Raw genomic sequence first — 57,671 nt, 5'->3', positions numbered from 1 at the left:
TCAACAAGGAAAACGCCACAAAGAATAGGGATAAGTAACTCTTTGTGTATGATAATGGCAAACACCGCTATAATTCCTCCTATGGTTAAGCTACCGGTATCTCCCATGAAGACTTGTGCAGGATAAGCATTGTACCAAAGAAAACCGATGAGAGCCCCTATGAAAGCACATATATAAATAACGAGTTCTTCACTTCCAGGAATATACATTATATTTAGATAACCCGCATACTCTATATGACTTGACACATAGGCCAATATACCTAGTGTAAGCCCTATGATGGCAGAGTTTCCGGCCGCCATGCCGTCCATTCCATCATTGAGATTAGCGCCATTGGATACGGCTGTTACTACAAAGATAGTAACAATTACGAAAAGAATCCACCCTGCAGCTTGTGCATATTCGCCCATAAATGATACTAGATCTGCATAGTCTAAATTATTGCTTTTAAAGAAAGGTATAGTGGTTTGCGTTGACTTTATAATTTTAGTTGCATGTACTACTTCTATGGCATTCCCGGGCTTTTGAACTTCAAAATTTTCTCGAATAACAACGTTAGGACTAAAATAAAGAGTGAGTCCGACTATGAGCCCCAAACCTACTTGTCCAATAATCTTGAATTTACCATGAAGTCCTTCTTTGTCTTTTTTAAATATTTTAATATAGTCGTCTGCAAATCCCAATGAACCTAACCATAATGTAGTGATTAGCATCAGAATCATGTAAATGTTGTGTAGCTTGCCTAATAGCAGACATGGAATTAGAATCGCAACAATAATGATTACCCCACCCATACTAGGAACGCCAACTTTATTCACTCCAAACGGATCTATGTTGGCATCACGTTGAGTTTCAGTAATTTGTTTTCTCTTTAATAGGTTAATGAACCTGTTCCCAAATATGCTTGATATTAGTAGGGCCAAAATAATAGCGATTAATGCGCGGAATGAAATGTAACTAAACATTCCTGCTCCCGGTAGGTTATATTTCTGAAGCCACTGAAATAAATAGTATAACATACGTTATCTTGTTATTGGTTGGTTGTTAATTGATAATCAAAAAGGTTTATTATGGCTCTAGTCATTATCAAAGATCTCTTTTAGAACTTCTTTGTCATCAAAGTGGTGTTTAACTCCCTTTATATCTTGATAGTTTTCGTGTCCTTTACCTGCTACCAAAATAACATCTCCCTTTTGAGCTAGCATACAGGCAGTGCGAATCGCTTCCTTTCTGTCTGCTATTGTGAGCGTTTTCTTACTATCGCTGGCATCTAATCCGGCGGTCATATCGTTGATGATATCTTGTGGTTCTTCAAACCGCGGATTATCAGATGTTATGATAACCCGATCACTACTGCGCGCAGCTTCTTTGGCCATAATGGGGCGTTTACCTTTGTCGCGGTTGCCTCCTGCGCCTACTACAGTGATCACTTTTCCTTTTCCTTCAAGTACCCCATGTATAGCGTTCAGTACATTAATTAGTGCGTCCGGAGTATGGGCATAATCAACAATGGCTGTGTATCCTTTTGGAGAGCGCATCGAATCAAATCTTCCGGCTACAGGATGTAAGGTACTAATTGCAACCAATACGTCTTCTTCTTTTTTACCTAATAATACAGCTGCGCCGAAAACAGCCAGCAGATTTGAGGCGTTAAACTTGCCAATGAATTGCACAGCCAACTCTTTGTTGTTGAAATCAAGTAACATGCCTTCGAAATGTGACTCTAAAACTCGTCCCTTAAAATCGCTCAAACTCCGTAGCGAATAAGTATAAACTTTGGAACGGGTATTTTGTGTCATCACTAATCCGTTCTTGTCATCTAGGTTAGTGATGCTAAAAGCATTTTTCGGCATATCGTCGAAAAACTTCTTTTTTGCTTTTAAATAGTTTTCTACAGTTTTATGATAATCTAAATGATCGCGAGTCAGATTCGTGAAAATTCCTCCGGCAAAGATAAGCCCACTGATACGTTTTTGATCGATTGAATGAGAACTAACCTCCATGAATGCATATTTGCAACCTTCGTCGGCCATGCGTCCTAACAATTTATTAAGTGTGATAGGGTCGGGGGTTGTGTGCTCAGTTGGAACTGCTTCATCATCCACATAATTGCATACGGTTGATATTAATCCGGTTTTATATCCAAAATAGCGGAATGTATCATATAATAAGGTGGCAATGGTTGTTTTTCCATTGGTACCTGTCACTCCTACCAGTTTTAATTTAGAGGTTGGATTGCCATAGAATGTAGTTGCTATTTTCCCTACAGCGTCCTCGCTATCTGCTACTTTAATATAAGTAATTCCTTCTGTTAATTGCTCTGGAAGATTTTCACAAAGCACTGCAATAGCGCCTTTGCTTATAGCTGTAGAGATATATACATGACCATCGGTCTGCGTCCCTTTCATTGCCATAAACAAATGGCCCGTTTCCACGAGTCTGGAATCTAGATTAATTCCTTTTATCTCTAAATCTGTTGTCCCGGTATTCTGTATGACCCGAACTGCTTTTAGTAACTCTTCCAGTTTCATATCTATCTGCTTAATTATATGATCATTTTAAGATGATTGCTATTGCTTGACCTTTGTGGATCTGTGTGCCTTGGGGAACTGATTGGCTGCGTACTTTACCCATGCCAGTTAGGTGAACTTTCAATCCTTTGCTCTCCAATAGATAGACAGCGTCTTTTGCACCCATACCTATTACGCTTGGCACGAAATTACGCATGACGTTGCTTTTTTGCAATACCACTGCTTTTGCACCAGCGTAGGTGTTTCCCCATATCTCTTTCCCTATGCTTGGTGAGTATTGCACTTGTGCCTGAATTTTGAGTTCATCTAGTACCCGCTTTGTTTCATTCATCTCACCAGCTTTCACATCAGGTACTACCACCGCGTTGCTATCGATTGCATTTTTGATATCGAGTACCAAATTTTTAGCGTATACTCTTTCGGCTATTTTTCCAAACACGCTTCCGGCCATTAGGCCACCTGATGCCGGTAGTCCTGATTTTTGTATGGAGACGATACAACTATATTTAGGTTCCTCCGAAGGAAAATATCCACAGAAGCTCACTAAGTAGTTTACCGTCCCGGTTTTATATCCGCCTGTTCCTTGTGATATTTGAGCTGTTCCAGTCTTTCCTGACACATGAAATTGTGGTGAACCGGCAGCCTTACCCAATCCTTCTCCAACGACCAGTCTAAGTATGTCTCTTATCTGCTTCAGTGTACGTGGTGAGCAAATGGATGGATTGATAACCTCTGTTGGAAATTCTTGTATCGTTTCGCCCTTTTTTATTATTGCTTTCACAAATTTAGGGCGTATCATTATTCCATTATTAGCTATTGCATTATAGAAGTTTAGAATATTTATGGGTGGAACTTGTGTCTCGTATCCGATGCTCATCCATGGGAGAGTTGTTTTCGAAAAATAACGCTCTTTGGGTCCCCTTATATTGGGTTTGCCCTCTCCTGAAATTTGCAGGTGCAGTGGTTTGTTTATACCTATTCGCTTTAATCCGTCCACAAATTGTTTTGGGTTGTGCCCGTAGTGTGAGTCGATGATAGAGGAAACACCAATGTTGGAAGAAAACATCAAAATTTGAGGTACGGTCAAATATTGATAGCCACCTCTTCTCCAGTTGTGGTCTTTCATGTCTCGCCCATACATGTTTTTTATACCATTTCCTGTATCTACTCCATCTTCCGGAGTGATCTTTCCATCTTCCAATGCTACCATAATTGAGGCCGTTTTGAAAGTAGAACCAGGTTCTAGCATATCGCTGATTGCATTATTCCTGACTTCCCTATACTCTCCGTCTGCACACTTGGTCATGTTTACAATCGCTTTTACTTCGCCTGTTGCCACCTCCATAAGTACAGCAACTCCTACGTTGGCATTAATCTCTTTCAATTTATCAATCAAAGCTTTCTCACAAATATCTTGCATACCCACATCTATAGTGGTTATGATATCCGCGCCATCTATAGGAGGTATATCTACGATGTTGAGATATTTGTTCATCACTTTTTGGCGATGTGTAACGCCTTCCTTTCCCTTTAATACCGAATCAAAAGCCAATTCTAGGCCACTTTTGGCTCCCTTTGTTATGTCCGGATATAAATCACCCAAGGTTCGTCTAGCCAATGAACCGAAAGGTTTTTTTCTTCGGTTGTATGCTTGTTCGGTAAATCCTCCTTTGTATTTGTTTAAGCGAAATACAGGGAGTTGTTTTGCTTCTTTATATTGGATATAGGATATTCTATTTGGATAAATCAGATAATTTCGGCTTCCTCTTTTTCTTCCTTTTTTCAAATGTGTTTTGAATTCTTCAGAACTTTTGTCAGGGAATATTTTGTGAAGTCCTTCGCAAATCTCGTTCATGTGATTAATCAGCATAGTGTCTTTAGTCTCTCCACCGGCCTTGAAATCCATATAAATTTTATATTCAGGTAGAGAACTGGCCATTAATCGTCCATCGGATGAAATAATATTTCCCCTGTTTGGTTGCACCGCAACATTTTCTTTCACGAATCGGTCCGCTACATCTTGCCAATACTGCCTTTCAGCAAACATGGTTATGCCGGCTTTGATAAGAATTGCTACTCCGACCAGCCCCATGAGGAGGATGACGAAGAAGTACCGGTTCATTATGTTTTTTTTGTTTACGGGCATTTTTAGTCTTTCTTTATTAGATATGGCGGATTTGTCGACGTTTGCAAATTACTCTCTTTCTCCGAAATATACTCTTCTATTCGAGATTGGCGACTACGTTCCATTAGCTCTGAACTGCGAGTCAGAGCATCATATTTGATGTCGGTTAGCTCTTTCTTTAGTTTGTCTATCTCTATCTGTTGCTGTTGACTGGCATATCGGTTGTGTATATAGAAAATCAAAAAGACCATGACTAAAATGATCAGTTTTGTTTGGCGGCGGAAAAAGTCCGTAGCTAATATATCACCTCCCAAAATACTTTTTAAGGAAGTGCCTTTTTTCTTTCTGTCTTTTATTGCTTCTTTCTTCTCTTCCATCGTTTGCTGAAACGTTATTTCTTTTCTGCTATTCTCAGTTTTCCACTGCGTGAACGTGGATTGCGTTCTATTTCTTCTTCATCAGGTACAATGACCTTGTTGTTCACTAGTTTGAAAGGCGTTTGAAGATTGCCGAAGAAATCTTGCTCCGCTTTTCCCTCTATATTGCCCGTCTTCATTATGTTTTTTACCATACGATCTTCGAGCGAATGATAGGTGATGACTACGAGTCTTCCACCTGGCTTTAAGGCTTCAGTTGCAGCAGTGAGCATCTCTTTTAGTGCTTCCATCTCTTGATTTACTTCAATGCGCAATGCTTGAAACACTTTTGCCAATTCTTTTTTCTCTCTCTCTCGACCGAAGAGTGGTTTTATTATTTCCAAAAAGTCTTCGATGGTTTCTATTTTCTTTGTTACGCGAGACTTGACGATAACAGATGCCAGTTTACGGCTATTCTTGAGTTCGCCGTATAAATATAAGATGTTGGCCAGTTTCTCTTCTTCGTATGTGTTGACAATGTCGGCAGCTGTAATGCCTGAACGCTTATTCATTCTCATATCCAGTGAACCGTTAAAGCGAAAAGAAAATCCGCGTTCGCTGTCATCAAAATGATGCGATGATACACCGAGATCGGCTAGTATGGAATCAACTTCTTCTACCTGATGGTAGTGTAAAAAGTTTCGTAGGTAACGAAAATTACTACGCACAAAAATAAAGCGACCATCATTAACGATGTTTCGTTCAGCATCTTCATCTTGGTCAAATCCAAGCAGTTTTCCTTTTTCGCCCAAACGAGAAAGTATCTCCCGTGAGTGTCCACCACCGCCAAAGGTTACGTCTACATAGGTGCCTTCGGGATGTATATTCATTCCGTCTACACTTTCCTTTAACAATACTGGCGTGTGATATATTATCTCTTCATTTCCCATGTTGCATTATGACTCCTTATCATTGTTCATTATTTCCTCCAGAGCCATACCAAAATCTTCAGATGACATAAAGGGCTGCTCTGTTTTTTCTTTTGCCCAGATCTCTATTTTGTTGTCGATGCCAATAAAACGCACGTCGGCTTGAATACCTGCCATCTGGAGGTATCTTTTAGGCAGTAATATGCGTCCGTTACCGTCGGGGGTGATAATCTCAACGTCACTTACGAATTGTCGAAAGACATTTTGATGATTAGGATTCCATTTGTTTAGCTTCAGGCGAAGTTCATTTAATTCTTCGTTCCATACGCTCTCGGGATAAAGCACCAAACAGTTTTGAAATACATCTTTGCGCATAATAAGCCTTTCTTCGGAAGTTAATTGTAGTTGTCTTCTGAATTGAACCGGAATGAAAAGTCTGCCTTTAGCATCCGCTTTTGCTTCAATATTGCCTAAAAAACGTATCATGCACCTTAATTATATAAGAGACGGTAAAAATATACATTTCCCCACAATTCCCCACTACTTTCCACTAAAATCTTTTTATAACTTTTCAACAGTTTGTTAAATCCTTCATTTTATTCATGATCGGTAGTTTATATGAGCATTTCCAGAACGCTTTGATTGTTGATTTATTTCTACTCACTTTCTGGAGCGTCCGATTCATTATTGTTCTTCTTCTTCTTTTTATTGGGTTGAGCAGACCATCCATATCCTAGTTGCATACTGACAAAGTGAGTTGCTTTCACTTTTTTCAAGAAGCTAGGAGACGATTTGAAACAAATGCGTGATATCCATACTTTATTGGCTGTACAGTCTTCGGGCTTTTCTACTCCTTGGCTACTGACAGTAGGGTAGAAGTTGCCTAAACCCTTGATACTTACCGTACGCCCTTCACGTAAGTGAGATGCAATGATGTCTGATAACTGTGTAAGAGCTGACAATGCATCTCCATTCTGCAAGGAGCTTCTTTCTGCGAGTTCATCTGCTATTTGCACACTATCTACAGGTCGCTTTTGCAATGCTTTTGTAGTGGCATAATATAGCTCTTTTGTTTGGTTACTGCTTTTATCTACTTTTTTTCTTACTACGTAATTAATTGGCATGATAGTTTAAGTATTTGATTGTTAGTTTTCTATGTTTTTAAAATCGCTTTTCATCTGTTTTTTAATCCTATTGTAGGTGTTAGAACATCCCCATGTTATATATTAAAACATCCGGGTGTTCTTACGAAAAACATCCCGATGTTATGACTAAAAACATCCGGATGTTCTTGTCTTTTAATTCGTAACAAAGGTAAGGCAAAAATATGATATCAACAAAAAGTACATGTGTCGCTTACCTGTTCCGCATTTGTCTTTTAAAAGAAACTGAAATTTATTCTTGTTGTTACATCTTGGTCCTATTATTCCCGTTGGATATTCTTTTTAGTTGTTTTGGAGACTTTGTCCCTGCTTTTTTTACTAATTTATTGCGATTAATTAAAAAGATGCGTTAATTTTGCGCAATCGTTTTTAATTAGAAAGAATGACTGACGACTCTTTATTCTTAATTGATATTGAAAAAATACTTCGTAAAAAGGCTGCGGGGTATTACAAATACATTCCTGCCTTCTTAATAACCTATCTGAAGAAGATTATTCATCAGGAAGAACTTAATGTCTTTTTGTATGAGTCGCGAGATAAGCTGGGTGTAGATTTTCTGGAAGCATGCGTGGCTTTTTTGGATATGAAGATAGAACTGAAAGGTGAGAAGAATTTACCTAAAGATGGATTATATACTTTTGTCTCAAATCATCCGCTTGGTGGACAAGATGGTGTTGCCTTAGGATACATTTTGGGGCGGCATTATGATGGTAAAGTAAAGTATCTTGTGAATGATTTGCTGATGAACTTACGCGGTTTGGCTCCTCTTTGCATTCCAATAAATAAGACAGGTAAACAGGCTAAAGACTTTCCTTTAATGGTGGAAGCCGGTTTTCGTTCGGAAAATCAATTGATTATGTTTCCAGCCGGTATATGCTCAAGAAGGCAAAAAGGAATTATAAAAGATTTGGAATGGAAGAAGGCTTTTGTGGTTAAAAGCGTACAAGCACGTCGGGATGTTATACCTATTCATTTCAGTGGGCATAATTCAGCTTTCTTTTATAATCTGGCTAATATTTGTCAGATATTAGGTGTCAAGTTTAATATTGCTATGTTGTATCTGGTGGATGAGATGTTTAAAAATCGTCATAAAACATTCACTGTGACCATAGGAAAGCCGATACCTTGGCAGACTTTTGATAAATCGAGAACTCCAGCCCAATGGGCAGAGTATGTGAAAGATATTGTTTATGAATCTAAGTAAATAAAGACACTACTAACGAAGGATATGGAAGAAATTATTGCACCGGTAAGCAAAGAACTACTTAAAGCTGAATTGACGGAAGACAAACGGCTACGCTTGACTAATAAGAGTAATAATCAAATTTATATTATTACTCATCAAGATTCACCGGATACGATGAAAGAGATTGGACGTCTGCGTGAGATTGCTTTTCGAGCAGCTGGTGGAGGGTGTGGTCTTTCAGTGGATATTGATGAGTATGACACCATGGAGAATGCTTACAAGCAATTGATTGTATGGAATCCTGAAGCAGAAGAAATTCTAGGTGGTTATCGCTATATTCGTGGTACTGACGTATGCCTAGACGAAAAAGGGCACCCCATTTTGGCTACCTCTCACATGTTCAATTTTTCTGAGAAGTTCTTGAAAGAATATTTGCCTACTACTATTGAATTGGGACGCTCATTTGTTACGCTCGAATACCAGTCTACCCGCTCAGGCAGCAAAGGATTGTATGCTTTAGATAATTTATGGGATGGCTTGGGAGCTCTTACCGTGGTGATGCCTGAAGTGAAGTATTTTTTTGGTAAAGTAACGATGTATCCGAGTTTTCATCGTCAAGGGCGTGATATGATTCTTTACTTTTTGAAAAAGCATTTTGCAGATAAAGAAGGTCTTATCACTCCGATGAAACCGCTTGAAATTGAGGCTAATGAGCAAGAATTAGCTAATTTGTTCTGCAAAAATGCCTTTAAGGACGATTATAAAATATTGAATACGGAGGTTCGGAAATTAGGTTATAATATACCTCCTTTGGTTAATGCTTATATGGGACTTAGTCCTACCATGAAAATGTTTGGTACGGCAATAAACTACGGTTTTGGAGATGTGGAAGAAACTGGAATATTAATTGCAGTTGATGAGATTTTGGAAGATAAGCGGATGCGCCATATCCAATCATTCATTGAGGATAACCCTCAGGGTTGCGAATTGACTTCCGGAGCAAATCAGGTGTTTTACACTCCTCATTAATCTATTATACTGCAGGAAGGCTGTTTCCGTTTATTTTCCGATATAGATCGAGAGCAAAGACATCCGTCATGCCCGAAACAAAATCCAATACCGCCTGTACTCTTTCGAAGAGTGCGGGCGCTTTTATATTATATTGGTCCGATACGCGATTGATAAGAAGCTTTGAGTAAGCTTTCTCTGGTGATATAACAGCATCAATCATTAATTCGAGCAGGGTGTTGATTACCTTAAAACCAGCAAGCTCAATGTCTAATACATCACGTGAACGATATATCTTATCGACGGAAACGGCTGTGCACTTTCTGTAGGCTAGAGCAGGTATTTCCGAGATATTCTTGATTAGTGGGCCTTCGAATGTTCCGTTAAGGATCTCTTCTTCGTTTTCTACAAATATTCTGGTACATTCTTTAATAAGTAAGCCGATCACAGATGAGCGTAAATAAGCAATTTGCTCGTTTTTATCGCTAACTATCGCAAAGGTCTTACTGATATGTGCTTGCTTGTCTTTATTAAAATAGCCCATGAGTAAGTCTATCGTTTCGTTAGTGGTGAGTATTTTTAGTTTATGTGCATCTTCAATGTCCATCATTTGATAACAGATGTCATCCGCCGCTTCTACGAGGTAGACAAGCGGATAGCGGACATATTTAAGTGGCTGCTCCTTTAGCCGAATAATTCCCAGTTCAGAGGCAATGCGTTGAAAAGCTTCTTCTTCAGAGACAAAGAAGCCAAATTTAGATTTATCTCCTGCTAAGCTCGATGAATAGGGATATTTCACTATAGAAGCTAGCGTTGAATAGGTCATTGCAAATCCCCCTTTGCGCCTTCCTTCAAATTGATGGGTTAGTAGGCGGAAAGCATTTGCATTACCTTCAAAATGGATCAAGTCTTCCCATTCAGCGGTGGAAAATTTATCTCTTAATGCTACCCCTTTACCTTCGGAAAAATAAGTTGAAATAGCTTTTTCACCTGAGTGACCAAAGGGAGGATTCCCTAAATCATGCGCCAAGCAAGCAGCGGAAACAATCGATCCAATTTCTGGAAGAAATGAGTCTTCTAATTCAGGTTTTTTTCGGAGAATTGCTTTGGCGCTATCATTTCCGAGCGAGCGTCCAACGCATGACACTTCGAGACTGTGAGTCAATCGGTTGTGCACAAATATACTTCCCGGCAATGGGAAAACTTGTGTTTTGTTTTGTAAGCGACGAAAAGGAGCAGAGAATACTAGTCGGTCATAGTCTCGCTGAAATTCAGAGCGATTTTCTTGTCTGGCTTCGTGAAATTCTTCCATGCCAAAGCGTTTTGCTGAAATCAATTGTCTCCAATCCATATTGTCGTTATAAATTAATCATTAACCGTTATTAACTGCAAATGTATGAAAAATAGGTCCAAAATGCCTATTTTCGCAAATTAAAAAGTAAACAAGGTTGAGTTATGAATATACAAGTCATTAATAAATCAAAGCATCCTCTCCCCGCATATGCTACTGAGCTGTCAGCCGGAATGGATATACGCGCGAATATATCCGAATCTATTATGTTGGCCCCTTTGCAAAGATGCTTGGTTCCTACCGGTTTGTATATTGCCCTTCCACAGGGTTACGAAGCACAAGTGCGACCTCGCAGCGGTTTGGCCATTAAGAAAGGCGTTACTGTCCTTAATTCGCCCGGAACAATTGACGCTGATTATCGTGGTGAAATTTGTATCATCCTCGTCAATCTGTCGGCCGAACCATTTGTTGTTGAAGATGGCGAACGTATTGCTCAGATGGTAATAGCCCGACATGAGCAGGCAGAATGGCAAGAGGTAAACATCTTAAGTGAAACTGTACGTGGTGTCGGAGGCTTTGGTCATACAGGCAAAGACTGACCCATTGTTGTGCATTGAGGTTACTTAATTATTATATTGTAAAAGAATGATTAATAATAAATTTAGGATAAGAAATCTGCATTGTGATCAAAAGATACTACGATTTTGCAAAGCATTATTGGTTAGTTTGTTTGTATCAGTAGTTCTGTTTAGTTCTTGTTCTTCTTCAAGTAAGATACAGAAGCGTGGTGAATTGATGAGTGCAGTTTCTGATACACTGGCGTTTGATCAACAACGAAAGTACGATTATTTCTTTCTGGAGGCAACCCGTTTCAAATCAAAAGGAGAATATGATTCAGCATTCGATTTATTTAGGCATTGCCTCGACCTGAACCCCAATGCATCTTCAGCACTTTATGAGATATCTCAATTTTATCTGTTCCTTAAGCAAGTAACGCAAGGACAAGATGCTCTTGAAAAAGCTGTGGCGAATGAGCCGGATAACTATTGGTATAGTCAGGCACTGGTCAGCTTGTATCAGCAACAAGAACAAAAAGAAAAAGCTATCTCGTTTCTCGAATCAATGGTCTCTCGTTTTCCTACTCGTAGAGAATCCCTGTTTAGCTTGGTCGATCTCTATAATCAGCAGAAAGACTATGGCAAAGTGATTTTTACACTGGATCGCCTAGAGGATATTCTGGGGAAAAATGAACAGCTTAGTATGGAGAAGTTCCGCATTTACCTCCAGACGGAAGATGATAAGAAAGCCTTTCAGGAGATAGAAAGCTTGGCAAAGGAATATCCGATGGATATGCGATATCTTACTTTATTAGGTGATGTTTATTTGCAGAATGGTAAGAAAAAAGAAGCTTACGACACATATCAAAAAGTATTGGCTGTGGAACCCGACAATGCTATGGCACTTTTCTCATTGGCTTCCTATTATGAGCAAACCGGACAAAAGATGCTATATGAACAACAGCTTGACACGTTATTAATGAATCGCAAAGTTCCGGCTGAAACAAAAGTGAACGTTATGCGAGAATTCATTGTGCAATCTGAGCAAGATGGAAAAGATAGCACGGAAGTAATGGCAATCTTTGAGCGCATGATGCTGCAAGATACTGAAGATTCTCAGATACCGATGCTTTATTCGCAATACCTATTATCAAAAGGGATGGAAAAGAAGTCTATTCCGGTACTTTGGCAAGTGATTCAGATAGATCCTACAAATACGGCCGCTCGAATGATGCTTCTAGGGTCGGCTGTTCGTGCCAACGATTATGAACAAGTTATTAAGCTCTGTGAACCGGGTATTGAAGCTACTCCCGAGTCATTGGAACTTTATTTCTATCTCGGCATAGCTTATTATCAGGCTGACCGATGGGATGATGCTCTGAATGTTTATAAAAAAGCATTGACGCATGTTACGGCTGATAGCAAGAAGGAAGTGGTTTCTGACTTTTATAGCATGATGGGAGACATTTACCATACTAAAAAACAGATCACCGAAGCTTATGCGGCTTATGACTCTGCATTGGTTTATAATCCATCAAATATAGGTGCACTCAATAATTATGCCTATTATCTGTCAGTAGAACACCGTGATTTGGATAAAGCTGAAGAAATGAGTTATAAAACCGTGAAAGCAGAACCCAATAATGCAACCTATTTAGATACGTATGCTTGGATACTTTTCGAGAAAGGTAATTATGCGGAGGCTCGTATTTATATGGATGATGCTATGAAAAATGGCGGGGATAAGAGTGATGTAGTGGTAGAGCATTGTGGTGACATCTATTTTATGACGGGAGATGTGAAAGGAGCCATGGAATATTGGCATAAGGCCCTTGATATGGGGAACAAATCGGAGACATTAAAACAAAAAATAGAAAAGAAAAAATACATAGCTGAATGAAAAGAATAACAAAAGTATTGCCTTTTCTGTTTCTTTGTATGGCATTATTGACGGGTTGTAAAAGTACTCGCACAATTGTTGCACCTGCAGAACCAGATATGCCTCGTTACTTATCTTCAAAAATTCAGCTTACCGTTCCTTACAAAGGAGATAAGGTGACGATGGGCGGGTATATGAAAATGAAGAGTGATGAGCGAATTCAATTATCGGTGCAGTTGCCTATTATAAGGACGGAAGTAGCTAGAATTGAAATCACGCCTGATGAAGTTTTGCTTCTTGATCGCATGAATAAGCGCTTTGTTCGTGCAGAAAAGAGTGAATTGACTCCTTTGCTTCCTAAGGGGAGTAGCTTTGCCAAGCTAGAGAAATTATTATTTGACGCTGCTCTACCTGCAGGTAAATCAACCTTCACCGGTAAAGAGTTAGGGATTTCTTCTTTGAATGAGGCTCGTTTGCAGTTGTATGATTTTTCTGCTTCTGAGATAGAACTTGCGCCTACCGAAGTATCGGCTAAATACACCCAAGTAGAATTAAATGATCTGATAAAACTGTTACTAACTTTATGAAACGTTTCTTTGTTCTGCTAATATTGTTTTTTTGCTCGGTAACTATCTTGTTTGCGCAGTCTAATAAGCTGATAAAAGAATTGGAGAGTAAGCGGGGTAGTTTGCAAAAACAAATTGCAGATACAGAATCATTGCTTAAAAATACGAAGAAGGATGTGGGTAGCCAACTGAATGGTTTGGCTGCGCTTAGTGGACAAATAGATGAACGGAAACGCTATATCTCTTCTATTAATAAAGATGTAGAGGCTATTGGAGAGGAATTATCTTCTTTGGGACGTCAGCTTCGCGGTTTGCAAAAGGATTTAACAGATAAAAAGAAAAAATACGAATCATCCGTTCAATACCTTTATAAAAATAAGTCGATAGAAGAGAAGTTAATGTTTATCTTTTCCGCTGATGATTTAAGCAAAATGTATCGTCGCTTGAGGTACGTTAACGAATATGCTACTTATCAAAGGCTGCAAGGGGAGGAGATTCTTAGAAAGCAGCAGCAAGTCAGTCGTAAAAAGACAGAACTGAGCCAAGTGAAGAGGGCTAAAGAAAATTTGCTGAAAGAGCGTGAGCAAGAAAGAGCGAAATTAGAGTCGCAGGAGAAGCAAAAACGTACGATTGTAGCCAATTTGCAGAAGAAACAAAAAGGATTGCAGAGTGAGATTCAACGTAAACGTCGTGAAGCTAATAATTTAAATGCTCGTATTGATCGATTGATTGCGGAAGAGATAGAGAAGGCTCGCAAGCGTGCTGAAGAGGAAGCGAGACGTGAGGAAGAAGCCCGTCGTAAGGAGGAGGCTCGTCGAAAATCTGAATCCAAATCTGACAGTAAATCCGAAAAAAAGCCTACTTCGACAATAGCTCGTACGAGGAAAAAGGCTAAACCGCTGGAAAGCTATTCTATGAGCAAAGCCGACCGTGAGCTCTCCGGTAATTTCGCAAATAATAGAGGTCGATTGCCAGTCCCTATTTCGGGTTCGTATATTATAGTTAGTCATTATGGCGAGTACGCTGTAGAGGGATTGCGAAATGTGAAGTTAGACAATAAAGGTATTGATATACAAGGGCGTCCCGGTGCTCAGGCACGAGCTATCTTTGAAGGCAAAGTGGCGGCTGTATTTCAACTGAATGGCTTATTTAATATTTTGATTCGCCATGGTGACTATATTTCTGTGTATTGCAACCTCTCTTCTGCCTCTGTAAAACAAGGTGAAACGGTGAGCACAAAACAGAGTATTGGACAGGTCTTCTCAGATTTAAGTGACAATGGTCGTACAGTACTTCATTTTCAGCTACGGCGCGAGAAAGAGAAACTGAATCCTGAACCTTGGATTAATCGCTAGTGGAATCATAAAGCTAGAAACGAAAAGCCTCTCTGTAAATTTTTACAGAGAGGCTTTTTGCATACTAACAAATGTTCTCCCATGCAGGCATTACTATAATATAGTAAGCTTATGAATAAATTCAAGGTGAAAAATCACTTCTAGGCAGAATAGATTTGTGCCATTATAGTATGAAACCATCAAGTAAAGCGGTATAAAGTTCTATTGCCTCTTCCAGTTCCTTTATCATGATATATTCATCTGCAGTGTGAGAACGTGACGAACGTCCGGGGCCCATTTTTACAGATGGGAAAGACATTAACGACTGATCGGAAAGAGTTGGGGAGCCATAGGGTACCTTGCCTAGTTTAACGGCTTTCTTCACGAAAGAGTGATCTATTGCGATGCTCGATGAGTTGAGGCGGAAAGAGCGGGCTTTAGCTTCGCTCAATATATGTCGCTGAATTTCATTAAAAAGCTCTTCGTTGGAATAGAGTTCGTTGCTGCGAACATCTACAACGAAGGTGCATCGGTCGGGTACGACATTGTGTTGAGTCCCTGCATTGATTTGAGTTACACTCATCTTTACTGGACCGAGTAATGGAGATTCTTTCTCAAATCGGTAGTCACGGAACCACTCAATGTCTTTCAGAACTTTGTAAATAGCATTGTCTCCTTCATCGCGGGCGGCGTGCCCAGCCCGGCCGACGGCAACAACATCTAATACCATTAAGCCTTTCTCAGCTATGGCCGGATGCATTTCTGTTGGCTCACCCACTATGGCAAAAGCAATAGGAGGTAATCCTGACAATACACTTTCTATACCGCTCTTCCCTGAGATTTCTTCTTCGCAGGAAGCCAGATAAACCAGATTATAATTTTGCTCTTTGCGACATAAAACCAAGAATATCTGTAGCAATGTGACCAAACTGGCACCCGCGTCATTGCTTCCTAATCCGTATAGCTTACCGTTTTCTTCACGAGGAGTGAAGGGATCTTTACGCCAACCATTAACAGGCTTCACCGTATCGATGTGTGAGTTAAGTAGTATCGTCGGTTTCCCAATGCTAAACATCGGGCTCAGGCACCATACATTATTTCCTTTGCGACCGGTTTCCATGCCTACGGCTTCGATATAATTCTGTAAAAAGTCCGCTGCAACTGCTTCTTCACGACTTATTGAAGGAATACTTATCAAGGATTTTAATAGTCCGATGGCTTCTGCCAATATTTCTGAGTTGTTATTTATCATATTATGAAATATATTAGTTTTGCAAATATAAGCAAAATGTTATGTTGCTTGTGTGTATTGAAATCTAATATTAGGTAATTAATTAAGTTGCTATGGCAACTATTCTCTGTTCTATAAATGGCTAATAGCTTGATTCTCCATCTTTAAATAAATCTCTTGAGGCTACTGATAATTTCAAATTAAACGGTACCTTTGCAGGCAAATACTAACAATAAAAGATATGACTTATCATCATTTATCTGTCTTAGTTCATCGCCAGGCCGAAAAATATGGCGAAAAAGTAGCCTTAAAATATCGTGACTACGAAAAGGCTCAATGGATTCCGGTTACATGGATTCAGTTTTCTGACACAGTAACGAAAGGAGCTGATGCGTTGGCTGCTCTTGGTGTAGAGGAGGAGGAGAATATCGGTATTTTCTCTCAAAACAAACCAGAATGTCTTTATGTAGACTTTTCTGCATTTGCTAATAGAGCCGTAACTGTTCCACTTTATGCAACAAGTTCTCCTGCTCAAGCTCAATACATCATTGATGATGCTCAAATCCGCTTCCTTTTTGTGGGCGAACAGTTGCAATATGATGCGGCGTTTAGCATTTTCGGATTTTGTCCTTCTCTTCAGAAAATCATCATTTTCGATCGTTCTGTGATAAAGGATGCTCGTGATACTACTTCTCTTTATTTTGATGATTTTATTAAATTGGGCATTACCCTGACAAATCCCGACATTGTGATAGAACGTACTTCGCGTGCTAGTGAAAATGATTTGGCTAATATTCTTTATACATCAGGTACAACAGGTGAACCTAAGGGAGTGATGTTACATCATTCTTGCTATTTGGAAATCTTTCACACGCATGATGTTCGGCTGAAGACAATGACCGATGAGGATGTCTCAATGAATTTTCTTCCACTTACTCACGTCTTTGAAAAAGCATGGAGCTACCTTTGTGTTAGCAAAGGCGTTCAGATCTGTATCAATCTTCGTCCGGCTGATATTCAGACGACGATTAAAGAAATTCGCCCTACACTCATGTGTAGTGTTCCTCGTTTTTGGGAGAAGGTATATGCAGGCGTTCAAGAGAAGATTGCAGAAACAACCGGGCTGAAAAAATCATTAATGCTTGATGCCATAAAGGTGGGTAAAATACACAATGTTGACTATCTGCGTAAAGGAAAAACGCCTCCTTTGATGATTCAGTTGAAGTATAAATTTTATGAGAAGACAATCTATTCGTTGCTTAAGAAAACTATTGGGATAGAGAATGGGAACTTCTTTCCAACAGCCGGTGCTGCTATCTCTGATGAAATCTGTGAATTTGTGCATTCAGTGGGCATTGACATGCTAACTGGCTATGGTCTTACGGAATCAACAGCTACTGTATCGTGTACTTGGAAGACTGGCTATGAAATTGGTTCGGTAGGAGAAGTAATGCCTGGATTAGAGGTGAAGATAGGTGAGAATAATGAAATTCTGCTTCGTGGTAAAACGATTACCAAAGGATATTATAAAAAAAGTGAGGCTACAGCGGCAGCTATTGATAAAGAAGGTTGGTTTCATACGGGAGATGCCGGATATTTTAAAGATGGACAACTTTATCTGACCGAAAGGATAAAAGACTTGTTTAAAACGTCAAATGGGAAATACATTGCTCCACAAGCGCTGGAAACAAAACTTGTTGTAGATCGTTTCATTGATCAAATAGCAGTTGTTGCCGATCAACGTAAGTTTGTATCTGCCCTTATCGTTCCGGTTTACAGCTTTGTAGAAGAGTATGCCAAAGAGAAAGGACTTGAATATAAGACTATGGATGAGTTGTTGCAACACCCTAAAATACAGGGGCTGTTTAAAGCACGCATCGATACATTGCAACAACAATTCGCTCATTACGAACAAATTAAGCGTTTTACCTTGTTGCCCGAAGCTTTCAGCATGGAGCGTGGTGAGCTTACCAATACGCTTAAACTGAAACGAGCGATGGTTGCTCAGAACTACAAAGAACTGATTGATAAAATGTACGAATAATAGAGGAAGGCTGTCTTAATGCAAAGGCAGCCTTTTCTTTCATATCAGAAAATTTACCTATCTTTGCGTACAAATTAAAATCAAACTATTTATATGATTACTATTGAACAACTTAAAGACGTGAAAGAGCGCACTGATGCGTTGAGGAGGTACCTTTGACGTCGACGGAAAGAAAATTCAGGTTGAAGAAGAGCAATTAAGAACTCAGGCACCCGGTTTCTGGGATGATCAGAAAAAGGCTGAGGCGCAAATGAAACTAGTAAAAGGATTGCAGAAGTGGATTGACGGATACAATGAAGTCAAAACAATGAGCGATGAACTTGAACTGGCTTTCGACTTTTACAAAGAGGAACTTGTCACTGAAGAAGAAGTGGATGAAGGCTACGCTAAATCTATGGCTGCTTTGGAGAACTTGGAGTTAAAGAATATGCTTCGTGAAGAAGGCGACCAGATGGGCTGCGTGCTTAAGATCAATTCGGGAGCCGGTGGAACAGAAAGCCAAGATTGGTCGTCTATGTTGATGCGTATGTATCTTCGTTGGGCAGAAGAAAATTCTTATAAAATAACGATCTCTAATATTCAAGATGGGGATGAAGCTGGTATTAAAACATGCACCATCCAGATAGAAGGTGATTATGCTTATGGTTATCTTAAAGGAGAGAATGGTGTGCATCGTTTGGTGCGTGTTTCTCCTTTCAATGCACAAGGCAAACGAATGACTTCTTTTGCATCTGTGTTTGTTTCTCCATTGGCTGATGATACCATCGAGGTGCAAATTAATCCTGCAGATATTTCTTGGGATCTATTTCGTTCAGGTGGTGCAGGTGGACAGAATGTTAATAAGGTAGAGACGGGTGTCCGCATACGTTATAAGTACAAAGATCCTGATACCGGTGAGGAAGAAGAAATCCTCATTGAAAATACAGAGACTCGTTCACAGTTGGATAACCGTGAGAATGCGATGCGTTTGCTTCGTTCTCAACTCTATGATAGAGAACTGCAAAAGCGGCTGGCTGCTCAGCGTAAAATAGAGGCTGGTAAGAAAAAAATAGAATGGGGATCGCAAATACGAAGTTATGTTTTTGATGATCGTCGCGTAAAAGACCATCGTACTAACTTCCAGACTTCAGACGTGAATGGAGTAATGGACGGAAAGATAGATGGTTTCATTAAAGCATATCTTATGGAGTTTTCCTCTGAAGAAGAAAACTAATGTAATAAAGTTCCCGACAATCGCTAAGATATGTCGGGAACTTTATTTTCTTGTTATATTGTTTGTATGCTATTATTTTATTTGTACTTTTGATTTCACCTAATAGAAAACAGGTGAAATCTTTGTATCGTTAAACATAATACTTATATTACTATGAACAAGAATCGTAAAGTAACACACACTAAGAAAGAGGAGCAACAAGCTAATCGTGTGCTAAAGATTATATCTGTGGTACTTGTGGCTTTGGCTTTAGCCATGCTAATTGGCTTCTCTCTTCTTGATTAATTTTTGTTGATGGGTTTTATGTTGATAAGGTTTATCTTGTAGAGTAATCTTATGGACCTTGTCAACATATAAATCTTTTGTATTTAAATAAATGAAGAAACAATTATTCGCTTTTTCTGCACTTTGCTTTTTAGCTTCGCATACTGCTGTGTATGCTATTGACCCACAGTCTTCTGTTTCCAATTCTAATGCTAAAAAACTTATTATTAGCTCTGTAGATGATAAATTTAAACTGTCTTTTAATGGGCGAATTCAAGCCGATGGGGCAATGTTCTTTGGGGAAGATTATCAGCCGTTGGGCAATGGAGTAGGCTTTCGCCGAGTTCGTCTTGGAGCTACGGCAGTGTTTGGTGATAATCTATCGGGAATGATGGAATTAGACTTTACTGATGGAGGCTTTTCGATAAAAGATTGTTTTATAAAGTATGATTTGACTAAAGAATTAAGCTTTAAAGGAGGAAATGTAAAAGAGGCATTCTCTATGGATGCTTTAACCTCTTCCGGAGATTTCTTGTTTATGGAAGAAGCGAATGTAACTTCGACTTTTGCACCCGAATATCATATTGGGCTACAAGCTAGTTGGCAGAAAAACCATTTCCTGGGAAGTGCCGGTGTGCATTTTAAAAAGATTAATGGCACAAAAGAGAAAGACTATTCAGATGCTAACAATAAAGCCGGGCAAGACGAAGGTATCTCTTACACAGGGCGTGCTGTGTGGATGCCTCTATCGGGCTCTAAAGATGGAGGATTCCATTTAGGAGCAGCAGCTTCTTATCGGACTCCCAAAACGACAGTTGGGGCTTTGATGCCTAACACTGTAAGGTATAATACGACTTCTCTATCTTATATTAATAAGATTAAGTTTCTGGACACAGCCCCAATCACTAAGGTTAACCACGATTTATTGCTTGGGACGGAGCTTGCCGCGTTTTATAGAGGCTTCCGTATGCAAGGAGAATATATTTTGAACAAAACCTATCGTAATGAGGGGTTGGCTACTGAGAGTTTTAATGGCTTTTATGTTCAGGCTGCATACCTTTTGTTTGGTGGGCACCAAAAATACAATGCATCGCGTGGAGCCTTCGTTCAACCTTCCGCAGGTCAGAACTGGGGAGATATGGAATTAGCTGCTCGTTTTGACCGGATTGACTTAAATGGTACGGATGTAAAGGGAGGAGCAGCGAATGGTTGGACATTTGGATTGAACTATTACGCAACACACCATTTTAAAATTCAATTGAACTATTCTTATGTAGATCATGATAAATATGCGAACGCCTTTGGATCTGCAGCTGTGGGATATAAAGAAAATGGCGAAATAGCATATATCGGTAGTGAAGTGGATGAGACCCAAGGTAAAGGTGGCAATGCGTATGGCATTCTTGGTGTTAGGTTGCAGCTAAGCTTTTAAATTAGTGATAGGGTAGAAGGCAACGCGCTTTTTTATTAGAAGGATATGGCACAAGAAATAGAACGTAAGTTTCTCGTTATTGGTGAGTTCAAATCTCTGGCATTTGATCAAAGCCGCATTATTCAAGGGTATATAAGTAGTACCCGTGGGCGTACTGTTCGAGTGCGTATTCGTGATGATAAAGGATATCTTACTATTAAAGGAACGTCCAATGCTTCTGGCACAAGCCGTTATGAATGGGAGAAAGAAATTCCGATTGTCGAAGCCAAGGAATTGATGAAGCTTTGTGAACCGGGTACCATTGACAAGACGAGATACTTGATTGAATACGTTGGACATGTGTTTGAAGTAGACGAATTTTATGGAGAGAATGAAGGACTTGTCGTGGCAGAGGTTGAACTTACTACCGAAGATGAAGCGTTTGAGAAACCAACTTTCATTGGTCGGGAAGTTACTGGTGACGTTCGCTACTATAATTCTCAACTAATGAAAAACCCTTATACATCCTGGTAACTGCGTTGACTGGGTAGCCTTTGGCAAACATTATACAACGAACAAATGTTATCTTCTATATAAGAACAATAATTCAATATGGAGAATATCTATAATTACCTTCCCAAAGAATTGGTCACCTTCATATTGGTAACTTTGTTTTCTTTGTTGATTGGCCTTTCTCAAAGAAAGATCAGCCTGAAGAGGGAAGGAGAAACTACACTGTTCGGTACTGATCGAACATTTACTTTCATTGGTATATTGGGCTATCTACTTTATATTCTTGATCCTTTGGAGATGCGTCTCTTTATGGGAGGCGGTTTGGTATTGGGTGGACTACTAGGGCTCAACTACTATGTGAAGCAGTCTCAGTTTCATGTCTTTGGAGTCACGACTATCATTATTGCACTTATTACTTATTGCATTGCACCGATTGTAGCTACCCAACCTTCTTGGTTTTATGTTATGGTAGTGGTAACGGTACTACTCCTCACCGAATTGAAACATACCTTTACCGAAATCGCTCAGCGGATGCAGAGTGATGAAATGATCACGTTAGCTAAGTTCCTTGCCATCAGTGGCATTATCCTTCCTATGCTTCCAAATGAGAATATTATTCCGGGTGTGAGTCTCACTCCTTATTCTATCTGGTTGGCTACAGTTGTTGTTTCAGGTATTTCTTATTTATCTTATCTGCTGAAGCAATATGTTTTCCGTCAGTCTGGAGTTCTGGTTTCAGGGATTATTGGGGGACTTTATAGTAGTACCGCTACTATCTCTGTGTTGGCGCGTAAGAGTAAACATGCTCCTGTTCATGAGATGGCCGAATATGCTTCTGCTATGCTTCTTGCTGTAAGTATGATGTTCCTGCGTTTCTTGATCCTTATTTTTATTTTTAGCCAAGATATTTTTTCGCTCGTGTATCCTTATTTGCTTGTGATGTCATTTACTGCTGCAATCGTTGCTTGGTTTATATATTCGAGAGAGAAACGCTCCGAAAAGGCGGGGGTGATGGATGAGGAAGAAGAGAGTAGCAATCCATTGGAGTTTAAGGTTGCTCTTATCTTTGCCATATTATTTGTCGTCTTCACGCTCTTAACCCATTATACGTTGATCTATGCAGGAACGGGCGGCTTGAATTTGCTTTCATTTGTATCAGGTCTTAGTGACATTACTCCTTTTATCTTAAATTTGTTTCAAGGCACGGGTGGGGTGGCTGTGCTGGTAATAGCTGCCTGTAGCATGCAAGCGATTATTAGTAATATTGTTGTGAACATGTGTTATGCTATTTTCTTTTCCGGGCGAAGAAAAGAGTTACTCTCATTCATTCTTGGCGGATTTGGTGCTGTGATTGCAATGAATGTTGTTCTGCTTTTGTTCTTCTATTTCATTTAGTTCCCGCTTTAATCTTCTACTAGCTGGGTTCTTACTAGTAAATAATATTAATTAGCATATATTTCATCTTTCTTAACTACGATTACATCGTAGATATAGGTAATCATTTTACTTTTGTTGTTGATTTGCAATGGATAAGGTTTTCTGTTGCTTAAGAATAGACAAACTAATGCTAAGATAAAATGAAAAACAAAAACCGACTACTACTGTTGATGCTTATTGTATCTTCTATTGCTTATTCACAAACACCTGCTCCATTGTCTTATACGATAAAAGGAGTGCTCATTGATTCACTTACTCAAGAAGCGGAACCCTATGCTACTATCAAGATAGTGAAAAAGGAGGCACCTGACAAGGCTGTAAAAATGGCGATAACAGACATAAACGGAAAATTTAAAGAGAAACTAGCAGATGTTGGTATTTACCAGATTACAATTACGTCTACAGGCAAGAAAGCTATTATTAAAGAATTCACATTAAAAGCCGATGAGAAGATTTTTGATTTCGGAACACTATATACTTCCGAAGTAACGAATGAGCTGAAGGGCATAGAAGTGATTGCGCAAAAACCACTTGTGAAAGTTGACATTGATAAGATAGAATATAATATTCAGGATGATCCTGATTCGAAGACCAACTCGGTGTTAGAAATGCTACGGAAAGTACCTCTGGTGACGGTGGATGGCGAGGATAATATAAAGGTAAACGGGAGTAGCAGTTTTAAGGTGCATGTGAACGGGAAGCCTAACAATATGATGAGTAACAACCCGAAAGAGGTGCTAAAGAGTATGCCGGCAAATTCAATTAAATATATCGAAGTAATAACCAATCCCGGAGCAAAGTATGATGCCGAAGGAGTCGGTGGGATTTTGAATATTGTTACCGTAGGTACTGGCTTTGAAGGTTATACGGTCACAATGAGTGGAAATGTGTCTAATACAGGTGCGGGTGGAAGTGTTTATGGTACAGTGAAGAAGAACAAACTCACAGTGACAGGTAATTATAGCTATAGTATGAATGATTATCCCGCAAGCTATTCGAATACGCAGCGTGATAATTATTCAGCAGAAACTAAGCTCAACTCAAGTAGTAAGAATTCAAATGACGGCTCTTTCCAAAATGGAAATCTTGAAGCTAGTTATGAGATAGATACGCTCCGGCTGATTACTCTTTCATTTGGAATGTATGGTGGTGGGAATGATGGAACAGGTGGCGGACTGACCGAATTAACGGGTGCTACAAACAATGCAATTTATGATTATACCATGAATAGCAAGTATGATAATTCGTGGTATTCTATTCGTGGCAACATCGATTATCAGCGTTTGTTTAAGGTAAAAGATCGCATGCTTACGTTCTCTTATAAGATCAACACGCAACCCCAAACGTCTGATTCCCGTTCTCGCTATACCAAAGATAATATTCCTGATGAATACTTGCAACTATTAAATCTACACGATCAACGTATGGATGGTAAGACGAATACTACGGAACATACTTTTCAAATAGATTATACCACACCTGTGGGCAAGTTACACACCATTGAATCCGGAGCGAAATACATTATTCGTAATAACACGAGTGACAATAAGTTCTATTTGGCCGATAGCGGTAGTGATGAATATTCTTATAACGAAAGCAGAAGTAGTAACTATGAACATCTCAATAATATTCTTGCAGCTTATGCAGGATATGCCCTCAAATACAAAAACTTTTCGGCAAAAGCGGGAGTGAGATATGAACACACGCTACAAGATGTGAATTATTTGCTGGGTACCGGAGAAGACTTTAAGGTGAACTTTGATGATGTAGTACCGTCGGCTAGTGTAGGGTTGAAGATCGGTCAGACGCAGAATATTCGTGCCGGATATAATATGCGTATATGGAGGCCCAGTATCTATTTTCTGAACCCTTATGTAGACAAAAGTAATCCTACAAGTATTAGTTATGGTAATTCGGAACTGGAGAGCGAGAAGAGTCATGCGCTCAATCTGAGTTATAGTAGCTTCACTGCCAAATTTAATTTGAATGTGACGCTGAGGCACTCCTTTACTAATAATAGCATTGAAAGTTATAGTTTCTTAGATAATAATGGCATTCTGAACACTACGTATAAAAACATTGGGAAAAGCAAGAGTTCAGGAATAAGCTTATACGCTAACTGGAATGCTTCTTCTATGACCCGGATTTATATGAATGCCAGCGGAGGATATAGTGACTACCGCAGTCCGGCTCAGGGATTAAAGAATTATGGTTGGGACGGCTATGCTTATGGTGGTGTTCAGCAGACCTTTCCTCTAGACATACGTGTCAGTCTCAATTTGATGGGTGCAACTCCTTATACGACGTTGCAAGGGAGCGGTAGCGGCTTTTATGATTATGGACTGAGCGTCAATAAGTCTTTTCTTGATAAACGGCTTACTGTAAGCGCTTTTGCTAATAATTTCTTGAAGAAATACGTCTCCAACACTTCTCGTATAGAGAGTGAATCATTTCTGCAGAAGAGTGAATCCAGATATTCACGGCAGCGTCTTGGAGTCAGTGTGAGCTATCGCATTGGTGAGTTGAAGGCAAGCGTGAAGAAGGCGGCTCGAAGCATCAATAACGATGATGTGAAAGGTGGAGAAGGCGGCGGAGAAGGAGGCACTACAAAATAAGTTAAAAGGCTTTTTCTTTTTTGCCTGAAAGCTTGACTTTCGTTGTTGAAAGTTGTATTTTTGTAAGTGTAATCATAAAGTATATTCAATTTATAGTGCATAAAAAGAGGGAAGTTATTGCTTCCCTCTTTTTATGTATGTACTGGGCTATTTTAGTCAACTGAACGTCACTTTTGCCCCAACTGAACCGTTCACTTTGCTCAAAAGACGGTTGCACTTTGCCCGAAAGACGGTTGCACTTGACTAAGATGCCTATATGTTATCGAAATATCTCCTTATGAAAAAAAGTTTTCTCTTAATGTTATCCTGAAAACTTCTTTTCCCTTCTCAACTATACCTTCTACCGTTAATAATTTGTAAACTTGCTCTTGACAAGAATGAGCTCATTTCACTCATTTTTACTAAAATGCTTAGTACGCCTTGCCGCTTTTTGCAAAGGCTATAAGGCTGATTCCTGGATGCTTTTGATAAGCCTCGGCTTTAAAATAGCCGTCCATAAGTCATATCCCTTTTGATTCATGTGAAGACTATCTTCTTTGAAGATGTTCTTACGTAGAACTCCCTTTTCATCATACATACATGAGGAAACATCTATATAGTTCACTCCTGAAGTTTGTGACGCATATTCTTGGAGCAATAGATTAATGACTTTTTGTTTAGCTAACATCTGTATCCTTGCATAGGAGGGCTTGAATGAAAGCATGTAAATGGGAACTGATGGATAATCTCTTTGCAAGCGAGCTATAAATACGCGAATAAAATCGTATGTATCTCCTATACTAAGGTCTTCTAATGAGCCATTCAAATCATTTTCCACATAGAGAACAATGACGCGAGGATGGAATCCACGAGCAATAATGTCATAATAGTAAAGCATGTCGCGAATTGCTGCACCTCCATACGAACGGCGGATGATCTTAAGCGGAGCCATGTCATTATAAATGTTATCCCACCTATTAATCGAAGAACTTCCTAGAAAGAGGACATCGCATGATGTGTCTTGTAGCTTCTTATTGGCTTCTTGATGTTCATCAAGCTCTTTCTGATAACGAGTGATCCACCTTAATGCATCAACATGTGTCAGGGGAAGATATTCTTTTAAGAAAACTGAATCTTGTGCGTGTTGAGCAAATGTTTGTTGTGTAAAGTAAGGGGTGCAGAATAATAATAGTAGTATGATCGTTTTTCTTTTCATTTTTAATATTGAGTAATATTTAGTGTGTTCGTTTTTACTCATTGAAGCCTAGTTTCTTGAGTCCTTGTTGTACGTCTGGATGGCTCATAAAGAGCTTCCACAGCAGGCCTGAACGATAATTTTCGATCATTACGGCTATCGGTCCCTGATCTATGGCCAGATAACGTTTTGGGTACCAATTAGCTGTTTCGCTGAAAGCATCATAGAAGCCATACTTTCCATAAACCTTATCGCCCATACCATAAAGATGACGCATAACCTTTAATGAGTACTCCGGTGTATAAACGATAGAGGAAAGAGCAGCAGTAGGAGAGATCACTCCTAGGTCACTTGTCTCATTCGGTGCATGTGCGGCATATCCATCTACCGAATAGCTTGCTGTTAATCCCCAGCAATCATCACCATATCCTTTGTAATCTTTGGGATTACGGATACAATAGGCTCGGTTTACGAGCGTAAGATTCTTCATCTCATCAAAATAGGAAGCATATTTATCTTTCAGATTAGTCGGATTTAATCCTAAGAAAGAATAATGTGCCCAAAATAACGGGCTTGTGCCAGTACCTTGATAGTGCAATTGTAGCGGGATACCTTCTACCTCATGCGGTGATACAATGGCTCCACTTTCAGCCCAACCTTCATGGTAGACTTCGGCCGGTACTCCGTGTGTGGGCGATGAAGCGGCAAGCACATACATGATAAGACATTCATTGTATCCTCGTACGGGGAAATTCATCTCCCATGCATAATCGGGGCTCCAGTGCCAGTAGAGGACATTCTTTCCATTGCGATACCAATCCCATTCCACTGCCTGCCAAATGTTGTCTATTCGTGCCGCTAGGGCTTTCTCTTCTTCGCTTCCGTTGAGATAATATTGGCGTACAGCCAATAAGCCTTGTATTAAAAAGGCTGTTTCAACTAAGTCACCACCATCATCTTTTTGTCCGAAAGGTTTCACCTTCCCCGTTTCTCCATTCCACCAATGCGGAAAAGCTCCATGAAAACGGTCGGCTTTCTCTAAAAAGCCGACTATTTTATTCATCCTTTCCAATCCTTCTTGGCGAGTTACATATCCACGGTCAATACCAGCCAATATGGCCATGACGCCAAAACCGCTTCCACCTGTGGTTACGATGTTCTTGTCATTTTCCGGATACACTCCGTCTACATGATAGCGTTCACGAGCCATCCCACTGGTGGGCTCGGCTCCATCCCAGAAATAATTGAATGTACTACGTTGCACACTGTCCATCAATGCCTCGTCAGATAGTTCGGCCTTAGTATTGTCGTCGGCTTTACTTCCTCCTTTGCAAGCTGTTGCAGCAAATACGATAAACAGAAGTATGAATTGTTTGAATAGGTTCATGTCTTTATCTTGTTTATGGGTTAAGAGTAAAATGTGCTGTTTCCACATCACGACTATTGCCTCCAATCATCACATCAAAATCTCCCGGCTCACACACAAACTGCAAGTCTTCATTGTAGAACTTAAGTAGCTCGGGTGTAATTTTGAAGGAAACCTCTTTTGACTCTCCTGCTTTCAGAGTTATTTTATTGAATCCTTTAAGTTCTTTTACCGGGCGAGTGATGCTACCTACCAAGTCGCGTAGATAAAGTTGCACAACTTCGCTGCCTTCTCTGTTACCTGTGTTGGTTACGGTTACACTGGCCGTTAATTCTCCATTGCTATTCATTGTAGCCGAACTCAGTGAAACATTACTGTATTTGAAAGTGGTGTAGCTTAGTCCGTAACCGAAAGGATAAAGCGGATCGTTGCTTACATCCAGATAATTGCTACGGAATTTCTCGAACCAGTGACCTTCACTTAGTGGACGGCCAGTATTCTTATGACTGTAATACAAAGGAAGCTGACCTACATTTTGAGGGAAAGTCATTGTTAGCTTTCCGCTAGGGTTTGCATCACCAAACAGAACATCACTGATAGCATAAGCAGCTTCGCTACCTCCGAACCATACGTTGAGTATAGCCGGAACATGTTCATTTTCCCATGTTAACACCACTGGCCGGCCCGTAAAGAGTACTAATACCACAGGTTTACCTGTTTTTAATAATTCCTTCAATAATGTGCGTTGAACGTCGGGCATATCGAGATTGCTTCGGCTGCTACTTTCGCCGCTCATCTCTGATGATTCGCCTAAAGCTGCAATGATAACATCCGCGTTAGCCGATACTTTGAGAGCCTCATCCAGTAACTCTTTGCTTGTGCGGTTGTCTCTGTTCAGACTGCGCCCGAAGGTTGTTGCACGCTCCTCGTACGCAGCATCCTCCATCAGGTTACTTCCTTTTGCATACACCACGTTTGCTTTTTTGCCTAGTACCTCTTGCAGGCCCTCAACCAATGAAGCCGATTTATCCAGTCTGGCTGCCACACTCCAAGTACCTGGCATATTTGAGCGAGTATTCGCTAAAGGTCCTACAACCGCAATCGTTCCCTGCTTGCGAAGAGGTAACGTATTTTTTTCGTTCTTGAGCAGAACAAAACTTTCGGCGGCTATTTTTCGAGCAATAGCGCGGTGCTCAGGAGTATAAATCTCTTTTGCTGGTCGCTTCACATCGCAATACTTATATGGATCATCAAATAGTCCGAGTTTGTACTTGGCCTCTAAGATACGGCGGCAAGCAGTGTTGACTGTTTCCTCGGAAACCTTACCTTCCTGAATCGATTTCTTTATTGTACCAATGAAGCCATCACTGACCATATCCATGTCCGTACCCGCATTGAGTGCCCTTGCAGAAACGGTTTGTAAATCACCAATGCCGTGGTTAACCATTTCAGAGATTCCTGTAAAGTCACTTACTACAAAACCATTGAAACCCCATTGATTGCGAAGCAGCTCCGTAAGTAACCACTTATTGGCTGTTGCCGGAACTCCATTTATTTCGTTAAAAGAGACCATTACACTTCCTGCACCAGCTTCAATGGCCGCTTTGTAAGGAAGTAAATATTCATTGTACATACGGTTTCGACTCATATCCACCGTATTATAATCACGTCCCGCTTCGGCTGCTCCGTAAAGAGCAAAGTGCTTTACGCAAGCCATGATTTCATTCTTGTTTGCCATGCTGTTTCCCTGATATCCTTTTACCATGGCTTTGGCTATCTCGCCACCTAGGAATGGATCTTCCCCACTACCTTCAGAAGCACGTCCCCAGCGGGCATCTCTGCTTATGTCCACCATTGGACTGAATGTCCAACTAATGCCATCGGCGCTTGCCTCGGTCGCTGCAATGCGAGCCGATTGCTGAATGGCTGCCATGTTCCATGTGCAAGCTAGACCTAATGGAATAGGGAATACTGTTTCATAACCATGAACAACGTCCATGCCGAAGAGCAACGGAATACCAAGTCGGCTTTCTTTAACAGCTAATTTTTGTACATCTTTAATCTTTTCTACCCCTTTGAGATTGAATAATCCCCCTACCTGTCCTGTACGAATCTTTTGTGCAACATCACTACTCTTAGCCTGCCCTGTGGTAATTTCACCACTTACCGGAAGATTGAGCTGTCCAATCTTCTCTTCCAACGTCATCTTTTTCATCAGATTGTCGATGAAGCGGTTCATGTCTTGTGGTGCTTTTTGAGCTTGTAGTGTCATCGTAGCAATTACCATCAAAAAAACGAAAACTATACTTCTATTTGAAAACTTTTTCATAACGGGTTCTTTAATTATGATTTATCTTATCTGCTCGCCTATACTAATCTTTTTGGAAGATCATTCACATAGATAAATAAATATCGGAGATGAAGACAATTGTTAGAGGGACGCAGGATCATGCCAAGAGCCCCTCTAACGATGTTAGTTAGTTAGCATATTCAGGATTTTGAACTAATACTCCTTTAGATTTATCAACCTCTGTTTGAGGGAGAGGTAAGTATTTGTTCTTGTCCTGATAATTTGTTTTACCGGCGGCGTGAAGCACGTCGGCTGCAATGCCCCAACGTACCAAATCATAGAAGCGGTCAGGCTCCAGTCCTAATTCTACACGACGCTCGTGGCGAATAGCATTACGGAGCTCATTCTGATCTGTAGTGGTTACTTTGGGTAAGATATCGGCATTCCCACTCCGAGCACGGAATCGGACCATCTCTAAGTCAATCAATGCTTCGGAAGGACGTCCTAGTTCATTGGATGCTTCTGCTGCCATGAGTACAACATCAGCATATCGGATTAGGCGAATATTTACCCAATAACCAGCGTTGCTGAATGTAGCACGTTGGGCCGGATCAGTATATGCTTTTTTGTTGAAATAAGCACCGTCTGCAGATGATACCGGTGACTCTCCGTAAGGTTTGTTGGTATTCGCTTCGGTAATAGGATCGGCCTCCGATTTTCTGAAATATAGAAGAGTGGCATCCTTTCTGGGATCGCCTGCCTCAAAGGCCTTGCCCATTTCTGTAGTAGCCATGTGCCAGCCCCATCCAAGATTCCATCGACCCGATCCACGAACACCTTGTACTTCACTGAACTGACTACCGATACTTGAGCTGTTTGGGAGAGATGCTGTAGCGAGGCATTGAAGTTCAAATACTGATTCGCTGCTATTTTCTCCTTCGTCGGTGAAGATTTTGTCGTATGGAGTATTCAAATCATACAATCCTGAGTTCATCACATCTGTAGCTGCTGCGTGCATGTTTGTCCAATCACTACGCATCATGTAGGCCCGGGCATGAAGTGCACGTGCTGCTCCCCATGTCAATCGTCCTTTGTATTCAGCTGGCCATTCTCTTGGCAGTCGTCTTTCCGCTTCTGCAAGATCAGCGTCAATCTGTTTATAGATTTCAGAAATGCTTGTCTTTGGGATATTAGCTTGTGAAGTCTCTGTGATGTTGAAGGTGATTAAAGGAACTTCACCGAAAGCCCTTACCAAATTGAAGTAAGCATAAGCACGGAAGAATGAGACTTCTCCTTTGTTGATATTTGTATTTAGTGTGTCGGATAATTCAACGGTTTCAATTGTATGTAGTACCGAATTACATTGGTGGATAATGGTATAATTTTGGTTCCAATAAGCACCTAACACTCCATTGCTGGCTGTATAGGCAAAATCGTCAAACATTGCCGCTTGGTCAGCCCCATCAGAGGCACTACTTCCTTTCTCAGAGTCTTCTGAGCGAAAGTTGTGAATGGCAAAAGCAGGAATGCCTGCAGTAATATTATAACTACGCATCATGCTATAAACGCTGAATACTCGTCCCTGTAAACTACCGCCGGGAGCATCGTCTGCTGTGGTCTGCCCTAGCGGACTACGATCTAGAAAATCGCTGCATCCTGTAAAGGTAAGTACTAAAGAGGTTGCTATTATTGATAGAATATATTTACTTCGTTTCATGGTTCTATTTATTTAGAAAGTTAGATTTACGCCAAATGTGTAAACTGCAGGCATTGGATAACTACCGCCATCTACGCCAAATGCTGTAGCAGAACCTCCCAATTCAGGAGTGTATCCGGTATTGTTTTTCCAAGTCTTTAAATTTTGTGCATTCACATAAAGTTTTAGTGCTTGTAAGTGAATCTTTTGGAGTAACTCTTTGTCAAAGCTATAGGCTAACTGTATGTTTCTGATTCTGAAGAAACTGCCGTCTTCAACATAATAATCAGAATTCAGATTATTGATCGTGTGCTTTGTATTAAGAAGGGGCTCGCTGTTTGAGGTCCCTTCTCCGTGCCAACGATTTGTGCGAGCAGACATATAATTGAATTGAGACCAATTGTAATTATCCCATGTGCGGTAAATTTCATTTCCGTATTGCCCCATCATGTCCATACTTAAATCGAAGTTTTTGTATGATACTCCCAGCGAAAGGCCATAAGTAAAGTCTGGAGTAGGATTACCAATCATGGTACGGTCTGCTGTTGTTATCTGTTTATCACCATCGACATCTACAAACTTTAAATCTCCCGGTGTAACAGTTGCTAATGTGTTTTTTGGTGAATTTGCTATATCACTAGCCGATTGATAAACGCCATCAACTTTATAACCGTAAAAGTATCCAATAGGGTACCCACCCATTGTATAACTTTGGCTTTTATCTCCATCGATAATAGAGGCACCCTCTTGGTAAAGACTAACCACTTTGTTTTTTATCGTAGCTAGGTTCCCACTGATGTTGTATCCCCAATCCCCAATTTGATCTCTCCAGCTAATAGCCATCTCCACACCTTTATTCTCAATCTCTCCTAGGTTGCGAATACCTGGTATCGTTCCTGAAATGCCTGGCACTTTGGCTAACAAATCCTTGGTATTTTTCTTGTAATATACACCTTCGAAATGCAGACGATTATGAAGCATATTGGCTTCAAACCCAGCTTCCCATGCTTCTACTTTTTCCCATCTCAGTTTTGCGTCAGGTGTGTATTCTGGACTATAACCGGGGTAAGTGATTGGAGTAACTCCGAATGAGGCAGAGGAGGTATTTAGGTATAAGGGTTCTGCCGGATACGCTTTATCCATACTTTGATTACCTAGTGTTCCCCATGAACCTTTTATTTTTAGCATGTCGAAGAAGTGTTGCTCTTTCATGAAGTTCTCTTCAGACATGAGCCAACCGCCTCCTACAGAGTAGAAATTTTGCCATTGTTGTCCTGTATATGAGAATGCGGAAGAACCATCGCGACGAAACGAACCGTTGAAAAGGTATTTCCCTTTATAATTGTAGATTACACGTGCTAGTGCCGACATGGTAGAACGTTCCCATTGGTTGCTCCCGTTTGTTGCTGTTCCGGCATCTCCAATGCTTAAGTACCATTTGTCTGGATTGTTGGCTATTGTAAGAGTTCCCTCTTTGCGTGAACCTTCTATTTTGCCTAATTCATTATAATAAGTGGTAAATCCTGCCATGGCAGTTAAATTATGTTCGCCGAAACTATTAGCATAAGTTAGCAAATAATCACTTTGTACCTTTACTTCATTTTGCTTGAATTGGCTAACTTCCGTTTTTTTACTTCCTAGGGTTTCGATTTTACCTGCAACACTTGCATCGTATACTCGCAAAAGTGGGATATAGGTACGGCTGCTGTTAGAAGCATAATCGACAGAATACATCGTTTTGAAGGTAAAATGTTTCAAGAAGTTTAATTCAGCGTAAATATTACCTGCACCACGATAGTTCTCAGCTCGGGTGGTATTGGCTTTTAAGTTGACATCGACCATTGGGTTATCAATCTGTCCCTTTTGAAAATCAGGAAGTGAGGCGTACAGTTGATATTCGTCGTTGAAAACCGGAGCTACGGGAGTAGAACGTATAGCATTAATCACATTTTTGGCATCGGTAGGTAAGATCCGTGCTCCATTAAATTGGAACCCGACTTTCAGATACTCTTTTACTTTATAATCATTGCTTACATTGATGGTGAGCTTACTGAACTTCTCGTGTAGTATGTTTCCTTGTTCAGTGGTGTAACCTACACCCATGTAGAAACTATGTTTGTTCGAAGCACCGGTAATGCTAATGTTATTGTTTGTCATAAACCCCGTTTGGAAGATTTCATCTTGCCAATTGGTATCAGCATTCCAATTACTGAAATCGAACAAAGGATTACCCTGATTGCCTAGCTGCTCGTTATATAATTCTTTAAACTCAGCGGCATTTGCCATATCTATTTTATCCACAACCTTCTTCCATCCGAAAGAACTGTTGATGTTAACCAATGTCTGTCCGTCCTTGGCTCTTTTAGTAGTTACAATGATTACACCATTGGCTCCTCGTACACCGAAAATAGCTAATGAAGAAGGGTCTTTCAATATTTCCATAGATTCAATGTCCGATGGATTGAGAAAGTTGATATTATCATTGAACAATCCATCAACAATGTAGAGTGGTGTATAACCATTCATCGAGTTTGTTCCGCGGATACGTATCTCAGGGTCAGCTCCTGCACGACCTGAGTTTACGACCTGTACACCGGCAATCTTTCCTTGCAAAGAAGATAGTGGATTAGTGCTCGGTTTATTGGCTATTTCTTCTCCTTTGATATTGGTAATGGATCCCGTAAGGTCTCTTTTTCTTGCACTACCGTAACCAATTACGACTGTTTCAGTTAAAACAGTAACATCATCTTTCAGTGTTACGTTGATGGTAGTTTGTGTCCCAACTTGGATCACTTGTTTGGCCATTCCTACATACGAGAACTCAATTGTTGCATTAGGCGATACCGAGAGAGAGTATTGACCGTCTAAGTCAGTTATTACTCCGTTCGAAGTACCTTTTACAAGTACAGAAACACCAATGAGAGGTTCGTTATGTTGATCGACCACTTTACCTTTTACGGTTCTGTTCTGAGCGAGTATTGGCATGGATGTCAATAGCATACAAATCAGGAAAGTCAGACTTCTTAGCCAAGATAAGGCATTCTTCTTTTGAAGATGTTTAAGAGGGTTGTTCTTCATTACATTTAAGTTTTAACGTTTTTCTTTTGTTCTTCGGCTTCTCTTTAAAGTTTTCTCTCAGTAAATATGCTATTTTAAACACGGGCCCTTGTGTTAATGTGCATACTAACTAAAAAAATCTTTCACATAGAAAGCTTAATTGAACATTGGCAAATGTATATCAGAGAAACAAAGAAGTAGTAACAATGACATTCACCACGAATACACAACCTCTCTATTTAACATTTAATCGAATACACTTTTCCCTCTCAAAATAGTGTATTTATCTGTGTATCAATGAAGTAAGATTGTATTATTCTATTTCTAGAAAGTATTCATTCAGGTTTTGGGTAGGGTTTAGATTGAGCTTTTTTCGAAGGCGATATCGATTATTCTCTATTGCTCGTACGGACAAGTTCATTAGAGAAGCAATATCCTTGGTCTCCAAATTTAATTTTAGACAGGCACAGAGTCGGAGATCGTTGTTTGTCAACTCAGGATGCATCGATTTCAAATGTTTAAAGAATCCGTTGTGCTTCTGTTCGAATTTGATAAGGAACATCTTCCAATCCTCTTCTGTATCCATATTACTCAATAAGGAGTTCATCTTTTGATAAAGTGGCACGAGTGATTTATGTATATTCTTTCCACAATAATCATCTACCAGATCTTTCAGCTTCAAAATTAATTCATTCTTCTGAATAATGAAGGAGGTTTGGGTAAATAACTCGGCATTCTTCTCGTCTATTTCGTTAAGAAGTTTTTCGTTCATTATTCTTAAGTGACTGGCTTCTCGGGCTCTAATTTTTTGCAAATGGATGTTGCGGTATCTCCGTAAAATAAGGGCCCATGTGAGATATAATATTGAAACAATGATAGCAATATAAAGCAAATAAGCCCAAATTGTTTGATACCAAGGTGGCAACACAGTGAAGTTGAAAGACGTAGTATTTGAGTAATTGCCCAAACCGTCGGTTACCCTTATCTTAAAAATGTAATCGCCTTTTAGTAAGCGGGCATACGATACACTATTTACTCTTTGAGGTTTGCTCCATGTTGTTTCAACGCCCTCACCTTGCAATTGGTATTCTACATAAAGATTGTAGGCAAAAGCATTGCTTACGGAAAAGTTAATGGTGACGTTGTTGTATATGTAGGGAATTCTATTTTCTTGGTTTAAATCGACAAATCTCGTTTTTCCTTCAATGTTGTTTATGTGTATTGACTCTAGGTATGGAGCCGAAAGAATTTCTGGTGTTTTAGCTTTCTTAGAAGCATTATGGAGTATAAATCCTGCATCTAGGCAGATCAATGATAGCGTATCATTAAGAACTGAGATGTTTTCATAGGCATTGATGAGTGAAAGGTTATCTGCTTCTATGTTGTATGACTCTGTTATTCGGGCTATATAGCCGTCATAAAAGAATTTATAGATGGATGATCCGGTGATGGCCCAACTTTCTTCATTGCCGATTTGAACGATTTTCTTGAGATTGCTAACTGATTTAAAGCAGTCGTTCAAATGGCTGTCTGCTAGGAGTTTGTCCCCATTTTCACTATAAGTCCAAAACCTGTCGTCTCCTAAGAAAAGAATACGTCCTCCGGCTTTAAACAGGTGTATCTTGATCGGAAGAGTTTTGTTTTTCTCATGCCCGTAGTATGAGTAATAACGAAAAGCATTTTGCTCGTCATTCAGTCGGCATTTATATACGCCATGACTAACAGTTTCGAGCCAGATATTATCTAAGTAATCTGTTTCCACATTGATAATTGGGTCAGTGATTTGCTTCATCTCCAGAGATTTCCCCGTTGCTACATTAATAATCAGCAAATTGTTATAACTTACTGCTAGCACTATTTTTTTCCCTTTTATCGTTGTTTCGATAGCTTTGAATACTCCTGTATTTATAGGGTATGGGGTGGAAACACTCAAATTTTGGTGGATTTCTTTTAATCCGTTGTTGTGTGCACAGAAGAGTCTACCATCTATTTCAGAGAAAGACCATACCTGACCTTGTGTCTCTTTTATCAGTTTCAGTGAAGAAAAGATATTTTGATTGTCTAGTTGACTTACAGGCGCATAATATACACCTTGATTGGTTCCGACAAACAGGTTCTTCTGCCACAGTGTTGCGGCATAAACAGCTCCGGCATCGCGATCGGTTGCTTTATAGTAGCTTAATTCTTTAGTGTATCGTATATACGCAATTCCTCTATCCATTGCTACCCAGATATTATTCTGATTGTCTTCGTAAAGCGATAAGATGGTGTTGTTGTGAAGCGAATTGGTCGTTGAAAAGTGATTGACCACCTCTCCTGAGGCCGTAATCTCATAAACACCGTTTAGTTGTGTACCTAGAAAATAAGTGTTTCGTTTGTTGCAATAGATTCCACAGTTCAGCTCCTCTCCCTGAAGTAATGAACTTAGTTCTTTGTTCCAGATAGAGAATTCTGTCCCGTCGTACACATAAATGTTGCCGGATGAAGTTCCTACAAGATATTGATCTTTACCATATGGTAGAATCACTCTTACGGTTGTGTTCTTAAATATTTCACTGCCGGAGACCTTCGTTAGTTTATCGTTTATTATTTGGTGCAGAGGCCCATATGTTTCTTGCACCCAGTAGTTATCTCTTACTTTCAGCAAGAATATATAGCCTTTTGCGGGAGCAATGGGCTTTAATGTTCGATAATCATATACATAGATGTTGCTAAAGGATTGAAAGTAAACTTTATCTTTCGCAATCCAAACTTTCCAGAAATTCTCATTTTCGAACTTGTGTTCTTTTAATAATCCTTTCAGAGAAGTGTATTTTAATGAACCGGATATATCTCTGTCCCATCGGCCAAGTTCCTCAAATCCTCCGGTGAATACCGTTTGATGAGAAGCCACAGCAATAGCTCTGATTATCGGAGAGTTTGGTATTTGGTACAGATTCCAACTCATGCCGTCTGACTCTAGCAATCCAATGTCATTGCCAAAATACATGATTCCTCTCTCATCTTCTCCGATAGACCAATTCTTATTGGCGGCATTGTAAGTCCCTTTATCGATGTTGATGATGTGCGGCTTGGTGGAAGCGAAAGCATTTAGTTGCATCAAAAGCGTTACAGCAATGGTAACTATACCTTTCGGGAAATTCATTGGGCTCTTTTTAAATTTAATAAAGTGTTCTTCCATGCAATGATACGAAAAAACAAGGATATATTTAACACACCTTCCGATAAATTTGTTTAGAGAGTGAAGGAAAGGGGGGCGAAATTCTTTTTTTGTTTTGCGTAAGTTAAGCGAGGTTTGTATTGAAAAAGGCCTCCAAGATTACTCTTGAAGGCCTTTCGTGCGGATGATAGGACTCGAACCTACACGTCTCGCGACACCAGATCCTAAGTCTGGCGCGGCTACCAATTACGCCACATCCGCATGTTCGGTAATGACTTACCTTTGTTTTGCGGTGCAAAGATAAGCAGTTTTTCTATTCTGGCAAATTATTTGCGAATAAAGTTAATTTTTTAATAGAGTACGGGCTGCTTCTATCATTGTATCAATGCCTTTATCCTCGTCTTGGCTAAGCATGTCCACCTTAATATCAGGATCTATACCAAATTCAATTTGATTCATTTCGGCATCAAAGTGTGGGCTTGCAGAGAAGCGCACTGACCATCCATTGGGCAACTCTGAAGAGAAAGGCATCCCTGATCCTCCTCCGGTTTTATCTCCCAATATAGTTACTCGAGGAAGATATCGCATTGAATTTACAAAATCATTGGTAGCGCTGTAAGAATGGCGATTAGTGAGCACAACTACTTTTTTCTGCCATCGAATACTGTTTGAGGGTTCTAAATATATTGCTACCGGATCAGAAAAATCATTATGCCCTTTCCCTGTTTTATGGCGAATGTATCCGGTAAGGGTTTTTTGATTGGTGAATCTGGCGGCAAAAGTACTTGAATTACTGAGATTGCCTCCACCGTTGTTACGCACATCAATTATGATACCATTGCAGATAGCCATGTGTTGGAGGATTTCGTCTAGGTTCCCATTTCCAATGCCATTGGAGAAAAGTTCGTAATAGATATAGCCTACATTATCATCTAATATTTTATATTTCGCTCCACCTGCAATGCGATAGTCTGTGCCCAGATAATCCTCAACGATTGATTCGTTGAAGTTGCGGGGGTAGTCTTCAAACCAATCCCAATAACGAGCTTGATTGGCTGCCGAATATAGATTGACATGCCCATCTTTAAGGGTGGCAAGCATATCACTCAATACCTCAAATAAATCATAGTTAGACATATCTGCCGTTAGTCGTTTTTGATAAACGGTATGGATACTATCCCAGTTTATTTGCTTGTATTCTAGGAAACAGTATTTCTCATCAATAATCGTCCATAAAGCGTCGAAGTTTCCTTGTGGATTATTGGTGTATTCATCTTCTCTGATGCAGGATGATGCAATGAAAAGTAACAATATAATTGGGATAAGCAATGTCAGTATTCTGATTGCCCGGCCTTTCTTGCTTTCTTTTCTATCTCTGTTGTTAATCATCGTTCTTTCTTAAAATTGTCAATAGGCTCTTATCGCAGATGGGAGAGGAGTTCCTTTCTTATTACGGATTCTATAGAGGTCCTGCACAAATCCCACCATAAATACGTGTCCATAGGTGTGTGTGTTTATTTGGTTTACTCTGGATTGCTGCATGTCCCACAAGTAGCTGAATCTTACCTTTGAACTCCCAATAGGACAATCGACGGATAACATTTGTCGGATGGAGGGTTGGTTGTGCAAGGATGTAAACTGCACTACTCCGCTGCTGTTGCCTAGCGTAAATATCTCATAGTAAGATTGCCCGTAGTTGGGCGAGAACATGACCCCGATTACGGGTATGTTCGCCTGATATCTTAATACGATTGGATAATTCTTTATCTTCAGGTGCCAGATAGCCATGCCTGAGGCATCCAGATTGATGTAGGCTCTGGCCGATGCGGGGTTGTTCGTATTGCGTAAGTTGTAGACAAAACCACCGTTCAGATCAGCCAGTCCACCAGCTAGTAGTTTAAAATTATCAGTGATACGGAATTGATAATGCAATCCGTAGTTCCAGTTCACCAATCCCGCAAAGGTATTGTTATTATCGACTTTATTATGAGTATAAGATATGTTGGCTTGGAAGAAGTTTTGCACCGATACATTTCCGTCAAAGAGCTTGGTCATTCGCATCGTTTCGCGAGAGATGCGAAAGTCTGTACCGACATACTCTTGTGGCGAAAGGTAGGTGTCATACACATTGGCAAATCCTACACCATACATGGTGGCACGCATGACATATCTGTTTGCCTGCAAGGAATCCTCTTGTGCGTATGTTTTAACTGAAAGAAAAGAAAATATGCAGATGCACAAAGAGGCGAAGATTACTTCGCCTACTTTGTGGCTGCAAATGTGTGTTTCAGGTATTATTGTTTTTTGTATCATGAGCATTAGCTTAAAAGAGCTTCATTTGCCCTGTTATTTCGTCGATGATATCATCTTCACTTTTACCATTATCGGGGTCCAGATTTTCCGGATTTTCTTCTACTTCTTCCTCTTCATCGTCTTTCTTTACTTCTGGGAGTCGCATTGGTTCTAGCTCGTTAATCGCTTCAACGCTAAATGTGGTGAGGCGCTTCCCTTTGGCTCTGAATCCTTTTATGGCGATAAACTCTTCAGCATCAACAACGATTGGGTCACGGAAGCTATCATGTCCACCAAATGTTATCTCAAATCGTGGGTAATATTCATCGGTCAATAGGACCAAACGATTCTCCTTGTTCTCTCCCAGATAATTCTGCTTACGTGTGCTAGCTTCAAAAGAGAAGCGTTTCAGATATGGGTAATTTTGCTGATCGGAGTCATAAAGAACAGCACTCCACACCTTGTTGATATCAAACTTCTCAACGATGCTCACACTGTCTTCGTAGTGATTACTCAAATCGAAATTAGTGGTATAAAAATCTCCATTATTCAGAACGATTAGTATATTGTCGTCACTTTGAAATTCTCCTAAATATTCTCCTCGTCCATCGTAGTTGAGGCGAAGAACATCACGGTCAAACCAAACCTTTCGCCCACCTAATGTGGAACCACCTTTTTGTTTAAGAGCAATTTTATGGACATCATATTTTGTTAGAATAACCCCCATTGCCTGACGTCCTTTGATGGCTACTTCGCTAAAGTCCTTTTCAAAGATTATTTTTCTAACACGTGGGTTTGGTTTTAGTGTTACCTTGATTACTTCAGCTTCTCCGTTGGGATTGGCTGTGAAATAAACCACACGTGAACCTGGTGTACTCAGTGTCATGTCATATTCTCTATCTCTGGTTACCGATGTCACTGCAAAGCGCTTCACATAGTGAATCCCATCCTTTCCATCGCGATAAATGGCATTATAGATTGTTCGTTTATCGTTCTTTTTAAAGATATTTATATGAAGAATGTTCTTTCCGATGAATTTCTTATCGGCCACCGGAGTAATGAGGTATTTCCCATCACGATAGAAGATAATGACATCATCCAGATCAGAACAGTTGGCAATGTACTCATCCTTTTTAAGAGCAGTACCAATGAAGCCTTCCTCTCGGTTGATATATAGTTTTTCGTTGGCTTCCACCACCTTAGCAGCTTCAATAGTGTCGAAATTACGTAGCTCTGTGCGACGCGGGAAGTTTTTGCCATATTTATCTTTTAGCATACGGAACCAGTCAGTGGTATATTCCACGATATTGGCCAAGTGTTTATCAATCTCCGCTATTTCGTCTTTCATGCGAGCAATGATTTCATCCGCTTTTTCAGAGTTGAACTTCAAGATGCGTCCCATCTTTATCTCCATGAGCCTCAGAATGTCTTCTTTGGTTACTTCTCTGATGAATTTTGGGTAGAAAGGAGTTAGTCGCTTATCGATGTGGGCGCAAGCCTCATCCATATCTTTGGACTGCTCAAATTCCTTATCTTTATAGATACGCTCTTCTATGAATATTTTTTCAAGAGAAGAGAAGTGCAAGCTTTCTAGCAGTTCTCCTTTATGTATTTCCAACTCTTGGCGTAAGAGGGATAATGTGTTATCAACCGACTTTTTCAGTACATCACTTACGGTGAGGAAGTGTGGCTTTTGCTCATCAATAACACAACAGTTGGGTGAAATGCTGACTTCGCAGTCGGTAAAGGCATAGAGCGCATCAATCGTTTTGTCCGACGAGACGCCTGGAGCCAAATGTATCAATATCTCTACTTGAGATGAAGTATTATCGTCTACTTTACGAACTTTTATTTTTCCTTTATCTACGGCTTTTAAAATCGATTCGATTACAGATGTCGTTGTTTTCCCATAAGGAATCTCATTGATTACCAGTGTTTTGTTGTCTATTTTATTGATTTTGGAACGTACCTTTACTACACCACCACGTTCTCCGTCATTGTATCTGGATACGTCTATCGATCCTCCTGTTTGAAAATCAGGATAGAGCTTGAACTCTCTTTTGTGCAGATATTCTATAGCAGCATCGCAGAGTTCATTGAAATTATGTGGTAAGATCTTAGAAGAAAGACCGACAGCAATACCTTCTACTCCTTGTGCTAATAGTAAAGGATATTTGACAGGGAGGGTGACAGGCTCTTTGTTTCTCCCGTCATATGATTGCTTCCATTCAGTGGTTTTAGGATTGAAGACTACATCCAGAGCAAATTTAGAGAGACGTGCTTCGATGTAACGAGAAGCGGCAGCACCGTCTCCAGTCAGAATATTTCCCCAGTTCCCTTGACAATCTATCGTGAGGTCTTTTTGTCCCAATTGCACCAATGCATCGCCAATGGAAGCATCTCCGTGTGGGTGGAACTGCATGGTGTGGCCTACGATATTGGCCACTTTGTTGTATCGTCCGTCGTCCAAGCGCTTCATGGAATGAAGAATACGGCGTTGCACAGGTTTTAACCCATCATTGATGTGCGGCACTGCACGTTCTAATATCACATAGGAAGCATAGTCCAGAAACCAGTTCTGATACATGCCCGAGAGTTGGTGTTTGATGCTTTCGTCGTGTGAGTCGGCCGGTTTATAATCCGAATGTCCTTCCGTAATCTCGTTTATCTCGTCGCTCATAAATGTCAGGGTCCTCTATTGTATTCTATCTTGTTTTAACAACAAATTATCTTTTTTACATCATAATGGGATGATGTGCAGGCAAAAATACGAATTAAATTGAAAAAAATCATTTACTTTGCACTTTTATTTGTGATACCTTTTATCGGTGGAAGAATCAAAAGTTAACTGTAAACGCATAAATTGTAAATAGAAAGATGGCACAAGAAGATGTTTTTAAGAAATTAGTATCGCATTGCAAAGAATATGGTTTTGTATTTCCTTCAAGCGACATCTATGACGGGCTTGGAGCAGTGTATGACTACGGTCAGATGGGAGTTGAATTAAAGAATAACATCAAAAAGTATTGGTGGGACAGCATGGTGCTTCTGCACGAAAACATTGTTGGCATTGATTCTGCTATCTTTATGCATCCTACTATTTGGAAAGCTTCTGGGCATGTGGATGCTTTCAACGATCCGTTGATTGATAATAAAGATTCTAAAAAACGCTACCGTGCTGACGTGCTTATCGAAGATCAGTTGGCTAAGTATGACGATAAGATGAATAAAGAAGTCGCTAAGGCTGCTAAGAAGTTTGGCGATACTTTTGATGAGGCTCAATTCCGTTCAACAAACGGGCGTGTGCTTGACAATCAATCCAAACGTGATGCTTTGCATGAACGTTTTGCTAAGGCATTGAATGATAATAACCTCGACGAGCTTCGCCAGATCATTGTGGATGAAGAGATTGTGTGTCCTATTTCTGGTACTAAGAACTGGACAGAAGTACGCCAATTTAACTTGATGTTCTCAACTGAAATGGGCTCTACTGCCGATGGTGCGTTGAAAATTTATCTTCGTCCCGAAACTGCTCAGGGAATCTTTGTAAATTACTTAAATGTGCAGAAAACGGGCCGTATGAAGATACCTTTCGGTATTGCACAAATAGGAAAAGCTTTCCGTAACGAAATCGTAGCGCGCCAGTTTATCTTCCGTATGCGTGAATTTGAACAGATGGAAATGCAATTCTTTGTTCGCCCAGGCGAAGAGCTTGAATGGTTTAAGAAATGGAAAGAAATCCGTTTGAAGTGGCACAAGTCTCTTGGACTTGGTGATGATCACTATCGCTTTCATGATCATGATAAACTAGCTCACTATGCCAATGCTGCTACCGATATAGAGTTCCTGATGCCTTTCGGATTCAAAGAAGTAGAGGGTATTCACTCTCGTACCAACTTCGACTTGAGCCAGCATGAAAAGTTCTCGGGTAAAAGTATTAAATACTTTGATCCTGAATTGAACGAATCTTATACTCCGTATGTGATCGAAACCTCTATTGGGGTAGACCGTATGTTTCTTAGTATCATGTCCGCTTCTTACTGCGAAGAACAGTTGGAAAATGGCGAAAGTCGCATAGTGCTCAAGCTACCTGCCGCTTTGGCTCCGGTGAAGCTAGCTGTGATGCCGTTGATAAAGAAAGATGGATTGCCCGAAAAGGCTCGTGAAATTATCGATGACTTAAAGTTCCATTTTAACTGTCAATACGATGAGAAGGACAGTATTGGTAAGCGTTACCGTCGCCAGGATGCTATCGGTACTCCTTATTGTGTTACTGTAGATCATCAGACGTTGGAAGATAACTCCGTGACCTTACGTAATCGTGACACCATGCAGCAAGAACGAGTAGCTATCTCTGAGCTGAGTCACATTATTGCAGGCCGTGTAAGCCTGACGAGTCTGCTCAAAACATTAATTTAATGAAGAATAACTATCTATTGCCACTTTTGTCTCTACTCACTATTCTACTTACTTCATGCGATGAAACTCTGAGGTAGGCAGATACGATAATTGGCAATTACGCAACGAAGCTTTTATCGACTCTTTGAAGTAAAAACTGATCTGGAGCTCATGCCGATAATAGTATCCTGTGTATATGAAGAAGTTGACATCCGTTACTGTGGGTGAGGTTCTATACCGATTCTGAGTGAATAAAGTAATAACTGGTTGGGCAGAGGTTTTGCAACGAATGAAGGTTGGCTAACGTTGGGAGGTATATATTCCTTGGCAGCAAGGATATAGTAAATGTATTTCTATACTATTAAAAAGACGACTTTCGTAATTTACGAAAGTCGTCTTTTTGCTGATCCCGTCTTTCTCTACATGGATGTCAAGCTCAGTATCTTCCCTGAAAAAGCACGTTTTACTATCACACATTTCTTTAGTTCTCTTTTTTTCTACTCAAATGCTTATCGTTTGCTCCATTTTTGCTCCGTTTTTGGACGATGCTTTTGTTTGCTAGGGCTGGAGGCAGTATCTTTCTTTCTCTGATAAAGAGCATACTAAAGTATCTTTTTGCACGGTACTATTATCGGTAAATTACACACGTTATAAGTTTACAAAATGGTGGGATCTCTTCACTCCACGTGTGTAATCCGTACATTCCACGAGTGTGGACTCTGCAGAATACACACGTGGAGTGTACAGACCACGCCTGAGAAGTGAAGAATTGGATACCTCATCTCAGTTTATTGATGGCGTTGTTTATCTATAACTTTCCTGCAGAATGTATAAATAGAGGGGGCTTTTACCTGAATATGCTCAATGATTTACAGTATTCGAAAATTAAATCTATCTATCGGAATAACTGTTGCAAAATAGTTCTACTTTTGAGCCGTTATTTATGGATACGGTAAATTTAAAGAAAAACGTCGATCCATTTATAGAATAAATGAACTAGTCATATCGTATAGTTGGACAGAAGTATGAATAAACAAGTCTTTCAAACTGACAATAAGTCCAGATGGAACAGCTTTAAATGGAGCACACGTTTCTTTCTGTTTATTTTGATTTTACTCGTTGCGACTTTTTTATTGGCATTGGTCATTGATAAAAATCCTCCCATTTCTCTGCAGCCTGATTATAAAAGTGCTGTGATGGCATCAAAACCTTTTATGCAAGAGAATAAGCTCTCCAGAGAATATAAAGGCTTTCGAGATCATATTCATGTAAAAAAAGCACATTCAGACTATGAGAAAGTCCGAAAAGAACGTGTCAAGAGAGACTCATTACGTAATCGGGATTTTGTAGAGAAGGTTCTCAACAAAGATTTTGCCATGTGGCAGGGAATTCCTGCAGGCATACGTGCAGCTTTTTATGTCGCTTGGGATCCTCAATCATACTATTCGTTGAAGAGGAATATAAAGAACATTAACTTAATTATGCCTGAATGGATTTTTATTGATCCTAAAACTTACGGAATACATACGGCTATAGATAAACAGGGCTTTGATTTGATGCGGAAAAATGGTGTGCCCATCATGCCGATGCTAAGTAATAACGTCAACGGTAATTTTCGTGCAGATATTGTAAGCGTTATCCTTCGTTCTCCTCAAAAGCGAACTAGATTGATTCAAGAAATGCTCGATCTCTGTATTCAAAATAAATTTATCGGAGTGAATATAGACCTTGAAGAGTTGAACGAAAAGGGTGATGAATCTTTAATTCAATTTGTGAAAGAAATGGCTGAGGCTTTCCATGCGAAGGGGTTATTAGTAAGTCAAGATGTCGTACCTTTTAATAAAGATTACAATGTTCGCGAGTTAGGTAAATACTTAGACTACCTTTGTTTGATGGCTTACGACGAATATTCTATGGGAGGAGATGATGCGGGTCCTATTAGCTCTCAAAAGTGGATTGAAGCGGCTGTAGATGATTTGGTTAAGGAGGTTTCGTCTGAGAAAATAATACTTTGTTTGGGTGCATTTGGTTATGATTGGTCGGAGAAAGAGAATGTGAGTCTTGCCTATCAGGAGGCTTTGGCTAGAGCGTCAACAAGTAATTCCTCAATTCATTTTGATAATAATACCTATAATTTAAATTATGCATATACCGATGGAGACAAAATTGTTCATCAGGTATATTTTAATGATGCAATCACCCATTTCAACACCATGCGCTTTGGCTCGGAGTATCCGCTGGCTGGATTTAGTGTTTGGCGTTTAGGTAGTGAAGACAATCGTCTTTGGAAATTTTATAGGAAAGACATTTCGGATGAAGCTTCTGCAAATATAAAAAAGAGTGATCTAGAAAAAGTGCAAATTGTTAATCATGTGGACTATATCGGTGAAGGAGAGATATTAGATGTATTGAATACACCACATGCCGGGCAGGTGAATATTGAAGTTGATAGTACTGAAATGCTTGTTTCGGAAGAGAACTATGTGAAAATACCTACAGCTTATCAAATTAGGAAATATGGTGTCGCTCCGAAAAAAGAACTTGTGTTGACGTTTGACGATGGACCGGATGAGCGATATACCCCCAAGATATTAGATATTTTGAAGAAGTACAAAGTTCCTGGTGCTTTTTTTCTAGTAGGTTTGCAGGCCGAAAAAAACCTGCCTCTCGTAAAAAGGATTTATGATGAAGGGCATTTGATTGGGAATCATACTTTTACGCACCCTAATATTGCCAACGTGACTAAGGAGCAGGCGGCAATAGAATTCAAACTGACACGTTTGTTGATTGAATGTATTACGGGACATACTACAATCCTTTTCCGTGCACCTTACAATGCTGATAGTGAACCGGGATCTCTTGAGGAGATTGTTCCTTTGGCATTGGCGCGGGACCAAAATTACTTGGATGTAGGTGAGAGCATTGACCCTGAAGATTGGCTTCCCGGCATTAAAGCTGACACGATTTTCGACAGAGTAGTAAAAGGAGTACAAGGAGATCGCGGAAATATTATATTACTTCATGATGCTGGAGGTGAAACGCGTGCTGAAACGATTAAAGCTCTTCCGAAGATTATCGAATATTTTCAAAAACGTGGGTATACTTTTACAAGCCTTACCTCTTTGCTTCACGAAAGTAAGGAGCAGCTGATGCCTCCCATACCCAAGGGGGAGGGATATTATATTATGCAGAGTAATCTGGCTCTGGCCTCTTTTACCTATTGGGCTCTGAACGTTTTAACGGCCTTTTTCACTCTTTTCATAGTCTTGGGATTAGGGCGATTGATATTTATGGTTATTCTGGCAATACGTGAACATCGTAAAGATAAAAGGAGGCATTTTTCTGACGTTTTAAGTTCTGAGATCCCATTAGTTTCTATCATCGTTCCTGGATATAATGAAGAGGTGAATGTAGTATCTTCACTTAAGAATCTGCTTTGCCAGGACTATGCTAATTTCAATGTGATTTTTGTGGATGATGGAAGTAAAGATGAGACTTATAAGAGAGTCTATGAAGCTTTTTCTACCCATCCCAAAGTGGAAATCTATACTAAACCTAATGAAGGAAAGGCATCTGCCTTGAATTACGGAATAGCACATACAAAAGCCGAGCTTGTCGTTTGCATTGATGCTGATACTAAGCTTTATCCTAATGCAATCTCTTTAATGATACGCCATTTCTATCAAGGTAAACATTCGGAACTAGTGGGTGCTGTTGCGGGGAAAGTAAAGGTTGGCAATCAGCTAAATATGTTAACTAAATGGCAGGCTATTGAATATACAACCAGCCAGAATTTTGATCGAATGGCTTATGCCAACATCAATGCCATTACGGTGGTACCGGGTGCTATTGGCGCCTTCAGGCGCAAAGCGATAGAAGATGCAGGCGGACTGACGACAGATACGCTAGCGGAAGATTGTGATCTAACCATTAGTCTCTTGCGTGCAGGCTATATTGTTGAAAATGAGAATGATGCAATAGCCATGACGGAGGCTCCGGAAAGTGTTAAGCAATTTATTAAGCAACGCACGCGCTGGAGTTTTGGAGTGATGCAGACATTCTGGAAGCACAGAGATGCACTCTTCAATACAAAATGTAAAGGTTTGGGGTTTTGGGCCATGCCGAATATGTTGATTTTCCAGTTTATTATCCCAACATTTTCTCCTTTAGCTGATTTGTTCATGGTTATTGGACTGTTTTCAGGTAACGCAGCTAAAATAGGTCTATACTATTTATTGTTTATGCTTGTAGATGCAAGTGTGTCAATCTATGCATATATCTATGAGCGCGAGAAGCTATATAAATTGCTGTGGATTATCCCTCAACGATTTGGATATAGGTGGATTATGTATATTGTTTTGTTTAGAAGTTATAGAAAGGCAATAAAAGGAGAATTGCAAAGCTGGGGCGTTCTTAAACGTTCGGGCAATGTTGGTGATATCAAAGCGGAGTAATAGATGGAGTGCCAAGCATATGCATTGTACTTATTTTGTTAAATCTCCTTTGAAGGAATAATTTGTTTTAGATAATCAGAGGGTGCTGAGCCAAACTCTTCTTTGAAGCATTGGCGAAAATAGACAGTACTATTAATGCCTACTTTAAATGAAATTTCAGAGATACTATATTTGCCTTCCAATAAGAGCTTTTCGGCATGTTGCATTCTGATTTTTCGTATAAATTCATTTGTTGAGAGCCCGGTAAGGGCTTTCATTTTTCGGTAAAGCGTGGAACTGCTCATGCACATTTTATCCGATATATAAGTAATATCGGTCTTCTCTGATGATAGATTTTCTTCTATCATCTGTGTTACTTTATTTATAAATTCGTTATCTAGCTTGCTCATCGATTCGGCTATGGTCGCACGTTTATTCGTTAAAGTGTGCTTGGTAATGAATTGCTCTACCAATTTTTTGCGAGATTCGAGTAAGTTATTTATGCGGCTACGTAATAAGGTAGCGCTAAAGGGTTTTGTCAGGTATGAGTCGGCACCGACTGCATATCCTTCTTCTTTGTCTTGCAAAGCATCTTTAGCTGTCAGCAGAATGATAGGAATATGACTTGTGCGGATATCTTCTTTTAAGAGTTTACACAAAGAGATACCATCCATTACGGGCATCATGATATCACTTACAATAATATCCGGTATGTTATTGAAGGCTTGCATTCTACCTTCTTCACCATTGGTAGCAGTTACAATCTCAAATGATTCCGAAAAGGCATCGGATATATAATTGAGAATATCTTGATTGTCTTCAACGACTAATAGTAGCGGCTTGTTACTGTCAACCATCTCTTCGTGAGAAAGATCTGTTGTAATCTCCTTTTCCTCAATCTCCGCATGGGTGGCGGCTGGATAAGTATTATTAGTAAGTAAACCGAAAAAGAAAGTAGTGCCTTTATTTAAAGTACTTTCTACTCTTATCTCTCCTTGGTGCAGCGTGACCAAATTTCGCACTACTGCTAAGCCTATTCCGGTGCCTGAAGTCTGGTGCTTGCCACTCTCCTGATAATAGCGATCGAAGATGTGTGGCAATGCTTCAGAGGCAATGCCATACCCAGTATCACTTATCATTATTTCGGTGTACGAGATCTCTTTGTAAATCGTCTGGTTCAGACTTAGGATGATTTCTCCTCTTTCTGTATATTTTATTGCATTTGAAATTAGATTATCCAAGATGATAGTAACTATTTCTTTGTCGAAAAACAAGGGTATGTTATCTGCTTCGGTTCTTATTGAAATTTTGAGATCCGGTTTTTGATTTAATTCTTTGTACTTAAGTCCTATTTCGTAGACTAATGCCGCGATGTTCCCTTTGCTTATACATAGTTTTTTGTTTTGCGTTTCGGTCTTTCTAAATTCTAATATTTGGTTAATTAGATTGAGTAAGCGAAGAGCACTCTGATGAATCACGGAGATTTTGCGTATTTGTTTGGATGATAAAGATGTATCTTTTTGGATGTCCTCAAGAGGGCCCAATATCAGCGTTAGCGGAGTACGCAGTTCATGAGTGATGTTGGTATAGAAGCGTAGTCGTTCATTATTTAACTCTTGTTCTTGCACGTGATTTTGTTTTTCCAGTTGATATAAAATCTCAAGATCTATTCTCTTTTTGTAAGCATAGAAAACAAGTAAGAGTATTCCTGTGGCAGTCAGAAAATAGAATAACTTTGCCCACCACGTGAGCCATAGGGGAGGGCTGATGTGTATTGGCAGAACGGTTACTTTTTCGGACCAATTTTGGTTATGGATACGTGTCTTTACCAAAAAGGAGTAACTTCCGGGGGGGATATTACGAAAAGTAACACTGTTATTATCGTTTACGGTATACCACGAGTCTTCTAATCCTTTGAGCATATAGGCGTATTCTACCTGCTTTGTCAGTGAATAGTTCTGTATATTAAAAGTTATACTAAAGCTATTTTGCACATGCTTTAATTCTATACTTCGTTCATCAGATATTGGAATGATCGTTTCATTGTTTTCTTGATTGGAAAGACGTCCGAATATTTTTATTTCTGTAATGACAACGGGAGGTGCTTCAATTCCCTTTATTGCTCTGTCCGGATTGAAGCGACATAATCCGTTAATGGAACCAAAATAAATAAATCCATTTTTATCTTTGCCAACACTTCCGCTCATGAAGTTGCCTGAGGGAACTTCGTCTGACTTTTTGTAATTATAGAAACAACCTTTCTCGGTAACATAGCAACTGATGCCGTTATTGGTGCTAACCCATATATTCCCGTTCCTGTCTTCGCTGATAGCTCTTATATGGGTGTTGGGTAATCCTTCTTTACGTTGATATGTGACGTGCTTGAAGGTTTTCGGTGAAGGGAAACAGACTAATCCTTCTCCTGTTGCTATCCACATTCGTTTTTTACTGTCGCATAAAATGTGATTTATAGTGTTGGAGCAAAATCCCATGTGTTGCCCAAATGACTTTATTTGTTTGAAGTTGGGCGTATATACTCCCATTCCTCCTCCAAATGTACCCACCCACAAACGCCCTTCTTCATCTTGTGCTATGCTACGTATAAAATTCTCGGGTAGCTTAGAGTTTGTTGTATTGTAGTGGTGTATGAATCTCTTTTCAGCTAAACTAAAAACAAATATTCCATCGCTGCTGCCTATCCAGATGTTGTGTTGCTTATCTTCATAAAATACGCGTATATCTAAATGGGGATTATCGCCAGGATATATGTCTTGAAATCGAGCGAGTGTATTATTGTAATAACTAATGCTCCCTTGGAAAGTTCCAAACCACAAATTGTTTTCCGAATCTTTGAAAGCCGCCAAGATAGAGTTGTCTTTCAACTCTTCGGTTTCTTTATTATGTATAGCGACTCTTTTCCCTGCACTAAAAACATTGATACCGCCTCCATCTGTTCCTATCCATAAGCGATTATCTCGGTCTATACAAATGCTACTTACGACTTTGTTGTTAAGGCTGTTTTCAGTTCGCATAGGTGAGTAACTCCAAGTATTGAAGAGGAGTGGTTCGTTACTAATGAAGTTAATGCCGCCCCCCCATGTGCCAATCCATATATTGTTGTACGTGTCCTGAAATACAGATCTAATACTTGAATTTGATAAACTATTCTCTCCGTCTCCTTCTCTGATATACTCAAAATGAATTTGTTCCGGAAGTAAAAAGAAACTTTGCTTTAGGTCTAATATTGCAATTCCGTTAAATTCAGTCGTGATCCATAATTTATTGTTTCTAAACTGCTTGATAGAAAAGATCCTGCTTGATAGTACTCCATGGGCATCACTTTGATTATCTTTGAAGGTAGTGAAGCTTTTAGTTTGTGCGTTGAATAAAGCTAATCCATGGTTTGTTCCAATCCATATATTTCCATTTGTATCTTTAAAGATGCAACGTATGTCATTTCCCGGAAGGCTTTTGGGATCATTCGGATTATTTACGAAATGCCTTACTCTCTTCTCTTCAATAGATAGAATACTTAATCCGTTATCCACATGCCCAATGTATAAATAACCATCTTCTCCATCCATCACTGTCCATGTTTGGTCGCTTGGCAAAGAAGGTACTGTTGCTCTATTATAATGGGTGAATTTCCCACTACGTATATCCAGATAGTCGACGCCTTTATAATAAGTGCTAATCCATAAACCATTGTTGTTATTGACTGATGCAGTGATGTCAGTGATATCATTGGTAATTAAACTAAGTGGTTCTTTGGGGCTATGTTGATAAGTGCTAAAGGTTTGGTTCTTATAATTGTAAGCGTTCAACCCGTCGCGCTGGGTTGCTATCCAAATGATAGGTTTTGAAGGATCGGCATAAACGCGATTTAATTCATTCCCTGTGATGCCATGGCTGTTTTTGTAGTAGTTGATAAAACGCGTCCCATCAAATTTATTTAATCCTTCTTCAGTTGCAAACCATAAAAAGCCTTCTTTATCCTGAGCAATACTTACTACATAGTTATTGGATAACCCTTGTTCGACTCCTAATCGTTTAATGCTGTAAGATTGGGATATTAGTTTGGAACATGCTACGAATGCTACTAATAGTAATATGATAAGTCTGTGTCTTTTCATTATCTATCCAATTCAATAATCTATTGCTTGCCTCAAAAATACAACTATTTTTCTCATTTTAGGCATGTATCTATTGCATTGCATGATTTACCGTCCCTAGCTGCATGATTTTTACCTGCTTGTTTTCTTTGCTCTATCTATATTTGCACAATCAGTTAAGGCTATGAAATGTTTATCTTAAAATATATATATTATGAAGAAAGGAAACCCTCAAATCCCATTCTTGAAAATTGTTCCTCTGAAATTTATTGCTGCACTATTAGTGTGCTTTGTTTTTTTAGCTACATTATCCTTGCCTTGTGTTGCGCAAGAATCGTTCAAGGTTGGTGATAAGACCTTTCTTTTAAATAATAAACCTTTCGTTATTAAAGCAGCAGAGATTCACTATCCCCGCATTCCTAAAGAATATTGGGAACATCGTATAGAGATGTGCAAAGCATTGGGTATGAATACGATTTGTCTCTATGTCTTTTGGAACTATCATGAACCGGAAGAAGGAAAATATGATTTTAAAGGGCAAAAAGACATTGCTTCCTTTTGTCGGCTAGCTCAAAAACATCATCTATATGTGATTGTCCGCCCGGGGCCTTATGTCTGTGCTGAATGGGAAATGGGCGGACTTCCATGGTGGTTGCTAAAGAAAAAAGACATAAAACTTCGTAAGTTAGATTCATATTATATGGATCGAGTGGGATTGTTTATGAATCAAGTCGGGAAAGAACTAGCCGACCTGCAAATCACCAAAGGTGGTAATATCATTATGGTGCAGGTTGAAAATGAATATGGCTCTTTTGGCGTTGACAAGCCATATGTCTCGGCAATTCGTGATATGGTGAAGAAAGCCGGTTTCACTGATGTTCCTTTGTTTCAATGTGACTGGAGTTCTAACTTTGAGAATAATGCTTTGGACGATTTGCTCTGGACTGTTAACTTTGGGACAGGAGCCAATATCCAAAAACAATTTGAAAGGCTGCAACAGTTACGCCCGAACACTCCTTTAATGTGTAGTGAATATTGGTCGGGTTGGTTTGATCATTGGGGAGCAAAACATGAAACACGCAGTGCTCAGGAGTTGGTGAAAGGGATGAAAGAAATGCTGGACAAGAATATTTCATTTAGTCTATATATGACTCATGGAGGAACAAGCTTTGGACACTGGGGTGGTGCAAACTTCCCTAATTTTTCTCCTACTTGTACCTCTTATGATTATGATGCTCCAATTAACGAGTCGGGTAAAGTAACGCCGAAATATTTTGAGGTTCGTGAACTATTGAAGAAATATCTACCTGATGGAGAGTCGCTGGAGCAGGTACCTGACTCGATCGGGACCATTACTATCCCTTCTTTTGAGTTAAATGAAGTCGCTCCTGTCTTTGATAATCTTCCCGTAGCTAAGAGAAGTAAAGATATTCAATCCATGGAGTTTTTTGATCAAGGTTGGGGAAGCATTTTGTATCGCACCATTCTTGAAAAGTCAAATGAAGAACAAATGCTTATTATCACAGAAGCGCATGATTGGACACAGATCTTTATCGATGGAAAGAAAGTTGGAACGTTGAATCGTTTGAAAGGTGAAAATAGGATAAAACTACCTCCGGTTAAAGAGGGAGCCCGATTGGATATTCTGGTGGAGGCGATGGGGCGAATGAACTTTGGTGCAGGGATTTATGATTGGAAAGGTATCACTGAAAAGGTGGAATTGAAATCAACTTCAGAGCTTCAAAAATTAAAAGATTGGTTCGTTTATAATTTGCCGGTAGATTACAATTTTGTTAGTAAGAAGAAATATGAACAGAATATAAGGACAGACGGCATGCCTGCATACTTTAAGGGTTCCTTCGTGATTGATAAGCCGGGTGATACTTTTCTAGATATGACTGGTTGGGGAAAAGGATTGGTTTGGGTAAATGGACACTCTATGGGACGCTATTGGAAGATAGGCCCTCAACAGACGTTGTATGTACCCGGTTGCTGGCTTAAAGAAGGTGAAAATGAGGTGATTGTATTGGATATGGTACCTTCAAAGCAAACTCTTAAAGGGCTTCGCCAGCCGATACTTGATGCTCTTGATGGTAGTGGTGCACAAATTCATCGTAAACAGGATGAGAACTTGAATTTGAAAGATGAGACTCCTGTTTATGAAGGTCGTTTCAGAGAAGGTAACGGATGGCAACAGGTGAAATTTGGGAAACAACTGCCGGCACGTTATTTCTGCATTGAAGCTTTAAACGCTTATAATGAAAGTGACTATGCTTCTATTGCCGAACTAGAAATTCTTGGTGCCAATGGACAAAAAATCTCTCGTCAGCATTGGAAGATTGTGTATGCTGATAGTGAAGAAACAGAAGCAGCCAATAACTTGGCTACAAATATTTTTGACTTGCAGGAGTCCACAATCTGGCATACCCGATATACTAAGGAGAAAACAAAATATCCTCATTCTATCGTGATAGATCTTGGCGAAGATGTTTTGATTTCAGGCTTTTCATACTTGCCTAGAGTGGAGCAAAATAAACCCGGAATGATAAAAGATTATCGAATTTATGTAAGCACGAAACCTTATAAATTAAAATAATTTTCTAACTAAAAAGCTAATATGATGAAAAACAGGAAAACGAGGCTGTTATTACGGACGCGCTTAATCGTTCAAGTTAAATGTTAAATATTTAGTCAAAATTAATCTCGTTTATTAAACCTTTTAATTAATACTTATGAAACAATTGAAAAATATTATTTTGTATGCCCTCTTGTTGATGATCTCGACAACGGTATATGCCCAAAGTAAAATAACTGGAGTTGTAATAGACACAAGCAATAACCCTCTAATTGGGGCCAGTGTTGTTGTTAAAGGAACAACCAATGGTACTGTTGCAGATCTAGATGGGAAATTTACATTGAATGTTACTGATGGAACTCTTCTCGTTTCCTATATTGGCTTCAAGCCTGTAGAGGTTCCAATCGGGAGCCAATCTACATTTAAGATTGTCCTGAGGGAAGATTCTAAAACTTTGGATGATATTGTCGTTGTAGGATATGGCACTCAGGCAAAGAGGAATGTCACCGGGGCTCTAAGTGTTGTTAAATCTGAAGATCTGCTTCGTTCTGCGTCAACGTCTACTGCTGGTGCTTTAGCCGGCAAGATGCAAGGTATATCAGTTAGAGCAGCAGATGCCAGACCTGGTAAGGGAGCTAAAATCGAAATCCGTAATATGGGTAATCCTTTGTTTGTGATTGATGGTATACCCTATGGGGGGCAGACAGGGAACGATTGGCTTCAGTCATCTAATGTATCGGGGAATGATGTGTTCAACTCGTTAAGTCTTGATGATATAGAAAGTATTACTATCTTGAAAGATGCATCTGCGGCCATTTATGGATTGCGAGCTTCTAGTGGGGTCGTTCTTGTGACAACAAAAAAAGGTAAAGCTGGAGAGAATGTCCGAATTAATGTCAACGGATATTATGGGTGGCAAAATTTGACAAGATTTCCAAAGATGGCTAATGCTGCTCAATATACTAGAGGACTAGTGGAGGCTGAACAAAATGCAGGAATAGATCCTAGCAAATTTACATATTCTAAAGAAGAACTAGCCAAATGGCAAGCAGGTACAGAGTCTGGCTATGGAGGTTATGATTATTATGACATGGTAATGAGGAAAAATATACCTCAATATCATATCAATGCAAATGTGACAGGAGGATCTGAAAAATCTAATTATTACCTTTCTGTCTCACAGACAGGGCAAGATGCCCTTATGAAGGATTTCTCTTATGAGAGAACAAATATTCAAGTAAACCTTGAGGCTAAAATACTAGAAAGATTGACTGTTGGTACTCAGATTAGTGGAAAGCAAGAGAATAGCAAAGACGTTGGATTGCCTGGTGGAGATGGCTATTTTGCCGCCATATTGGGGATGTTCTCAAACATTCCAACTGTTGGTCCATATGCTAATGATAATCCGAAATATATCAACCATACAAGAGATTTCTCTCGTAATCCTGCTTTATTCCATCGAGAT

The 57,671-nt window shown here is 39.7% G+C and carries 36 protein-coding genes and 1 tRNA gene (2 of these 37 only partly in view); 17 read left to right on the top strand and 20 right to left on the bottom strand.

Annotation, left to right across the window (positions count from 1 at the left end):
* The 7 genes from BQ5338_RS13995 to BQ5338_RS13965 form a co-directional block, all read right to left on the bottom strand.
* Positions 1 to 1,019: the 5' portion of a phospho-N-acetylmuramoyl-pentapeptide-transferase gene (locus BQ5338_RS13995; protein ID WP_071147427.1), read on the bottom strand. Its footprint begins 250 nt before the window's first position; 1,019 of the gene's 1,269 nt are visible here — the first part of the coding sequence; the start codon lies at positions 1,017 to 1,019; the stop codon falls past the left edge of the window.
* 57 nt (positions 1,020 to 1,076) lie between these two features.
* A complete protein-coding gene (locus BQ5338_RS13990; RefSeq protein ID WP_071147426.1) occupies positions 1,077 to 2,531 on the bottom strand; it encodes a UDP-N-acetylmuramoyl-L-alanyl-D-glutamate--2,6-diaminopimelate ligase in 1,455 nt (484 codons plus the stop codon).
* A gap of 22 nt (positions 2,532 to 2,553) precedes the next feature.
* Complete coding sequence (locus BQ5338_RS13985) at positions 2,554 to 4,653, bottom strand: penicillin-binding protein (protein ID WP_071147894.1); 2,100 nt, start codon at positions 4,651 to 4,653, stop codon at positions 2,554 to 2,556.
* A gap of 26 nt (positions 4,654 to 4,679) precedes the next feature.
* Positions 4,680 to 5,033: an FtsL-like putative cell division protein gene (locus tag BQ5338_RS13980; protein WP_071147425.1), complete on the bottom strand. Its 354-nt coding sequence runs from the start codon at positions 5,031 to 5,033 to the stop codon at positions 4,680 to 4,682.
* A 14-nt stretch (positions 5,034 to 5,047) separates the two neighbouring features.
* A complete protein-coding gene (gene rsmH / locus BQ5338_RS13975) occupies positions 5,048 to 5,962 on the bottom strand; it encodes a 16S rRNA (cytosine(1402)-N(4))-methyltransferase RsmH (protein ID WP_071147424.1) in 915 nt (304 codons plus the stop codon).
* Positions 5,963 to 5,968: 6 nt separating this feature from the next.
* Positions 5,969 to 6,427 (bottom strand): division/cell wall cluster transcriptional repressor MraZ, encoded by a 459-nt coding sequence (gene mraZ / locus BQ5338_RS13970; RefSeq protein WP_071147423.1) that lies wholly within the window; start codon positions 6,425 to 6,427, stop codon positions 5,969 to 5,971.
* A gap of 170 nt (positions 6,428 to 6,597) precedes the next feature.
* Positions 6,598 to 7,065, bottom strand: a complete 468-nt coding sequence (locus BQ5338_RS13965) for an HU family DNA-binding protein (RefSeq protein WP_071147422.1) — start codon at positions 7,063 to 7,065, stop codon at positions 6,598 to 6,600.
* 421 nt (positions 7,066 to 7,486) lie between these two features.
* Here BQ5338_RS13965 and BQ5338_RS13960 point away from each other — a divergent pair, with 421 nt between their 5' ends.
* Positions 7,487 to 8,308, top strand: coding sequence for a lyso-glycine lipid O-acyltransferase GlsA (locus tag BQ5338_RS13960; RefSeq protein WP_071147421.1), 822 nt, complete (start codon positions 7,487 to 7,489; stop codon positions 8,306 to 8,308).
* A gap of 24 nt (positions 8,309 to 8,332) precedes the next feature.
* Positions 8,333 to 9,319, top strand: a complete 987-nt coding sequence (locus tag BQ5338_RS13955) for a glycine N(alpha)-acyltransferase GlsB (RefSeq protein WP_071147420.1) — start codon at positions 8,333 to 8,335, stop codon at positions 9,317 to 9,319.
* Between the two features lie 4 nt (positions 9,320 to 9,323).
* Here BQ5338_RS13955 and dgt read toward each other — a convergent pair whose 3' ends face one another.
* A complete protein-coding gene (gene dgt / locus BQ5338_RS13950) occupies positions 9,324 to 10,649 on the bottom strand; it encodes a dGTP triphosphohydrolase (protein WP_071147419.1) in 1,326 nt (441 codons plus the stop codon).
* Positions 10,650 to 10,753: 104 nt separating this feature from the next.
* On the opposite strand from dgt, the gene dut reads away from it, so the two are divergent.
* The 4 genes from dut to BQ5338_RS13930 are packed head-to-tail and all read left to right on the top strand — an operon-like array spanning position 10,754 to position 14,946.
* Positions 10,754 to 11,188: a dUTP diphosphatase gene (dut, locus tag BQ5338_RS13945; RefSeq protein ID WP_071147418.1), complete on the top strand. Its 435-nt coding sequence runs from the start codon at positions 10,754 to 10,756 to the stop codon at positions 11,186 to 11,188.
* A 46-nt stretch (positions 11,189 to 11,234) separates the two neighbouring features.
* A complete protein-coding gene (locus tag BQ5338_RS13940) occupies positions 11,235 to 13,046 on the top strand; it encodes a tetratricopeptide repeat protein (protein ID WP_078063501.1) in 1,812 nt (603 codons plus the stop codon).
* On the top strand, positions 13,043 to 13,612 hold the full coding sequence (locus BQ5338_RS13935; protein ID WP_071147416.1) for a lipoprotein insertase outer membrane protein LolB1: 570 nt from the start codon (positions 13,043 to 13,045) through the stop codon (positions 13,610 to 13,612). The genes BQ5338_RS13940 and BQ5338_RS13935 overlap by 4 nt, the downstream gene beginning before the upstream one ends.
* Positions 13,609 to 14,946, top strand: coding sequence for a murein hydrolase activator EnvC family protein (locus BQ5338_RS13930; protein ID WP_071147415.1), 1,338 nt, complete (start codon positions 13,609 to 13,611; stop codon positions 14,944 to 14,946). Before BQ5338_RS13935 ends, BQ5338_RS13930 begins: the two co-directional genes overlap by 4 nt.
* A 163-nt stretch (positions 14,947 to 15,109) precedes the next feature.
* Here the strand turns inward: BQ5338_RS13930 and BQ5338_RS13925 are convergent, their stop codons facing one another.
* Positions 15,110 to 16,177 (bottom strand): M20 family metallo-hydrolase, encoded by a 1,068-nt coding sequence (locus tag BQ5338_RS13925; protein ID WP_071147414.1) that lies wholly within the window; start codon positions 16,175 to 16,177, stop codon positions 15,110 to 15,112.
* Positions 16,178 to 16,397: 220 nt separating this feature from the next.
* On the opposite strand from BQ5338_RS13925, the gene BQ5338_RS13920 reads away from it, so the two are divergent.
* The 7 genes from BQ5338_RS13920 (at position 16,398) to BQ5338_RS13895 (ending at position 25,653) form a co-directional block, all read left to right on the top strand.
* Positions 16,398 to 18,200 carry an AMP-dependent synthetase/ligase gene (locus BQ5338_RS13920; protein WP_071147413.1) on the top strand — a complete coding sequence of 601 codons (1,803 nt, stop codon included), beginning with the start codon at positions 16,398 to 16,400 and terminating at the stop codon, positions 18,198 to 18,200.
* Between the two features lie 93 nt (positions 18,201 to 18,293).
* Positions 18,294 to 19,413, top strand: a protein-coding gene (gene prfB / locus BQ5338_RS13915; RefSeq protein WP_139265258.1) for a peptide chain release factor 2 whose coding sequence is annotated in 2 segments (ribosomal slippage) — positions 18,294 to 18,356 and positions 18,358 to 19,413 — 1,119 coding nt in all. Because the reading frame shifts where the segments join, the coding sequence is not laid out codon by codon here.
* Between the two features lie 153 nt (positions 19,414 to 19,566).
* Positions 19,567 to 19,698 (top strand): hypothetical protein, encoded by a 132-nt coding sequence (locus tag BQ5338_RS17135; protein WP_262483088.1) that lies wholly within the window; start codon positions 19,567 to 19,569, stop codon positions 19,696 to 19,698.
* A gap of 91 nt (positions 19,699 to 19,789) precedes the next feature.
* Positions 19,790 to 21,109, top strand: a complete 1,320-nt coding sequence (locus BQ5338_RS13910; protein ID WP_071147411.1) for an OprO/OprP family phosphate-selective porin — start codon at positions 19,790 to 19,792, stop codon at positions 21,107 to 21,109.
* Positions 21,110 to 21,154: 45 nt separating this feature from the next.
* Positions 21,155 to 21,622, top strand: a complete 468-nt coding sequence (locus tag BQ5338_RS13905; RefSeq protein ID WP_071147410.1) for a CYTH domain-containing protein — start codon at positions 21,155 to 21,157, stop codon at positions 21,620 to 21,622.
* Positions 21,623 to 21,700: 78 nt separating this feature from the next.
* Positions 21,701 to 22,996 (top strand): MgtC/SapB family protein, encoded by a 1,296-nt coding sequence (locus BQ5338_RS13900; protein ID WP_071147409.1) that lies wholly within the window; start codon positions 21,701 to 21,703, stop codon positions 22,994 to 22,996.
* Positions 22,997 to 23,178: 182 nt separating this feature from the next.
* Positions 23,179 to 25,653 (top strand): TonB-dependent receptor, encoded by a 2,475-nt coding sequence (locus tag BQ5338_RS13895; RefSeq protein WP_071147408.1) that lies wholly within the window; start codon positions 23,179 to 23,181, stop codon positions 25,651 to 25,653.
* Between the two features lie 439 nt (positions 25,654 to 26,092).
* Here BQ5338_RS13895 and BQ5338_RS13890 read toward each other — a convergent pair whose 3' ends face one another.
* From BQ5338_RS13890 to BQ5338_RS13845, 10 genes are all read right to left on the bottom strand, one after another.
* Positions 26,093 to 26,848, bottom strand: a complete 756-nt coding sequence (locus BQ5338_RS13890) for an SGNH/GDSL hydrolase family protein (protein ID WP_071147407.1) — start codon at positions 26,846 to 26,848, stop codon at positions 26,093 to 26,095.
* Positions 26,849 to 26,882: 34 nt separating this feature from the next.
* Entirely contained in the window at positions 26,883 to 28,214 is a 1,332-nt protein-coding gene (locus BQ5338_RS13885) for a glucoamylase family protein (protein WP_071147893.1), read from the bottom strand.
* A 13-nt stretch (positions 28,215 to 28,227) separates the two neighbouring features.
* Complete coding sequence (gene bglX / locus BQ5338_RS13880; protein ID WP_071147406.1) at positions 28,228 to 30,522, bottom strand: beta-glucosidase BglX; 2,295 nt, start codon at positions 30,520 to 30,522, stop codon at positions 28,228 to 28,230.
* A gap of 148 nt (positions 30,523 to 30,670) precedes the next feature.
* Positions 30,671 to 32,200 carry a RagB/SusD family nutrient uptake outer membrane protein gene (locus BQ5338_RS13875; RefSeq protein ID WP_071147405.1) on the bottom strand — a complete coding sequence of 510 codons (1,530 nt, stop codon included), beginning with the start codon at positions 32,198 to 32,200 and terminating at the stop codon, positions 30,671 to 30,673.
* Between the two features lie 12 nt (positions 32,201 to 32,212).
* A complete protein-coding gene (locus BQ5338_RS13870; protein ID WP_071147404.1) occupies positions 32,213 to 35,257 on the bottom strand; it encodes a SusC/RagA family TonB-linked outer membrane protein in 3,045 nt (1,014 codons plus the stop codon).
* A gap of 292 nt (positions 35,258 to 35,549) precedes the next feature.
* Positions 35,550 to 38,381, bottom strand: a complete 2,832-nt coding sequence (locus tag BQ5338_RS13865; RefSeq protein WP_071147892.1) for a helix-turn-helix and ligand-binding sensor domain-containing protein — start codon at positions 38,379 to 38,381, stop codon at positions 35,550 to 35,552.
* A gap of 194 nt (positions 38,382 to 38,575) precedes the next feature.
* A tRNA-Leu gene (locus BQ5338_RS13860) sits at positions 38,576 to 38,657 on the bottom strand.
* Positions 38,658 to 38,738: 81 nt separating this feature from the next.
* Positions 38,739 to 39,785: a S41 family peptidase gene (locus tag BQ5338_RS13855; protein ID WP_071147403.1), complete on the bottom strand. Its 1,047-nt coding sequence runs from the start codon at positions 39,783 to 39,785 to the stop codon at positions 38,739 to 38,741.
* A gap of 18 nt (positions 39,786 to 39,803) precedes the next feature.
* The gene (locus BQ5338_RS13850) at positions 39,804 to 40,709 is read right to left on the bottom strand and encodes a DUF3316 domain-containing protein (RefSeq protein WP_078063530.1); all 906 of its coding nucleotides are present in this window, start codon (positions 40,707 to 40,709) and stop codon (positions 39,804 to 39,806) included.
* Between the two features lie 10 nt (positions 40,710 to 40,719).
* Positions 40,720 to 43,368 carry a DNA gyrase/topoisomerase IV subunit A gene (locus tag BQ5338_RS13845; RefSeq protein WP_071147401.1) on the bottom strand — a complete coding sequence of 883 codons (2,649 nt, stop codon included), beginning with the start codon at positions 43,366 to 43,368 and terminating at the stop codon, positions 40,720 to 40,722.
* Between the two features lie 197 nt (positions 43,369 to 43,565).
* On the opposite strand from BQ5338_RS13845, the gene BQ5338_RS13840 reads away from it, so the two are divergent.
* Together BQ5338_RS13840 and BQ5338_RS13835 are read left to right on the top strand one after the other, a co-directional pair.
* On the top strand, positions 43,566 to 45,107 hold the full coding sequence (locus BQ5338_RS13840; RefSeq protein WP_071147400.1) for a glycine--tRNA ligase: 1,542 nt from the start codon (positions 43,566 to 43,568) through the stop codon (positions 45,105 to 45,107).
* A 1,004-nt stretch (positions 45,108 to 46,111) separates the two neighbouring features.
* Positions 46,112 to 49,540: a trifunctional glycoside hydrolase family 18/polysaccharide deacetylase/glycosyltransferase family 2 protein gene (locus BQ5338_RS13835; protein ID WP_071147399.1), complete on the top strand. Its 3,429-nt coding sequence runs from the start codon at positions 46,112 to 46,114 to the stop codon at positions 49,538 to 49,540.
* Positions 49,541 to 49,578: 38 nt separating this feature from the next.
* Here BQ5338_RS13835 and BQ5338_RS13830 read toward each other — a convergent pair whose 3' ends face one another.
* On the bottom strand, positions 49,579 to 53,652 hold the full coding sequence (locus tag BQ5338_RS13830; RefSeq protein WP_071147398.1) for a hybrid sensor histidine kinase/response regulator transcription factor: 4,074 nt from the start codon (positions 53,650 to 53,652) through the stop codon (positions 49,579 to 49,581).
* Positions 53,653 to 53,845: 193 nt separating this feature from the next.
* On the opposite strand from BQ5338_RS13830, the gene BQ5338_RS13825 reads away from it, so the two are divergent.
* Positions 53,846 to 56,227 (top strand): beta-galactosidase, encoded by a 2,382-nt coding sequence (locus BQ5338_RS13825; protein ID WP_071147397.1) that lies wholly within the window; start codon positions 53,846 to 53,848, stop codon positions 56,225 to 56,227.
* A gap of 136 nt (positions 56,228 to 56,363) precedes the next feature.
* Positions 56,364 to 57,671 carry the 5' end (the start) of a SusC/RagA family TonB-linked outer membrane protein gene (locus BQ5338_RS13820; protein ID WP_071147396.1) on the top strand. Its footprint extends 1,824 nt past the window's final position, so 1,308 of the gene's 3,132 nt are visible here — the first part of the coding sequence; the start codon lies at positions 56,364 to 56,366; its stop codon lies beyond the right edge, outside the window.

It is taken from the genome of Bacteroides ihuae, assembly GCF_900104585.1.
Classification (GTDB): Bacteria; Bacteroidota; Bacteroidia; order Bacteroidales; family Bacteroidaceae; genus Bacteroides; species Bacteroides ihuae.
The sequence above is the reverse complement of the archived record's forward strand: the minus strand, read 5'-3'. Positions and strand labels throughout refer to the sequence as shown.

Excerpts from the sequence above, each read along its gene's own strand:
- BQ5338_RS13990 (WP_071147426.1), bottom strand. The coding sequence starts at position 2,531 with ATGAAACTGGAAGAGTTACTAAAAGCAGTTCGGGTCATACAGAATACC.
- BQ5338_RS13985 (WP_071147894.1), bottom strand. The coding sequence starts at position 4,653 with ATGAACCGGTACTTCTTCGTCATCCTCCTCATGGGGCTGGTCGGAGTA.
- BQ5338_RS13980 (WP_071147425.1), bottom strand. The coding sequence starts at position 5,033 with ATGGAAGAGAAGAAAGAAGCAATAAAAGACAGAAAGAAAAAAGGCACT.
- rsmH (WP_071147424.1), bottom strand. The coding sequence starts at position 5,962 with ATGGGAAATGAAGAGATAATATATCACACGCCAGTATTGTTAAAGGAA.
- mraZ (WP_071147423.1), bottom strand. The coding sequence starts at position 6,427 with ATGATACGTTTTTTAGGCAATATTGAAGCAAAAGCGGATGCTAAAGGC.
- BQ5338_RS13965 (WP_071147422.1), bottom strand. The coding sequence starts at position 7,065 with ATGCCAATTAATTACGTAGTAAGAAAAAAAGTAGATAAAAGCAGTAAC.
- BQ5338_RS13960 (WP_071147421.1), top strand. The coding sequence starts at position 7,487 with ATGACTGACGACTCTTTATTCTTAATTGATATTGAAAAAATACTTCGT.
- BQ5338_RS13955 (WP_071147420.1), top strand. The coding sequence starts at position 8,333 with ATGGAAGAAATTATTGCACCGGTAAGCAAAGAACTACTTAAAGCTGAA.
- dgt (WP_071147419.1), bottom strand. The coding sequence starts at position 10,649 with ATGGATTGGAGACAATTGATTTCAGCAAAACGCTTTGGCATGGAAGAA.
- dut (WP_071147418.1), top strand. The coding sequence starts at position 10,754 with ATGAATATACAAGTCATTAATAAATCAAAGCATCCTCTCCCCGCATAT.
- BQ5338_RS13940 (WP_078063501.1), top strand. The coding sequence starts at position 11,235 with ATGATTAATAATAAATTTAGGATAAGAAATCTGCATTGTGATCAAAAG.
- BQ5338_RS13935 (WP_071147416.1), top strand. The coding sequence starts at position 13,043 with ATGAAAAGAATAACAAAAGTATTGCCTTTTCTGTTTCTTTGTATGGCA.
- BQ5338_RS13930 (WP_071147415.1), top strand. The coding sequence starts at position 13,609 with ATGAAACGTTTCTTTGTTCTGCTAATATTGTTTTTTTGCTCGGTAACT.
- BQ5338_RS13925 (WP_071147414.1), bottom strand. The coding sequence starts at position 16,177 with ATGATAAATAACAACTCAGAAATATTGGCAGAAGCCATCGGACTATTA.
- BQ5338_RS13920 (WP_071147413.1), top strand. The coding sequence starts at position 16,398 with ATGACTTATCATCATTTATCTGTCTTAGTTCATCGCCAGGCCGAAAAA.
- BQ5338_RS17135 (WP_262483088.1), top strand. The coding sequence starts at position 19,567 with ATGAACAAGAATCGTAAAGTAACACACACTAAGAAAGAGGAGCAACAA.
- BQ5338_RS13910 (WP_071147411.1), top strand. The coding sequence starts at position 19,790 with ATGAAGAAACAATTATTCGCTTTTTCTGCACTTTGCTTTTTAGCTTCG.
- BQ5338_RS13905 (WP_071147410.1), top strand. The coding sequence starts at position 21,155 with ATGGCACAAGAAATAGAACGTAAGTTTCTCGTTATTGGTGAGTTCAAA.
- BQ5338_RS13900 (WP_071147409.1), top strand. The coding sequence starts at position 21,701 with ATGGAGAATATCTATAATTACCTTCCCAAAGAATTGGTCACCTTCATA.
- BQ5338_RS13895 (WP_071147408.1), top strand. The coding sequence starts at position 23,179 with ATGAAAAACAAAAACCGACTACTACTGTTGATGCTTATTGTATCTTCT.
- BQ5338_RS13890 (WP_071147407.1), bottom strand. The coding sequence starts at position 26,848 with ATGAAAAGAAAAACGATCATACTACTATTATTATTCTGCACCCCTTAC.
- BQ5338_RS13885 (WP_071147893.1), bottom strand. The coding sequence starts at position 28,214 with ATGAACCTATTCAAACAATTCATACTTCTGTTTATCGTATTTGCTGCA.
- bglX (WP_071147406.1), bottom strand. The coding sequence starts at position 30,522 with ATGAAAAAGTTTTCAAATAGAAGTATAGTTTTCGTTTTTTTGATGGTA.
- BQ5338_RS13875 (WP_071147405.1), bottom strand. The coding sequence starts at position 32,200 with ATGAAACGAAGTAAATATATTCTATCAATAATAGCAACCTCTTTAGTA.
- BQ5338_RS13870 (WP_071147404.1), bottom strand. The coding sequence starts at position 35,257 with ATGAAGAACAACCCTCTTAAACATCTTCAAAAGAAGAATGCCTTATCT.
- BQ5338_RS13865 (WP_071147892.1), bottom strand. The coding sequence starts at position 38,381 with ATGAATTTCCCGAAAGGTATAGTTACCATTGCTGTAACGCTTTTGATG.
- BQ5338_RS13855 (WP_071147403.1), bottom strand. The coding sequence starts at position 39,785 with ATGATTAACAACAGAGATAGAAAAGAAAGCAAGAAAGGCCGGGCAATC.
- BQ5338_RS13850 (WP_078063530.1), bottom strand. The coding sequence starts at position 40,709 with ATGATACAAAAAACAATAATACCTGAAACACACATTTGCAGCCACAAA.
- BQ5338_RS13845 (WP_071147401.1), bottom strand. The coding sequence starts at position 43,368 with ATGAGCGACGAGATAAACGAGATTACGGAAGGACATTCGGATTATAAA.
- BQ5338_RS13840 (WP_071147400.1), top strand. The coding sequence starts at position 43,566 with ATGGCACAAGAAGATGTTTTTAAGAAATTAGTATCGCATTGCAAAGAA.
- BQ5338_RS13835 (WP_071147399.1), top strand. The coding sequence starts at position 46,112 with ATGAATAAACAAGTCTTTCAAACTGACAATAAGTCCAGATGGAACAGC.
- BQ5338_RS13830 (WP_071147398.1), bottom strand. The coding sequence starts at position 53,652 with ATGAAAAGACACAGACTTATCATATTACTATTAGTAGCATTCGTAGCA.
- BQ5338_RS13825 (WP_071147397.1), top strand. The coding sequence starts at position 53,846 with ATGAAGAAAGGAAACCCTCAAATCCCATTCTTGAAAATTGTTCCTCTG.